We start from the raw sequence: 55,176 nt of genomic DNA, 5'->3' as shown, positions 1-55,176 counted from the left end.
AACGTGTATACCGCTGGAGACCTAAGTCATCACATGAGCGAGCAAACCAGCGAGACGACGGATACGATGACATGAGAGTTCGGCGGCAGTCGGTTCGGTCCCGCCGCGCTGGCGTTTCTCGGTTCTGTTGCCCCCGCACTGTACCACTGCTACGTCCGCGGCGACAAGCAGCGAGGGCAGTTCGTCGGCCTGTGGCCAGCGACCGTCCTCGGACTCGCGGCCTCCCTCGAGTTGAGCGAGATAACCGACCTGCCTCGCGAGAGCAACGGAACCACCCCGGCACCCACGCGTGTGCCGGCCGACGAGCGACAGTCCGAACGGACACCAGCTACTACACATGAGCACGAACCTCACCAAGACACTCGGCAGATTCGACCTCGAAACACGGATTCAGTACGGCCTGATGTTCCTCTTCGGGACACTCAGTCTCGTCGTCGCGGTCGCTCCGCTCGAACTACTCATCAAGGCCGTCGTCGTCTCCTCGCTGTTCGGGTTCACCGCCGGCATCTGGGTATCCCACCTCGTCCAAATCGTCCAACGAGCGGCCGACCGGAACAACGCCACCACCACCGATGAGTGAAGACACGCTCGAAGAGCAACCTCGTAACTCGGCGTTCCTGACGGGCTTGGAGTTTCTGACCGGCGACGACCCCAATGCGGGGTCGTTCCTGCTGGTCGTCGGCCTCGTCACCTGCGTGTTCATCGCCGGCTTCCAGTTCACGCTCCCCGCGCCGGTGTCGCACCTGCTCACGGGACTCGTGCTCGTCGTCGCCATCATCAGTTTCGTCATCGGTGCCGTGTTGGACATCCTCGACTACTTCGAGACGCCGTCGGACGTTTCCTGACCAGTTACACCCACGCCAGACCGGGTCACGCCCCCGACTCCCGCGAAACCACCGGCATCGGGGATGGGACGTTTCTCAAAGTCTAAATGCCCGGGTCACTCACAGACGGATAATGAACGGCAACAGTTTCGGTCGGCTCTTTCAGGTGACCACCTACGGGGAGAGCCACGGGGAAGCGATGGGGTGTACCGTCTCCGGCGTCCCCGCGGGCGTGGAACTCTCGGAAGAAGACATCCAGCAGGAACTCGACCGCCGGAAACCCGGCCAATCGATGATAACCACGTCGCGTGGTGAACCGGACGAGGTGACAATCAACAGCGGCATCCAAGACGGCTACACGACGGGCACGCCAATCGGGATGGTCATCCAGAACAAGGACGCACGCTCGGGCAAGTACGAGCCGTTCGTGACCGCGCCGCGCCCGTCACACGGCGATTACACGTACTCCGCGAAGTTCGGCACGCGCAACTGGGGCGGAGGCGGCCGCTCGTCGGCCCGCGAGACGGTCAACTGGGTCGCCGCCGGAGCCATCGCACAGCAGGTCCTCGCCGCCTCCGAGTTCGACGTGCAAATCAAAGCCCACGTCAACCAAGTCGGCGACATCCGGACACCGGAAGTCACCTTCGAGGAGATGCTGGAACACACCGAAGAGAACGAGGTCCGGTGTGCCCACCCCGAGACGGCCGCGGAGATGCGCGAGGCCATCGACCAGTACCAGCAGGAGGGCGACTCCATCGGCGGGTCGATTTACTTCGAGTGTCGCGGCGTCCCGCGCGGCCTCGGCGCGCCGCGCTTCGACTCCTTCCCCGCCCGCCTCGGACAAGCGATGTTCTCGATTCCGGCAACCTCCGCCTTCCAGTTCGGGAAGGGGCGGGATACCCGGACGATGCGTGGGAGCGAACGCAACGAGGACTGGGAGTTCGACGACGGCGAGTCCTACCCCGAGACGGTCAGCGAGGAGGGTGACCCCGTTCCGGTGGGCAACGACCACGGCGGCCTCCAAGGCGGCATCACGACGGGTGAGCCAATCTACGGCGAGGCGACGTGGCACGCGCCGACGAGCATCCCGAAGGAGCAGACCACCGCCGACTGGGAGACGGGCGAGCGCAAGGACATTCAGGTCGTCGGGCGACACGACCCCGTGCTGATGCCCCGTGCCGTCCCCGTCGTCGAGGCGATGCTCCGGCTCACGGTGCTCGACTTCATGCTGTTGGGTGGACGCATCAACCCCGACCGAATCGACGGCCAGCCGGGCGAGTACGAGACGGAGTACCACCCGTCGAGTCCCCGGAACGACCCCGACGAGGCACCCACCCGCGCGGAACCGACCGAAGACGACGACTAACGCGTCGCCGCGAGGACGGCGTAGAAGGGGTCCACACCCGGTGTCTCGGCCGAGCGCACGACCGGTTCAGAGAAGCCTCCCGCGGCATCGAAGTACGACCGGACGAGGTCGGCACGCTCCGTTATCGACCGCTCGCGCCACGCACGAATCGCCTTCTGAACGAACATCCGGTTCGAGAAACTCACGACGGCGACGCCGTCGGGCCGCAAGACACGGCGTATCTCCTCGAAGACTGCTTTCGGGTACTGGAGGTACTGGACGGAGACGGCACAGAGGACGGCGTCGACGGCCGCGTCGTCTAGCGGAAGCGACTGGTCCGCGTTGAGGTTCTGGACGAACCACCGGTCGAGCGCGGGGTTCCGCTCGAGTTCCGCCTCGTTCAATCCGTGCCCGACGACGGTACCGAGCGAGACGTCGTCGGGGAGGTGCGACACCCAACTGCTCATGAGGTCGAGAACGTCGTCACCGTTCGCGAGTACCTCGCGGTACAGGTCCGTCAGGTGGCCCCGGAACGTCTCGTCGACGTGCTGGACGAACCGCGGGTGGTCGTAGAACGCGGCGTCGTCGCCCCCGAAGCGTTTCGAGCGGTCCCCATCCGATAGCGGGTCGGACATGCACAGTCCACGGGTCAGGCGGGCATGAGACTGACGCCCCCGACACCGGGCTTATGCACGGCGCGTCCGACCACTCGGTATGGACGCCGACCAAGAGAGAGTCGCCAACCCGTTCGGGATGGACGAGGACTGCCAACAGTGCCCCGAACTGTGCGAGACGCGCTCACAGGTCGTCCACGGATACGGCGACGTGAGCGCGGAGTTCGTCGTCGTCGGTGCGGCCCCGGGACCGGGTGCCGACCGGACCGGTGTCCCGTTCACCGGCGACGAGCGAGGGGAAGCGGTACTCGACGTGCTCGGCCGTCTCGGCTTCACCGACGCGCCGCCGACGGCGACGGAACCGGACCTCGACAACGTCTATCTGACGTACCTCACGCGGTGTCGCCACCCCGACAGAGCGGCGACGGACGAAGAAGTACGCAACTGCGAGGGGTATCTGAGTGCCGAACTGCGGATGATAAACCCCGAGATTATCGTCCCGGTCGGCGAACGAGTACTCTCCGCGCTGGCGTACGAGTACACGACGAAACCGGCCGATGCCTTCGACATCGCGGCGGACCACGCCACCACGATTCGTGGCCGTGGGTTCGAGTTGGTACCGATGCGTGACCCGGCGGGGCAGAGCGAGAGCGAGCGGACGGCGTTTCTGGAACACTTCTCGTCGCTACTGGAGCGTGATTACAGGCAGACGAAGGGGCGTCGGAGTCGATAAATTACCAGTACGGGTTGGCGAGCCATTCGCGGGACTTCGACCCGACGACGGCGGTGACAGCGATGGCCACCACGACCAGAGCCAGCGTCACGCCCGCCCCGACGACGTTGCCCGAGGAGAGCGTCAGCAGTGCGATGTTCGCGAGCGAGCCTACGACCAACACGGCGACGACCAGCGTCGCGATGTCGCCAGCCAGCGTTCTCCAAGCCATATCCGAATGTTCCCTACGAGTAATATAAAACGCCGGTGTTGCGTCCGGCCGAAACGGCGCGTTCAAGGATGACCCGGTCCGACGTGCGGGTATGACCACAGTTGCCGTCCTCGCAGACCCGCCGCGCGACGGACTCGTACTTCCCGGACTCACCGACTCGACACCGCTCTCGACGACCGAGACGACGGACCTCTACACCGCGATGCTCCGGGACGTGTGCCGGGCAGTCGAGGACAGCGGCGGGGAGTTGCTGGTCAACTACCGCGCCGCCGACGATACCGACGAGGACGCCGCCGAGTCGGAACTCAGGGACGCGCTCCGTCCGGCACTGGGGGCACCCGACGACGCCCGGTTCGAGGTCCAAGTCGGGTCGTCGTTCGCCGCTCGGGCGGGCAACACCGTCACGCACCTGCTCGAAGAGGAGGGCGTCAAGACGGCCGCCGTCGTGGAACCGACCGCCCCGTTCCTCGCCCGACAGGTCGTCGACAACGCGGCGATGAAGTTCCGACGGAGCGAGGCAGTCCTCGGCCCGGCACCGAACGGCCGGGTCTACTACGCTGGCTTCGCCGAACCCATCGATTTCACCGACGCGTTCGCGCCGCCAGCGGTCGGGACGCTGACGGACCGCGCCGCCGACGCCGGACTCGACGTGGACTTTCTGGAGATGCGGCCCGTCGTGGAGACGGCGGCGGACCTCGCGGAGACGGTGGCCCTGCTGTCGGCCCGCGAGCGAGCAGACAGTAACCGTCCGGCGTACACCACGGAGTTCCTGCTGAACCTCGGCGTGGACGTAGTCGAACGCGACGGCGAACTCACCGTCGTCCGGGAGTGACCGACAGGCATTATACGCGCGACGTGAAAACGTTGACTGCGGTGGGGTGGCAGAGCGGCCTAATGCGCCTGCCTTGAGAGCAGGTGTCCTCACGGACTCATGGGTTCAAATCCCATCCCCACCGTATTTTGCCGCGAACAATATCGTGAGCGGCAAATACGTTCATATGGATTTGAAGCAGGGAGTGGAAGGCGAGCGAAGCGAACGGGAACGACCGTGGTTCAAATCCCATCCCCACCGTGTTTGCTCCGAGCGATACCGCGGGGAGCAACGCGTGTCACCGGAGCCAGATGAGCGAACAGAGCGAGCGGCGTGGAGAGTAACCCTTTTGCGTGGTTCGGCCGGAGACGATGGTATGAGCGATTGGCCCCACGACCCGGACGGCGAGGAGGGCAGCGAAGGACGGCGCAAGTACGGGCAGGCGATACTGGCGAAGAAGATAGACGAGGAGGAGGACTTCCCGCTGGTGGCCGAGGAGTTCGTCGAGGAACACGGCGACGAGCCGATTCGTATCGACTCCGAGACGGTCGTCAGCGTCGCCGACATCTTCGAACACGTCGAGGGCGAGGAGTTCGGTGACTTCCCCGAGTTCCACAAGGCCGTCGGCGTGGCCATGCGCGAACACGATTACTGGCCGTACGAGTACGCCTGAACGCCCGAGCGGTCCGTCGTCGGCGTCACGTAGTGTGTGGTGTGAGAGCGCGACACATACTTGTAGGTGGGTGTGGTAGCACCACGATATGGCAACGCACTCGAATCCCAGCACGGACCGGCGGGGTGACCGTCACGACGGACTTCCTGCGGCCGTAGTCGAGGAGTTGCTGGCCTCACGGGCGCGGCGGCGGATACTCGCCCACCTTCGCACCGCGGACCGCCCGGTGGCGGTGGGTGACCTCGCGGAACTGGTCGCCACTGGTGACCTCACCGGTGACGCGTCGGCGGCGAAGCGTCGGCAGGCGCGGCGGGAGATTTACCAGACCCACCTGCCGATACTGACTGCAACCGGGACCGTCGCGTTCAATTCGATGCTCGGAACCGTCGAGTTCACTGGTTGTCCGGCGGTGGTCGCACGGCTCGAACGCGTGACCGAGGTGGGCGGGCCGTAACCGAGACGGAAGACAAATAGCGGGGCGGTCCGAACCCGCGGATACAGTGACGAACACGCAGGTGACCCACATCCAAATCGACAACTACGGGCCGTGGACGGTCACCCCGGAGCCACGGCGGGAGGTCGACCTCCAGACACTCCAGTCGCGGCTGTTCGCAGACCTCTCGCAGTTGTTCGGGAACCGCGACGGCTACGTCTTCTTCTCTCGGTTCGACAATATGATAGCCGTCTCGAACGGGTTGGACATGGACGACCACGCGATGGTCCAAGAGTCCGTCGGGAACCGCTATCCGGTGACGATGAGTCTCGCCGTCGCGACGGGGACGACACCGGCGGCGGCACTCGGTGACGCGACGAATCTCCTCCAAGACGCCGGGAGTGCTCAGGACGAACACCGGCGCGAGATTCTGGCCGGGCGGAGCATCGACCCCGACTTCCGGACCGACGAAGACGTGCAGATAGCACACTTCGACGTGAACGACGCGACGGGCAAGTACACCGACCAGTTGAACGAGTTCGACACGTTCATCAACATCGAACAGGGCTACGCCAGCCTCATGCGGTACATGCGCGAGGCGTATGGCTCGCTGTCATTTTTCGTCGGCGGGGACAACGTCATCGCCGTGTGTCCGGACCTCGACGCGGCCGACTACGAGGACGCCATCGAGCACGTCAACGACGACGTAGACGTGGAGTTGAAGGTCGGCGTCGGGCGGGGTGCGACGGCACAGGACGCCGGGATGGACGCCAAACACGCGCTCGAAGAGTGTCGGGCCACCGGGACAGACGTCGAACTCACCTTCTGACTGCGTAGCCACGAACCTACATCCGGCGCGCTATTAAGCGTAGCGGAGGTACCTTTTAGCACCCGTGTGCTAAAGCATGGCACATGAACGGAGACGTAACGGTTCGAGAGGTAATGCGGCGGGAGTTCGTCGGCGTGAGCGAGGCGGACACGCTCCGTGACACAGCGGGGCTGATGCTCGACGAGGATGTCGAGGCAGTCGCCGTCCTCCGCGGGAGTGACCCGGAGGGACTCCTGACCCAACAGGACATCCTCGAAGTTGCCGTCGAGGGGGCGGCGTTGTCGGACACCGTCGCCGCCGACGCCATGCGAACGGAGTTACCGGTCGTCGAACCCGACACGCCGCTGACGGCGGCGGCCGACCGGATGTCGGGACAACAGGCTCGCCACCTCTTCGTGATGGGGGACGGGGAACTCCTCGGCCTCGTCTCCGAACACGACGTGGTCACGGCGACGACGCTCGACCCCGGCGGCGAGGCAGAGACGCGAGAGGTTGCGACCGAGGCGGTCCGCGCCGAGGCGGCCGTCGTGGGCGAAGGCGAAGCCACAGCGACCGAAGGATACTCGAATCAGGGAATCTGTGAAGTCTGCGGGACGCTCACGCGGAACCTCTCGTCGTTCAACGGACAACTGGTCTGTAGCGACTGCCGGGACGTGTGAGGCCACGACTGCGCGTCGACTGGCATCACAACACCTATCGTCCGGGGGCCAGCAGAGAGGGGTATGGGGATACCGACGTTGGACGACCTCACCGTCGATGGAACGACGGTGGGGGTGCGCGTGGACATCAACAGTCCGCTGGACGAGTCCGGCGCGCTCGCGGACGACGCCCGCCTCCACGCGCACGTCGGCACACTGAACGAGTTGCTCGACCGCGGCGGCAAGGTCGCCATCCTCGCTCACCAAGGGCGACCGGGTGGTGACGAGTTCGACACGCTCGACGACCACGCCGCCCGGCTGGACGAACTGCTTTCGTTCCCGGTCAGTTACTGCGATGCGACGTTCTCGACGGATGCACACGCCGCCATCGAGAGTCTGGACCGTGGCGAGGCCGTCCTCCTCGAGAACACCCGTTTCTACAGCGAGGAGTACATGGAGTTCCCACCCGAGGAGGCCGCCGGAACCTTCCTCGTCGAACGGCTCGCGCCCGTCGTGGACGCATTCGTCAACGACGCGTTCGCGGCCGCACACCGGTCACAGCCCTCTATCGTCGGCTTCCCGCTCCGGGTCGACAGCTACGCCGGACGGGTCATGGAGCGGGAGTTAGACGTACTCGGGGCCATCGAGGAGACGCCGCGGCCGCGCGTGTACGCCCTCGGCGGCGCGAAGATATCCGACGCGCTCGACGTGGCGGAGAGCGTCCTCGAACGCGACTTGGCCGACGCCGTTCTCACGAGCGGCATGACCGGGAACGCCTTCCTCGCGGCCAGCGGTGTCGACATCGGCGCGCCGTCGCTCGACGCGATTCAGGACCGCGACGCCACGGCCGTCGAGGACGCCGCGGCCCTCTTAGAGGAGTACGGCAGTCGCATCCACGTGCCGGAAGACGTCGCAGTCTCCCGGGACGGGACACGCCAAGAGGTCACCGTCTCCGACCTGCCGGCGGACGCGCCCGCGCTCGACGTGGGGCCGGCGACGATGGCCGCCTACGCGGACGTCTTCGAGACGGCCGGAACGGCCATCCTGAACGGTCCTGCGGGCGTCTTCGAGCAGGAGGCGTTCGCCGAGGGGACACGGGAGATATTCGGCGCGGCGCGGAACGCGGAGTGTAGCATCGTCGGCGGCGGCGATACGGCGGCGTCACTCCGCCAACTCGGCATCGACGGGTTCGACCACGTCAGCACGGGTGGCGGCGCGGCACTCCGCCTGCTTACCGGCGATACCTTACCCGCCGTCGAAGTTCTTCGAGAGTAGTGTTCGTCGAGTCACCGGACATCGACGCGGTAGCGCGACTCGGTGACTGCTGGGTGAACCTCGCACGGGAACAGCGTGCCCACGGCTCACATCTCTCCGCCGAGGCCAACCTCGCACACATCACGGAGAACATCGCCCGCGCCATCGCCGCCGACAGCGTCCGGGTGGCACGGGCGGAGGACGGCGACGGCATCGACGCCGACACCGACGAGATACTGGGGTTCGTGATGTTCAGTGCTGGAACCGAGGTGTTGGCGACGGATGCGGTTCGGGGTACCATCGAGAACCTCTATGTCCGCCCGCCGTACCGGAACCGTGGTGTCGGGAGCGACCTGTTGGCGGCGGCGACGACGGCACTCGAATCGCGCGGTGTCGACGCAATCACGCTCGACGTGTTGGCCGCGAACGAGGCGGCCCGGCGGTTCTACCGACGGCACGGGTACGAGCCCCACCGAGTGCGGATGGAGCGGCCGGTCGAAAACGATAGGCACACAAAGGACGACGGATAAGCACCGACCGCGCCAGGGGAGCTTGGGCGGTCCAAGCACCCGACTTGTAATCGGGAGTTCGTGGGTTCAAATCCCACCCCTGGCTCTTCTGTCCGAACGTCGTACGGACGAACAGTCGCTGGGATTTGAACCAGGGAGTGGGAGGTGAGCGAACAGCGTGAGCGAACGGGAACGACCGTGGTTCACACTGCCACCCCTGGCTCTTCTGTCCGAACGTCGTACGGACGAACAGTCGCCGGCTTACGCGCTCTGCTCGGGGTCGGCAGCGAGGTCGCCGAACCCTGAGAGGCGGTACGCGCGGGAGTCCGTGCAATCCTCGGTTTCGTCGGCGAGGGTACCGATGGCGTCGTTGAATCGGTGGGTGAACGCGTCGTAGCTGTCGGCTGCCGCCTCGACAGCGTCGAGGACGGCCGCCGCCGTCAGGTCCTCGGCCCAGTCCTCGCGGAAGGCCGCCGCCCTCCCGGCGGCCGCCGTGGCTTCGTCGGCCGTCGCACCGGCTTCCGTCTCGAACGCGTCGGCGAGTGCTGCCTCGAAGTCGTCGTCACTCATGGGAGGAGGATGAGGTCGTACCTCCGTATGTGTTCCGGGTTCGGACCGGTGGCTCAGTCGTCCGCGGCGGATTCGAGTACCTGTGCGTCGAGTCTGCCCTCGACGTAGTCTCTGCCGCGGTCGGATAACTGGTAGAGTGCCCGGGACTCGTTGTGATACTCGACGAGGTGGTGGTCTCCGAGTTCGAGCAGGTGCTCGCGGACCGTCTGTCGTTTCCAGTCCGTGTTCGCAGCGATGACGCTGGGTGTCAACACCAGTTCCTGTCGCTCCCCGTTCCGCAACAGTTCGAGAATGTCGCGGTCTACGGGCGTCATCCACGACGCGAGTCGGGGGCGCATGGTGAACCACTTAGAGAGTTTCCGGTATAAAATACATTTTCAAAACACTATGCCGAAACATGACAAGATTTGTCTATCATGTCTTCTCGGTGGTAACGACTAAGTGACTGACAAACAGGACTGTAGATACAAGGGCGACTACCGACGGACCCCGGGCAGTCGAGGGCTGTCGAGCGTCCACACGACTCTACGATGACAGGGAGCGAGAACGATGGCGCGGCTGATGTCCAGTACGCAAATCTCAGTGCCTTCCAGCGGGATGTCCTCGTCGTGCTGAAACGGTTAGAGAATCGCGACGAGGACAGCTACGGGCTCGGCATCAAACGGCACCTCGAATCACGGTACGACGAGAGCGTGAACCACGGACGGCTGTACCCGAACCTCGACAAGTTGACCGAGTGGGGCCTCGTCGAGTGCGGCGAGATCGACGACCGCACGAACCGATACACGCTGACCGAGCGGGGGGAGACACTGCTTCGGCAACACGCCGAGGAGATTTGCGAGATACTCGACCGATAACCGGTCACTCGTCGCTGGGGCAGTTCGGGAGGTGGGTCCCCGTCTGGTCCGGCCGTGAAGTGGTGTACAGCGAGTACGTCAGCACGGTAAACCCCACGGCCGTAAAGACACTCTGAACCGTGACACTGGTCGCAAGCGTGGTCCCCGTGAACTGGTGGAGTGTCCCGCCCAGAACTGCACCGACAGTGACGAACCCGATGCCGACCGTGAGCGCGCCCAGTGCCGACGACCGAGTTCGCCGGTACGCGCGGAACGCCAAGCAGGTGATGACCCCGCCGAACAGCACCGTCGCCACCTTGGTCACGGCGAGGAGGAGCGGACTCTCCAGCATACGTTACCGTGTACCGTCTACGCTGTTAGTACCGCACGCCTGTTTCCACGGACTGAGAACGTCAGCCGTGGCTACCGCTCGGGGCGAACGGCGACACTGGGCTACGAAGCCCGGAAGCGCGTCGTGGGGGTGACACGCTCGTGGGGGGATGAACAGTCGTCGCTCCGGTCGACGTATCGGTCGGGTGCCGTGACACCCGGTATCGTCGGCCCGGAGCGACGTGTGGGGGCGTCCGATCGGTGCGATCTGAAGTCACAGCCGAAACTGCCTCCAAAATTTCGGCTGCATCCGGCGTATGTACTGTAAGCACATGAATGTGTAGCCGTACCATAATTGCTTATTTATGACCCCTCCGTCCAGTGGTTCCACGTCACACTGTCAACACATCCTAAAAACCTCCCAAACATATACGTCCGAAAGAAGATACAGGTGAACGAGAAACGTGGTGGTATGTCTACCTCCGGATTGCAAGTCGCTATGACGGTGGATGCACCACAGGGGTGTCGGCCCGCCGCACTGTCGGCAGAGAACGAGGACAGCATCGAGTCTATCACGTGGAGTTCGCCCGGCGACACGGACACCGCCACCGAGGAGTTCGGAGCGAGTTCAGAACTTGACGACGGGGGCGTGTCACCAGTGTTCGGTACCGGGTCGAGCACTAGATACCGCTTCGAGCGCGACGCCGACGGTACCTGTGTGTGTGAAATCGTCGAACACGCCGACTGCCCGCTGACGGACGTGCGCGCCGAACACGGACAGTTACACCTCACGTTCTACGCGCCCAACGTCGAGACAGTCCGGACCATCGTCTCTGACCTCCGGGAGCGGTACGACGGCGTCCACCTCCAGCACCTCCGCCAGTCCGGCGACCCGGACGGTGAGGCCCTCGTCGTCGTGGACAAGAGCCGTCTGACCGACAGACAGCAGGAAGTCCTCGAAACCGCTTACGAGGAAGGCTACTTCGAACACCCCAAAGAGGCGAACGCCAGCGAACTCGCCGACCAACTCGACATCTCCCTTTCGACGTTCACCGAACACCTCGCCATCGCTCAGTCGAAACTCCTCGACGCCCTCGTCGACGACGCGGCGCGGTGAGCGTCGCTTAAAAACCAACCGTAGAATTTTGGCTGCCCGGCTTTGTCCCCCGTGGCGGAACGTCCGAACGACAGATGACACAGTTCCAGTTCGAGTGTCCACACTGTCGAGAGTGTACGACCGTCGACGCGGGTGTGCGCGACCTCCTGCTCGAAGGGGGCTGTATCGCCTGCGGCAAAGCCGTCCACGAGAGTGCGTTCCGCCGTCCCGTCCGGATGCATCAGGACTGACCACGGGCCGCCGGAGAGACGGTACCGGACCGTCGCCCTCTCCTCTGGGCTTACTCGGTGGTATCTGCACCGGGCGCGTCGCGCTTCACGCTCTCGATGGCGTCGTGGACACTCGTCCGGCGGGTGTAGCCCTCGCCGCTGTCGGCGACGACGTTCCCGTTCCGGTGGCGGAGTCGCCAGCGGTACTCGCCGGCGTTGTCCTCGTACACCTCGAACTGTGCCTGACTCGTCTGGAGTGACGCCAGCATCGCCACCCGGACGGTAGCGAGGAAGATACTCGGTTTCTTCGTCACGGTGTTCATCGTTCAGACGGGTGCGGGGCTGGCGGGGTACACGCCGAGCGGCGACTTCGTCGCCTTGTCGGCAGCGATTCTGACGACCGGTGCTATCGTCGCGGGCGCGTCACCGATGGCCGCGCTCGGTGAGACGGGGCTATAACCGGTTGGTCGTTCGGACCCACGAGACGATACGTTGCTTTCGTGGCCTGTTTAGCAGAAGACGTCGCGACAGGAATTCGAGCCTTTATCAGTACCGTGAGTTGTGGTGGGGAGCACTGACAAGTAGCACTCCAATCGACACCAGCCGACCACCACGCGACTTCGATTCTGCGGAGCCCCCAGGGCGATGACTGCCCTCCGACACCCTGTGTGTGGTCGAATATCTCTGAACAGGCGCGGCCAGCCACATGGCGGTAGACTGATTGATTGGGGGACTAATACCAGACCATCCGTGGCCGAGAGCTTGTTGATTATCGTGGTAGTAATACTGGCAGTTGGCATCGTCGGCCAGTTACTCGCGAGTCGACTCCGCGTCCCGAGCGTCGTTTTCTACCTCGCCGGAGGGTTGGTACTCGGTCAGGCGGGGCTCGGCATCGTCGGTCTGGAGACGTTCGGTGACGGACTGACGACGGTGGTCGGAATCAGCGTCGCAGTCATTATCTTCGACGGGGCGTTCGCGCTCCGGTTCCGGCGAATCCGTGAGGCGTCGACGGCGTCGCTCCGGCTCGTGACTGTCGGCGCGCTCCTGACGTTTTTCGGGACGGCGGCCGCCGTTCGTTTTCTGACCGGCACTCAGTGGGCTGTCGCGTTCCTCATCGGGGCGTTGCTCGTCGCCACCGGTCCGACAGTCATCACGCCCATCGTCGACGTGGTACCGCTGCGAGAACACGTCTCTGCGGCCCTCGAAACTGAGGGTATCGTCAACGACGTGACCGCTGCCATCGCGGCCGTCGTCATCTTCGAGGAGGTGCTGTTGCTCGAAGCGTTCGGGCCGAACACCCTCTTTGCTTTCGTCGAGCGCATCGGCGTCGGCGTGGCGAGCGGACTCGTCGCCGCTGGCGTCACCTACTATCTGTTACACGAGGAACTGTTGCCGGGGGACGGTCAACGGTCCGCGAGATTCACGACGCTCCTCGCAGCGGTTGGCTCGTACGGAGTGGCGAACACCGTCTCCCCGGAGGCTGGCGTCGCTGCTGCGGCGACGGCTGGACTCGCCCTCGGCAATCTCGATATCCCACACCGCGAAACGATAGCGAAGTTCACGGAGGACGCGACGCTCCTGCTCCTCGCGTTCGTGTTCGTCTCGCTGGCGGCACTCATCGACGTGGACGCTGTCCTGAGTCTCGGGTTCGCTGGCGTCACACTCGTCGCGGTTCTCATACTGGTACTCCGGCCACTGGTGGCACTGATGTCGACAATCGGTGCCGAGCGGTTCACCTGGCCGGAGCGGTTCTTTCTCGCCGCGATGGGGCCGCGAGGGATTATCCCTGCAAGCGTTGCGACACTGTTCGCTATCGAACTCGCATCCGGCGGCGACGAACAGGCGGCCACGACGCTGCTCGGCGCGGTATTTTTGGTGATATTCGTCACCGACGCGGTCGAGGCAGGACTAGCGCGGCAAATCGGAGACCTACTAGGAGTGACACCCATGCGCACGATAATCGTCGGCGGCGGCCGGGTTGGCCGGTCGGTCGCTACGCAACTGGAGAACAGCGACGAGTTCGTCGTCATCGTCGACGACGACGAAGAACAGTGTCAACGGTCGCGGGAGGCCGGCTTCACCGTCATCGAGAGTGATGGGACCCGCCCCGACTCCCTCGAAAAGGCCGGTATCGACGAGGCAAAGGCCGTCGTCGCGGCAACGCGGGACGACGACATCAACCTCCTCGTGTCCCAAACCGTGATTGCGAAGTTCGACGTGGAGAACGTCTATGCCCGGGTAAACAGTCCCGAAAACATCGACGCGTTCGAGGCACTTGGGGTGACCGCGGTCGACAGTCCACAGGCGACAGCGTTCATGCTCGGCAACGAAATCGAACGGCCCGCGCTGGCACACTGGATGAACGACATCGGCGACGGGCACGACATCCTCGAAACCGAAGTCACCTCCTCGGACCTCGCCGGGAAGCGTATCCGTGAGCTCAACGAGGAGATTCCCGGCGGTTGCCTCATCGCCGAAATCGGTCGCGGGGACGATGCACACGTCCCCGAGGCTGACGAAAGAATCGAGTACGGTGACCGACTCACCTTCCTCGGCGACGCGTATGCCGTCGAGCAGGCACTCAAACGGTTCCACCCTCACGACTGACGACCAGTGAGAGATACTGTGCGGAATGAGAGTGGAGACGGCACCGGGTCCGTGTCTCTCTCCGAACGACCACTCGGTTGGAGTGCGTCCGCTCGGCGATACGAGTCCCCGTCGCACGCTCCATCGGTACGCGAGGCCAGCAATCGAGGCGAGCGTTGCCACGAAGGCGACGAACGTGAGGGAAGTTACTCTGACTTCTGGACCGCCTCACGCAGCGGTTCCTCGATGTCTATAACGTCGGCACTGTACTCCCAGAGCCGGCGCGCCGCGGCGGTGTCCTGCCCGGCAGCGGCAGGGGGCGTGGGCTGTTGACCCGAGAAGTACCGACCGGAGATGTCCGCAGCGTGGGGCGAGACGGCCGGAAACAGCAGTTCCGCGGCACCGTCGGCGACGGAGGTGACCCCCGGCACGGCATCGAGCAGTTGGACGAGCCGCGGCAGTGGCCCCGGGAGGAACCGGCTGAACCCGCTGCCCGGGATGGCTCCTGGGTGGATACTGTTGGAGGTGAGTGACCGGCCGGCGGCGTCGAGCCGACGACCGAGTTCGGCCGCGAAGAGCACGTTTGCGAGCTTGGAGTGGCTGTAGGCCCACATGGCCGAGTAGTCGTCGACGCCCTCGACGCGGTCGAGGTCCAGCGACGCCCCCTTGTGTGCTGCCGACGCAGTCGTGACGATACGGCCGTCGTCTTGGAGATGGTCGAGAAGCTCGGCTGTCAGCAGGAGGGGCGCGAGGTGGTTGACATGGAACGTCCGCTCGACGCCGAGGTCGGTCAGCCGACCGTCACGGAACAGGCCACCAGCGTTGTTTATCAGTATATCGAGTCCGTCGGTCTCGGACCGGACGGTCGCGGCCAGGTCGCGGACTGCGTCGAGGTCGGTAAAATCTGCCGCGACGAATGTCCCTTCGGCACCGACCGCACCGAGGTCCTCGACGACCGTTGCACCAGCGGTCCTGTCCCGGCCGTGGACGACGACATCGGCCCCGAGCCGGCCCAGTGCCAGTGCCGCTGCCCGTCCGATGCCGCTGGTCGACCCGGTGACGAGGGCTTGTTTCCCAGTACAGTCGACGTCCGCGACGTCCGCCAGTGTCTCCGGGGACTCACTCATGGACACAGACAGGGCTTGGAGTAACAAAACACCCCGTATCCGTCCAGTCCGTCCAGCTGCCCTCAGGGTTCGTCCGGTGCCTCGCGCACGGTAAGGGTCATCCCAGCGTTGCGGAGTCGTTCGATCAGCGGATAGCCGATACCGGAAGCCGGCGTCAGCACGCCGCCGTTCAGCGCGGAGTCGGTTTCGTCTCGTACCAAACACATCGCAGTCTCGCCGAGCATGATCGCAGTGGCACCGTACCCCGGGTCCCGGTCGGCGGCGACGGTCCCCTCGACGAGGAACGGACCCGCTGCGTTCGTCCCTTGGCCGAGCAGGCGGACAGTAAAATAGCCTTGCTCGGCCTCGTCTCGGGACGGGCCCTCGCCGGGGTCGGGAAACACGAACCGTTGTAGTGCCTCGCGGACCGGGCCGGCCGACAGTGCGACTGTCCCGATGCCTAAGGCCGCGGCGATGCTGCCCGCAGCAGCCGCGCCCCCGACGCTGTCCCCAGTAGGGACCACCTCGGCACAGCGGAAGCCCCGTCCCCAAGGGTAGCCCAGCAACGCGTTGCTGCGCCTGATGACGCGTTCGTTGACCGGAGCCATCGGAGAGGGGGCCGTCCAGTCCGACCGGAGCGGGTCACGGCGCGGGAGGTGCTGTTCACCGGTGTCGACGCCCTCGCGTTCCCCGGGCGGGGCCAGCGAGTAGGGGTCCCGGAGTGTCTCCCGGGCGACCGGGTCGGCCGACGCTGCCTCGAACAGTTTCGCCGCGCTGGCCAGCGTCCCGCCACTGACACTGCCACGCCCGCCCTCCAAGTAGACTCGTACTAGGTCACACGGCGCGTCGAACGCCTCGGTCGCGAACGACTGGACGAGCAGGGTCCCGATGTCCGCCGGGACGGAGTCGTACCCACAGCTGTGAACGATTCGCGCGCCGGCGTCGACCGCCGCATCGTGATACCGGTCGACGGTCTTCCGCATCCACGTCACCTCGCCAGTGAGGTCACAGTAGTCGGTTCCAGCTTCGATACAGGCCTCGACCAGCGGCGTCCCGTACTCGGTGTATGGGCCGACGGTCGTACAGACCACGTGCGTGTCCTCGGCGATAGCCCGGAGCGTCGCCGGTTCAGTCGCGTCGCCGACCACCACCGGGATGTGCTCCCACCCGTCCGTGCGGGCCTTGAGTTCGGTCGCGATATCGCGCAGGTGACCCTCGTCGCGGCCACCCAGCGCGAGCGCGAGGTCGTCGGCGGTGTACCGCTCGGTGAGGTGGTCGCTCACGAACCGCCCGGCCACGCCAGTCGCTCCCCACACAACGAGGTCGTACTCTCGGTCAGTGTGCGACACGGATATCTCCCGGACACTATGTCGCCGAGGTACAATTATCTGCTGTCGGCTGGCACTGAGCGGACGGCCCGTCGTCGTGTGTCGGCGGCCCGTATCCGGCCATCTGTCGGCTGGCAGTCTCAACCCTCAGAACCGGGCGTGGATGTCCCGCCGGTAGAGATCGAGTTCTGCCACCGCGGTCGCCCCCTCTTGTCCGGCGGCGTAGACGATCGCGTCGGCCACGTCGCCGGCTCCGACAGTGGCTTTCGGGTCGAGGCTCTCGGCGTTGGTCGACTCTCGGAAATCGGACCCGAACGCCGTGGGGACGCCCGTCGGGTTGATTACCGTGACGGCGACGCCGTCTGGGCCGGCCCGGCCGGCCACGCTCGCGGCGAACCCACGGACCCACCACTTCGAGGCCGCGTACACCGGCGTCGACGTACTTGGGTACTTCCCCTTCGAGCTTCCGACGAACACGAGCGCGCCATCACGCTCGCGGAGGTGTGGTAGTGCCGCCCGTGTCGTATAGAACGCCCCGTGGACGTTCGTCTCGGTGACGGCCGCGAACTGCTCGCGGGGTAGCTCAGACAGCGGGACGTTTCGCGTCTCGCCGGTGCCCGCGTTCACTACGGCCACGTCGAGCCGCTCGAACCGCTCGACAGCAGTCTCGACAACTGTGTCGACGGCGTCGGGCTCAGTCACGTCGGTCGGGACTGCGACTGCCGCGACGCCGTGTTCGCGGCACTCCTCGGCGACCGCTTCGAGGGGCTCCGTGTTCCGGGCCGCCAACACCACGGCCGTGCCCTCCTCTGCAAACCGGCGAGCCGTCACCGCACCGATACCGGAACTGGCACCCGTAATAAGCGCGACCCGATCTGGAGTCTCGGTCACGCCGGCACACCCCTCGCGGTCATCGTCGGTCCCGCCCCGCCGCGACGGTCGCTGCCAAGTCACGAGTCGCCGCCTCGGGGTCGTCGGCCCGTGTGATAGCCGAGATGACGGCGACCCCGTCCGCACCGGCAGTCACCACGTCCCCAGCGTTGGTCGGCGTCACACCGCCGATACCCACGAAGGGGATGTCGACGGTATCGTCGATCGCTCGAATCGGGTCGAGCCCAATCTCGGCGTCGGTGTCCTTCGAGTCGGTGCCGTAGACCGCACCGACGCCGAGATAGTCCGCGCCCGCTCGCTCGGCCTCACGGGCGGCCGCCGGTGTCGAGACAGACCGACCGATGACGGCGTCCGACCCCAGTTGCTCGCGGGCAACAGTCACCGGGAGGTCTTCGTCCCCCAGGTGAACGCCGTCGGCGTTCAGTGCCAGCGCGAGGTCGATCCTGTCGTTGACCACGAGCGGGACGCCCGCCTCTGCAGTCGTCTCCCGGACCCGCCGGCCAACGTCGTAGCGTTCGCGGACTGGCATCGCTTTCTCGCGCAACTGTACGATGTCGACGCCGCCGGCAACGGCCGCCGCGACGACCTCGACGGTCGACCGTCCCGCCGAGTGGGCCTCGCCGGTGACGAGGTACGTACCGAGTTCCATCGGTCGGAGCTATGGGCTACAGCCGAAAGTGTACTCGGGTCCCACAGCAGACGTGATCGAGGAGACGCGCCGACTGTGCCCGGTGAGACTGGCTCCACTCCTCGCAGTCCCCCGTCTTCACGTGGAACCGGCCTGTCGACGTGACTGCACCACTCGTCAGCAAACAGGTTGAGGACGCGGACACGACCACTGAGTCCGTCGCGGCCCGACCGACTACCGACGGAGAGGCTCCCGTACTCACTGGTATGGGACGAGTGGCCGGGGTCGTGAGTGCCGGTGACGTGACACCACTGAAACCGCTACACTGCAACGGCGGCCGCGACATCCGGCAGGACGTCTTCCGAAACTGTCTCGATGTAGCTGACGGCACGCAGTGCCGACCACCACGACATCGAGACGCCTGCACCGCCGTGACCGTAGTTGTGGACGATGTCGCCCGTCCGTTCGATGCGCATGCCGTCCGCCCGGTACGGTCGGTAGCCGTACTTCGCGTCGATCCGTTCCGGCGTGATGTCGGTGTACTCACTCATTATGTCCGCGGTCACGTCGTACAACCGCCTCGGAATAGTCACGCCATCGACGGTCATCGGGTCGTCCGGGCTCTCGCCGACCCACTGACCGTCGACGATATCCCCCGGCAAGTACGACCCCCCGAACAGCACGGTTTCTCGCCGGGGATACATGTACGCGTACTCGTCGTCGTACCCGGATGGGGTGTACGTGTACGAGAACGGAAGCGGTCCGTCCTCGTACGGAACTTGTAGGATGTGGCCTTTCATCGCCCGAAGCGAGTCGTCGTCGAACAGCTCTCGGCTCCCGTATCCAGTACAGTTGAACACGATGCCGGCGAGATTGTCGACCTCCGTGGCCGTGACTGTCCGCCGCTCGATGTCACCGCCGAGTTCTCTGTAAGTGTGGTAGAGCTGTGGCACGTACTCGGGCATCTCGACGAAGTACTCCTCGCAGACGTAGCCACCTTCGACCGTCTCGCCGGCCCGAGTCGGTACCTCACCGTCGTACTGCGAAACCGGTTGCGCACCCATCCGGTCGGGGAGGTGGCGGTCACCAGCGTTCTCGTAGAGATAGTAGTGAGTGTGTTTTCGCACGGGGACGCCGTCCGACTCCCAGAACGGCTCGAACGTCGACTCGGCGCGGCGAATGAGTTCGTCCTCGGAGTACTCCGACTCGACTTGAACGGGATAGACCGAGGCAGCCGCGTAATCGGTCGCGACTGGCGGGTCGTCGGAACCGTCGATGTAGGCGAACTCGTCACTTATCATCGTGGTACTGTGTCCGAGGGACTCGAGCAGGACACCCGTGGACAGTGCCTGCACACCGCCGCCGACAACTGTACACTCCATATACTGGTTCGTTGCTACCCGATATTACGCGTTTGGAATGATCACGTCAATCGTGTCGGACACTGCCGCTGAGCGCGGTTCTCGTCGGTAGACACACGTCTACCGCAGGGGGCTGTCCGTAGACTGCGACCGTCGGGCGTACCTGTCCTCGGCGTACTGGGCCATCAGCGTCTGTGGGCTGTGTTCTCTCGCGAAATAAAAACGGGGAGAGCCGTATTCCGACGCCAGGGCGTCAGTCGTCTCCGTCTGCCAGTGCTTGTTTGATCTCTTCGATCTTGAAGTACGACGCGAGCGCGAGGATGGTGACGGGCCAGAAGCCGACAAACTGGCCCCGCTGCTTGTCGCCACGCACGTAGTAGAAGTACAGCGCGAGAGCGACGGACCCGAGGGATGCTACCACGGCCGGACTGAGGCCGTCGGTGTCGATTTCGTCTACTGCGGTCGGTGGATCTTCAGTTGGACTACTCACACGTGCTTACACGGACCCCAAGTTCAAGTCGTTTCGCCTGTTCCGGGCACTGGCTGGGACATCACACGGGCCGCCCAGTCCCGGTCGTGTCGTCTCACCGGTCGACACCTCAGTCGCGCCGCTCGCTCCACAGTATTACGGCGAAGATCACCACGGACAGACCGAGCATCAGGAGTGCGAACGTCCGCTCGCCGTCACCCGTATCCCCGAGGTTCAGGAGTGACATAGAGGATGGACGGGTGTGATACATATGTCTCTTTGTCCCGCTGGCGGTCGGTGAGAGAGTCCGCCACAGCGTGGAAGCGATCCGGGTAGACAGACGCCGACACAGCACCCAATGGTTTCACCGTCGAACCACATACCGTTCCATATGAGAGATATCGATCCGGATACGCTGATGATTGCTGCAGGATTCGTTATCAGTCTGGTCGCCGCGATAGAGTTCCGAACACAGTGGGAGAGTACACGGAACGACTGAGAACACGGCCACCAGCCCCTGTCACGTGACCGAACCCGGGACGGCACGTCCGGCCGGTCGCGGTCGGATCACGACTCACACGTCGCCGGTCCCCCGGCGACAGCCGGTACCACTTCCCCGGTGACCGACTCGAAACAGTCGTCGCTACCGTCGACCGGACGGACTGCACCCGTGTAGTCGTCGACGGCCACCTCGACACCCCCAGCACGACGGCTCGGCGGCGTCCACGCAGCCGACGGCCCCGACTAGTTGGTGGACACCGAGACACTGTCAGTGCCGGCCTGCGAATTAGCTCGTCTCGGTCGGTATCTTCGGTACGAACGGACGTAGCCTTCCCGCAGCGGCTGAGCTCGGGGTCGTCACGCTCGCCGGTTGGGTTCGGACTGTCTCACTGCGCGATGTCGCACTCGCTCCCCCCGTCGTCGGCTGCTGCCACGCGCTCACAGTGGCCCACTCCAGCGATAGCAATAGACAGCGGTCGGGGGTCCGTTGTCGCTCGCGGACTGCGTGGGCTCAGCGGGCCTGCTAAGTCCGTCGGGAACTTGTGAACGACTATGTCGGTCGTCGAGCGCGTTCGGGCACGGTTCCTGAGTGAGCAGACGCGATACGAGCGGGCGTGGGTGACGAGTATCAACGTCATCGGGCTCTTGATCGTGGTCGGTATCGCCCTCGACAGCGAGCTACTACTGGGTACCGGACAGACCGGTGTCTTCCAGCGGGCACTGTACCCGTACGGCCCGCCGGCACTGTCTCTTGGTGTGGCTGTCGCCGAGGGGTATCGCCGCGGGGTACTCCTGTCCGCCGGCTTCCTCGTCGGATACACGCTCCTGCTGGCAGCCGTCGGTACGCTCGGTACCGCACTCGCGACCGCCCCTGCCTATCCAATCGCCGGCGGGGCTGGCGTCGTCACGGCGGTGGTCGCGTCGGCAGTAGCCACGCGCTGACGGCCGTCCACCGAGTGGCGGAGTCCGTTGGACGACATCCGTCTGACGGCGGTGGATTGAATCGTCCCGGGAGGTAGTTGCCGATGACAGCCGTCTTCGAGATGTGTAATTCGGCCACATCCGTGCGAACCGTTGCTGGGGCTGGCGTCACCGGGCGGCCACGGTGACCGTGGCCACTGAGCGGCACCGTGTGGAGCGTCCGCGGTTCGCCGTTTCCCACACGGAGTTAAGTTCCGAGAGGCCTCACCGTGAGGTGTGACTGAGTTCGTCCTCTACGGTGGGAAAGGTGGCGTGGGGAAGACAACCGTCGCAGCGGCCTCCGGGCTGGCACTGGCCCGTGCTGGCCACGAGACGCTCGTCGTCTCGACGGACCCGGCGCACTCGCTGTCCGATTCCGTGGATGCCGATGTCGGTGACGAGCCGACGGAGATCCGCGACCGTCTGTACGGTGTCGAGGTCGACCCCGACGACGGGCTCGAACGCTATCAAGAAATCTTCGAGACGATGGAGGATGTCCTCGAAGAGACCGGCGTCGACTTCGAGAGCGAGGACGACGGAATCGGTAACGCCGCCGACCTGTTCAGCTCCGGCATCGTCCCCGGCAGCGACGAGCTCGCAGCACTGGACGGGCTAGCGACCTACGTCGACACCGACGAGTACGACCACGTCGTCTTCGACACTGCCCCCACCGGCCACACGCTCCGACTCCTCGACCTACCCGGCATCATGGCTGACGCACTGTCGACAGCGGAAGCGGTCCACGAGCAGGTCCAGCGGAAGGTCAACGTCCAGAAGACGCTGGTGATGGGGCTGTTGGCCCGCCGGCATACGGACGACCCGACAGCTATGACCGAGATGCGCGAGCGCATGTCCCGTGTCGAGGAGGTCCTGCGTGACCCCGCGACGACAACCTTCCGCGTGGTCACCATCCCCGAAACGATGGCCGTCGAGGAGTCCGTCCGCCTCGTCGAGCAACTCCGGGAGTTCGACGTCCCCGTCGGCGAACTCGTCGTCAACAAGGTCATCGAGGACCCCGGCGACTGCGAACGCTGCCGGGAGAACAAAGCCGTCCAAGAGGACGCCATCGATGACCTCCACGCGCGGCTTCCGGACCTCGAGGTGTGGCGCGTCGCCGACCAGCCCGGCGAGGTTACCGGGTTGGAGACCCTCGACCGTATCGCGGGTGACCTAGACGTAGCGTAGGTCAGCGGCCCATCGGTTTCCGACAGTCGAACGCAACGGCCCCGCCACCGGGAGGTCGCCGCTCCCGGACCGGAGCGCGGCGACAGACGAGGCCACGACCGCGGACGTGCCGTGTCACTCACCGGAATCAGGGAGAAGCGTTCGTGGAGAGAGTCCAGCCGGCATCAGTTCACGGAGAACGGCAGGGCAGGGAGTCACGATATCGCGAGAGGGTCAGTCCAAGGTGAGCGCGAGACCGACGCCAACCAGAATGAGTGCCCATATCAGCAACAACGCATAGAACATGAAGCGGTCACTTCCATTCATCGGTGTAGCGTATTCAGTCGAGAACTGTAGATGTGACGGGTGCGCATAAAGTATGCTCAATTGTCTTGACGGGCGAAATCAACGAGGGTTCGGTGTGCTGTACACCGTTCTTGACAGAGATACAGCACGTGGCTGTTGCGTGGCTGTGATAAACTACTAGCAACTCTCCGATGTGATGGCACAACTGGCTGGGAATTTTGCTAAAGATGCCGTCAGCCTCGTTTTGCCTACGTAGAAACTGCGAGATTCTACTGCTGTGGGACAGACAACCGAACCGGATTCTGACGGAACCGTTCGCGCGTAAAATCGATGCTCCGACAGGGATTCGAACCCTGGTCATTGCCGTGAGAGGGCAATATGATTGGCCGGACTACACCATCGGAGCGTGTACAAACTGGTAGCCGGGAGATGTGTTTAACAGTTCCGTTTCAGCACTGCCGTGGGCCGAATTCACATCCCCTGCGGTTCGTCGGCCGCTCCACCCGGTGTGTGGCAACCGGTGTCGGTACTGCCCGTGACGGGCAGGGAGTCGGTACGGAGTTGTCGTGTGTCCGTGACCGTGTTCCTGTGAGTGAGTACCACGAGTTGAGTTCTCCGGGAGTGGTCGGCGAGGTGCTCGCGAAAACGCTCAGGAGTGGGGCTGTCGTACCGGAGAGTGGCGTGTCGGGAACAGACCCGACACGGGGTGTACAGTTCCCTCCGGGGGGTGGGAGCGTCGGGGAGCGTCGTCTCGGACGGACTGGAGGGGACCGACAGAGACCGTCCGAACATGTACGACAAGGATACATTCACGAGGGGGACCGGCGTTTCGCTCGGAGTGGTTGCCGTGGTCGGACTCGTGTTTCTGAGTTCCGGTACCGCGGTCTCCCTCCCCGTCGCCGGTATCGGCGGGTTCACGATTCAGGCCGACAGGGTCGAGGGGGACGACTTGCTGTTGTACCCGAGCCTGTGCGACACGAGCGAGGTCGGCGACTACCCCCACGCGACAATCGAACTGCGGAACAACAGTATCGACGGACTCAGGCTAATAAAGCAAAGCGATATCGGAGACTACACCGGCGACGCCGTCGGCGGGACGGCCCGCTTCGTCATCGAGACGGACGAGGGCGTTATCGCCGAGGAGTTGCTCCTGCGGACGCCGGCACTGGACGCGGAGGAGGCGACGTTCAGCGGCTTCGAGTTGAGTGAGACGGCGACGAACGACCTCACCCGCGCGTTCAGCATCCGCGCACCCCCCGAGCCGGCGGCCGACGCACGACAGCTGACACTCACCGGCGGTGAGAACCCCGGCTTCGTCCTCGAAAACACGACGATACGGGCGAGGTACTTGGCGACGAATCAGATATCGCTCCCGGGGTTGCGGTTACGAGTCGAGTACGACGAGGACGGCGACGGCGAGTTCGAGTTCCAGTTCAGTTAGTCCTCGTCGTCGAACGGCGACCCCGCCGCGTCGGGTTCGTGCCCGCTGAGGCTGACGATGTTCTCCCGACCCACCCGAAGTTTGCTGATGTCGCCCTCCTCCTCCATGTCCGAGAGGAGCATACTGACCTTCGACTTCGACCACTCCGTCTCTTCGACGATGTTGGCCTGTTTCATCCGCCCGCCGCTCTCCTCCAGCAGTTTGACCACTCTGTCCTCGTCGGTCAACAATTCCTCGTCCGGCACCGCTGGCTCCGCCTCCGTCGTCGCGTCGCTCGTCGCCGTGGCAACCGCACCCGCATCACTACCGTCGTCTGGTGCGGCGGTCACGCTGCCCTCGTCTCCGGACCTGAACACGTCCGTCCGCCACGCGACGACGGCACCGAGTCCCACCACCAACACGGCGAAGCCGAGGAGTGTCATCGGAATGCCACCGGCGGACTCGGGGCCGCCAGTCGTGGTCGCCGCCTCACCGCCACCGTCCTCGGCGGCCCCTGCGGTGTCCGTGGCGAAGGCCACTCTGGGGTTGTTGTCGGGGAACTGCTGCTCGCCGTAGTAGGTGACGGTGTCGCTCTCGGCCAGCGTCCCGCCGGAGACGGCGTCCGGGTCGGGACTGGTGCTGTCGAACCGGAGGCCCGGCCCGCGCTCGAAGACGAGCCACTGGCTCGGCCCGATGTAGAAGACGCCGTCGAACACGTCGGCGACGACGACGCGGTCACCCTGTACCTGCGCGAAGTCGGCCCACAGGAACGACATGGTGACCACGCCGCGGTTCCCGACATCGTTGAGCGACGCCGCGTGCCGGAAGTTCCGGGCGGTCATGTTTCGTCCCGTCGCGTTCGTCCCAGCGGACACCAACGCGTCCGCGCGGTTCTGGAAGTTCGTCCAGAGGTCGGTCTCCCGACTCTCGAAGCGACGTGCGTACTCCCTGAAATCGTCCTGCTGGCTCGCGTTGAGCGCGCTGGTGTAGTAACTGAACGTCCACCGGGCCGACCCGTTCTCGTGGACTTCCACGGTGAACGTCGCCGAGGAGAACTGGTCCGGTTGGACGAACGCCGACGTTCGGTCGGACTGGGCGGCGACGGCCCCGTCGGTCCGGCCGGTCGGCACCGCGAGAACTCCCGACAGCACGGCAGTTCCAACGAGAAGAACGCAGAGAACCACCACCGGCAACGAGCGAACCATCTATTGGTTGAACGATTACCGCACGGCATAAAAGCACTACGTCTGTCACCGAAACCGACCGCCGGCAGCGTCGAACCGGGGGTGCCGTCGGGGAGACTGTCCCGGTGGACGGCTCAAGGTGCCAGTCGGTTCTTGCGGTTTTTCATGTGTTCCTCGTAGTACGCGAAGGTCTTGGGACACCAGTCGGCGGCGAGGTCGAGAATTGCCTCGGTCATCTGCCGAATCTCCCACTGCGCGTCGGCGGCCGCGCGCATGTCGGCCACGTGCATCAGCATCCGGGCGTTCATCGACATGACCATGTTGACCTCGGTGCCGATGGGCAGGACGAACCGCGCGTCCTCGGGTGGCATCCCCAGTTCGAGCAGTTCCTGATAGGACTCGACGGCGTTCGCGACGGCGTCGTCGAACACCGCTTGCCTGCGCTCGACTGCGTCCTCGTCGACCTGTCCGGTCTTCTGGTTGCGGCCGACCCAGTCCGGGTCGCTCGCGGAGGGTGGCGTGACGACGAGTTCTCCCTCCCGAACCGCCTCGGGGTCTACGTCGTCGAAGGAGACGTAGCGCATGCTCTGCACGTCGAAGGAGACGTGTCGGTGGCGGGTAATCTGTGCCATGCAGGAGCGGCTGATGCCCTTCACGGCGAACGTCGCCTGTGCGTGCTCGAACGGGCCGAAGTGGCCGTGGTCGAGCAGGTGGCCGATGAGCGTCTCCTGTTTCTCGTCGATGGTGTCGCCGTCGATGGACTCCATGACCTCCTCGAAGGAACAGTCGCCGACGAACTCCGCCATGTAGTCGTTGCGGGCCGCCGTGCAGATGGTACGTTCCGGGTCCTCGGTAGCTTCGAGTAGACGGACCTCCATATGGCCCCTGCCGGACCGGCGGGGCATAAACCCACGCCACTGCTCGGAGCCGGGCTACAGCGCGGCCCACGCCGTCGGCGAGTCGGCGATGCCGACGACCCGAGCCTCGCGGCCAGCGTCGCTCTGTCGAAGTTCGACCAAGCCGTCGAAGGCCTGTTTGATGACCTGAATCGTCTGTTCGTCGTGGGCTCCGGTGTCGATGGTGAACACGCCGAGGTACCCGGCGGCGTCGAGCCGTGAGGAGAGGACGTGGCAGAACTTGAACACCGTCTTGCGGTCGGTGTAGGTGAGCATCGTCGACAGAGACGAGAGCCCCATTCGGCCCCGGTCGGCACCGTTGTCGTGGAGCGATTCGAGACACTTCGTGATGCCGATGCCGATGCCGGTCAGGTCCGCCGGCGAGGAGACGTGATGGACGTACGAACCGGGCCTGTCCGGGGCGGGTTCGTCGGTGTCGGCGAAACAGTCGACGATACCGAGCGGGTACCCACCCTCGTGACCGACGCGTGCCTGGTAGTCTTCCATGATGGTCGACGCCTCGTCGGATGTCGAGACGACGAGTGCCCCTTCCCCCTGCCGGGACCCTGCGGCCAGAATATCGAGTGCCAGTTGGTCCTTGCCCGTCATCGCGGGACCGGCGACGAGGACGCTCGTCCCCGGTCTGACCTCGGTCACGGCCTCGGTGTCGAGAACCGGCGAGAGGTCGTACATGGTCAGTTCTCGTCCCCGCCTATCTGCTGAATCGTGGTGAGGAAATCGGTGTCGTCTTTCACGCTCCCCATCGTTTGTGAGAGGTCCTCCTGTAGCTCTTCGATACGTCCCTGTAGCCGTTCGTACTCGTCGCTCTCGGCGAGTTCGGCACCGCTCTTTGCGGTTTCCAGCGTCGCCTGCTTCTCGACGAGGGCGTAGTACTGTTGGAGTAGTCTGTCGTAGCTCGACCGTTCGAGTAGTTTTTCGACGGTTTCGTGGAGTTCGTCGCTTCGGATGGGCTTGCTCAAATAGGAGTCGAATCCCATATCGAGGATGTCGAAATCGGGCTCTACCGCGGTGACCATAGCGACCCGGCAGCTCAACCCCTCCTCCCGGATGTTGTCGAGTACCTCGTCGCCGGACAGCCCCGGCATCATCCTGTCGAGCAACACGACATCGACGTCCTCGTCGAGTTTCTCCCACCCCTCCGTCCCGTCGGCCGCCAGCCGAACCTCGTAGTCGCCTTCCAACCAGAGTTTGTAGGTCTCGGCGACATCGGGTTCGTCCTCGACGATAAGCACGACAGGTGCTGTCGAGTCAGTCATCAGCTCTCTAACCATCGTTTGCCATTCATCATACATAGCCCTGTGGGTAGATTCACTCTGACGTGTCATTCCAGCTGCACGAAAGTGGCGTTCGTGATTCTGAGAGTGACTGTTCCGGTCGCGGTGGCGTCTTCGATACGGAAGCGATAGCAACAAGCCGCGAGTCCTCGAACGTGAAGGCATGATAACGAATCTCGCCAGCGGTCAGCGTGTGTTCACGAGCAACACCTTTCTCGTCGAGGGTGAGCGGACTGTCGTCGTCGACGCGGGAAACGAGTTCGACGTAGTGACACAGATTCGACAGCACGTCTCCGACATCGACGCGCTCGTTCTCACGCACACCCACCGCGACCACGTGGGTAACCTCGACGCCATCACCGACGCGTTCGGCGTCGACGTGTGGGGGTTCGACCCCGAGTTCGAGGGCGTCGACTACGCCATCGCGGACGACGAGTGGGTGCAGTTGGGCGACGCGGAGTACCGCGCGCTCCACACGCCGGGACACAAGGACGACCACCTCTGTTTCTACGCGCCCGACGCCGGGGTACTGTTTGCCGGGGATCTCGTGTTCGCCAACGGCGGGTTCGGCCGGACGGACCTCGCCGAGGGTGACCGGTCGGTGTTGATAGAGAGCGTCGACAGACTGCTGGATACCGTCGACTCGGACCTCGCGGCGATGCACACCGGCCACGGGCCGAGCGTCACGACGAACCCGTACCACGACATCGAACTCGCGGCCCACGCCGCACGGATGGGTTAGCGGTCAGGGAACTCCGACAGACAGGATAGGAGCGCGTCGTAGGCGGGTTCGTACGCGTCGGCGACGGCCGCAGGGTCGGTCCGCGCCGCCGACCCCAACGCCGGGAGGGTGACTGCCTCCACCGGGTCTATCAGGTCGACGACCGACGGGACTCGCTCCTCTAACTGTCCTTCCTCCGGGCCGCCGCTCGCCACTTGACAGGCTTTCCGGTACCGCTCTCCCCGGTAGATGCGGGCGCGGCCGGGTTCCACGACGGCCACGGCGTCCGGGTCGGCCCCCCGGAGCGGCCGGGCGACGTTCCCGTAGGACTCGACGACGGTTCGGTCGTGGTCGGCGATACGGTCTTTGATACCTTCGAGGGCGACCAAGTGGAGTCGTTCCATCACGTCGTTGAACTCCGGAAGCGAGTCGACGCGGACGGCCTCCGAGAGTGGGAGGGACTCCCGGACCAGCAGCGGGATGGTGACGGTGTCGTTGACGACGTACGTCTCGCCCACGCGGTCCACGAGGAACTGGCGGTCATCTCGGCCGAGGAGGCCGGTTCCGCTCCCTGGCGAGGGTGTCCAGAGTCGGTGGACGGGATTGATATCCTCGGGGTCGTACGCGCCCGGACTCGCGGCGGCGAGGCGGCGGGCATCCTTCCCGTAGAGCCGGCCGGCCGAGACTGCGTGGCGCACGTCGTCGTGGTGGAACCAGTGGTCGTTCCCGGCGCGTGGCTTGAATCCTATCGCGCCGGTGTGTTCGAGCAGACCGACCGAGAACGTCGTCTTCCCGGCGTCCACGCGGTCCGCTCCGGCGACGAGCAGGTTCATTCCGAGTCGGTCTCCGCGCCGCCCCCGTCCACCGCGAGGCCGTAGAGTCCGGGGTCGGCGTCACTGGCCGGTTCGGCGAAGACGAACGCGTCGGCGTGATACACCATCCACGGAATGGTCCAGTCGAGCAGGATAGCCTCCGTCTCGGGGTCCACGTCGGTACCGGGGTCGAGGCCCTGAAACAGGCGGGCTATCTCGTAGACAGTGTACATCTCGTCGGGGTCGAGTACCTCCGACGGGTCACGGAAGGCGAGCGGTCGGAGGTCGTCGAACTCCGATTTCGGAACTGGCATAGATGCGGGTACTCGGCCGTGCTGGTAAATCGTGCGGTCCGTGAACTGGATGTCTGCCGCCGTCCCAGCGGCACCTTCCGGTGGAGTACTCGAAGTGCATGGTGTGGTGTTTCATACCACGAAGTGGGAGATAATTTATTCACACGTGACCATGAACAGGTGTCCGTGCCGACTCCCGAAGCGTCCCTGTACCTCGCCATGTACGCCGTTGCAATCGCGGTAACGGTGGGTACGAGCTACATCGCGTGGCAGCGACAGGCACTCACAGCGGCACGGGTTCTGACGGTTCTGTTGGCGGCAGCGGCGACGTGGTCGCTGTGTATCATCGGGCTCATACTGACGGACTCGGCGGCAGTTTACTGGGGGCTACTCGTCGTCGTCATCGCCACTGGCGGGATATCAGTCACCGGGTGGGTGTTGTTCGCCATCGATTACACCGACAGCTGGCCGACATCCGTCAGGCACACGGTGGCACTCCTGTCGGTCGAACCCGTGGTCGCCGTCGTCGCAACCGCGGCGACTGTCGGGACGGACCTCACGTACGTCGTCAGTCAGACCGGCGATGTCGGGCCGACCGGCTTCGCACTCGGGTTCGGACCGATATTCGTCCTCCACGTAGTCTACTCATATGCTGTCTTCTCCGTGGGTATCGCGCTCGTCTTCCGGTTCGTCGCGCGGTCACGCGACGTGTTCCGCCAGCAGGCCACTGCCTTGGCTGTCGCCGCACTCCCACCGTTCGCCGCACACGTCCTGTTTTTCGTCGGCGTCATCCCCATCGACGTGACGCCCGTCGGGTTCACCCTGACGGGGGTCGTCCTCCTGTTCGCCACGAGGCGGATGGGGCTGATGGACGTGACGCCGGTCGCTCGTGACGAAGTCGTCCAGACGATACACGAGGCGGTGTTCGTCCTCGACTACCGGGACCGAATCGTCGACGTGAACCCACGTGGAGCCGAGTTACTCGGAACGGACCGGGCTGACCTCGTCGGCCGACCGCTCGACGAGGTGGTCGCGTCGATGCCGGGGTACCGCGAGGAGATAGCGAGAATCATCGAGGACAGGGGGGGCGAGATGACCGTCTCGATGGGCGGCGAGTTGCGGGACCTGTCAGTGCAGATGTCGCCGCTGTACGACCGCCACGACCGTCTCGCGGGGAGGGTGTTCGTCGCCCGGGACGTGACGGCGCAGAAACGCCGCCAGCGCGAACTCGAACGGAAGAACGAACAACTCGACCGGTTCGCGAGCGTCGTCTCCCACGACTTGCGCAACCCACTCAACGTCGCCAGTGGCCGGGCGCGACTCGCGGCGGAGACCGGCGAGGCGAGCCACGCCGAGGCGGTGACCGACGCGCTCGACCGGATGGAGGACATCATCGACGACATCCTGACGCTGGCCCGCCAAGGGCAGACCATCGACGAGAAAGAGCGGGTCTCACTCGCCAGCGTCGCCGAAGACGCGTGGGACCACGTCGACACGGCCGAGGCGACGCTTTCGGTCACGACGAACCGTACGGTCGACGCCGACCCGGCCCGCCTCCAGCGACTGTTCGAGAACCTGTTCCGGAACTGTATCGAACACGGCGGCGCGGGCGTGGCGGTGACCGTCGGCGACACCGAGACGGACGACGGCTTCTACGTGGCCGACGACGGTCCGGGCATCCCACCGGCGGAGCGCGACACCGTCCTCGAACACGGCTACACGACGGCATCGGACGGAACGGGCCTCGGCCTCGCAATCGTCGCCAGCATCGCGCAGGCACACGGCTGGGAGGTCGAAGTCACCGAGAGCGCGCGTGGCGGTGCTCAGTTCGACGTACTGAACGCCGCACCCGTCGCCGACATCGAGGAACCGGACGAGGGGGACCTGTCGCTGTTCCGAGACGACGACGGGAGCGAAGCGACACGGCAGGCGGGCGACGGCTGAGTCGGTATCCACCACACTATTCCTCATCGGTTTGCGTCGGGCGACGAACAGTCACTCGCGGAGTTCAGTTCATCAACTCGTAACGAAGTTGGTCGAAACTGGTATTGAGTGCGGGCCGTATCGAGTCCATATGCCAGATTCAGACAGGTTCGGCGACGACCGCGTCAACGAAATCTATCGACGCGGGATGCTAGAAGACGAAACCACGGACTTCCCGGTGTCCTACTCGGACCTTCGGGAGGCCGCACACGAGGCTATGAGCGACGAGGGTCAAGCGTACGTCCACGGTGGCGCGGGCAGCGACGAGACGTTCGAGCGCAACAAGGACTTCTCGCCGTGGCGGATCGTCCCGAGGATGCTTCGCGGCGTCGAGTCGCGTGACCTCTCGACGGAACTCGTCGGCACCGAGTTCGATGTCCCCATCGCGCTGACGCCGCTCGGGGTTCAGTCGTTGCTCCACGAGTCGGCCGAAATCGGAACCGCACAGGGGGCTGCCGAGATGGACGTTCCCTTGGTGTTGAGTTCACTCTCGACGGAGCCGATGGAGGACGTGGCCGACGCACTCGGTGACACACCCAAGATGTTTCAGTTCTACTGGTCCTCGGACGATGCTATCGCCAAGAGCTTCCTCGACCGTGCGGAAGCGGCGGGCTACGACGCCATCGTCGTCACTGTCGACGCACCCATTCTGGGCTGGCGGGAGCGACTGGTCGAGCGCGGTTACTACCCTTTCCTCGAAGGCGAGGGCGTGGGGAACTACTTCTCCGACCCGGAGTTCCGGGCACAGCTCGACGAACCGCCCGAGGAGAACCCATCGGCCGCCGTCGAACACTTCCTCGACATCTTCGGTGACTCCAGTCTCACGTGGGACGACCTGCAGTTCGTCCACGACAACACCGACCTTCCCGTCCTCATAAAAGGGATTCTCGACCCCGAAGACGCCCGGTTAGCACTCGAACACGGCGCGGATGGTATCGGTGTCTCCACACACGGTGGTCGCCAGGTCGACGGCTCCATTTCGGCTATCGAGGCACTGCCCGCCGTGGCCGAGGAAGTCGACGGCGAGGTGCCGATTACGTTCGATAGCGGCGTTCGTCGCGCTTCGGACGCGTTCAAAGCTATCGGACTCGGTGCCGACGCCGTGTTGTTGGGTCGACCGTACGCCTACTCGTTGGCCGTCGACGGTGCCGAAGGCGTCAGTACCTACCTACAGAACTTCATCGCGGAGTTCGACCTGACGATGGGGCTGTCTGGCTGTCGGACCGTGCCGGAAATTACACGGGACAAGCTTCGACACGAGTCGGACCTTCACTGAGCTGTCGAGCCTTCGCGATACGGACCAGCATTTTGTCGCTTTCGCGGGAGTGCGTCCACAGTGCCGCCGCTCTCTGACTGGTATCGAAAGAAACGTCGGGATTCGACTACGGCACTTACTGCGAGGTTGCCTTCTGGTACTGGTCCGCGACTTCGTCCCAGTCGACGACCTCGAAGAAGCCCTCGATGAAGCTGCCGCGGTCCGGCCCGTAGTCGTAGTAGTAGGAGTGCTCCCAAACGTCACAGGCCAGAATCGGGTGGGAACCCCAGAGGGCACCCTGGTCGTGCTTGTCGACGGGAACGTTGCGTAGTTGGTCGGCGACTGGGTCGTAGACCAGCAGTGCCCAGCCACCGGCGGCACCCGCAGCGGCCTCGAACTCGCCCTTCCAGCCTTCGTAGGAACCGAAGTCTTCCTCGATGCGGTCGGCGAGTTCACCCGACGGCTCGCCGCCGCCGTTGGGGTCCATGTTGTCCCAGAACAGCGTGTGGAGATAGTGACCACAGCCGTTGTGGGTCACGTCACCCATAGCCGCGGCAGAGCCGCCGAAGTCACCGTTCTCACGGTTCTCGGCCAGCGTCTCCTCGGCACTTTCGAGGCCGTTCACGTAGCCTTGGTGGTGGGTGTCGTGGTGCCATTCGAGGACCTGTTCGCTGATGGACGGCTCAAGCGCGTCGTAGTCGTACGGAAGCGGTGGTAGTTCTGGATTCGAGTGCTCGGGCATAATTGAAACCTCCACTGTTTACGTCGGCCGGATACCTGTTAAAGGTTTAGAACGCGTATGGTATGCGGTATCATAGTATGATTTCGGTGTGAGCGTCAGTCGTCGCCGCGGGCGCGCTCGAACATCGCGATGGCCTGCTCGCGCCGTTCGCCGTGGTCGACGATGGGCGCGGGGTACTCCGGCGCGGTCCGGTCGCGCTGTGTCGGCGAGCACTCGTGCCACCCGTGGATGACCTCGGGGTCGACGCCGCGCAGTTCCGGGACGTACGACGTGATGTACTCCGCGTCGGGGTCGTAGCGTTCGCCCTGTGTCATCGGGTTGAACACGCGGAAGTACGGCTGTGCGTCCGTCCCCGTCGAGGCGGCCCACTGCCACCCGCCGTTGTCGTTTGCGGTGTCGTGGTCGACCAGTTTCTCGCGGAACCAGTCGTACCCGTGCCGCCAGTCCACGAGCAGGTCCTTCGTGAGGAAGGAGGCGACTATCATCCGCACCCGGTTGTGCATGTACGCCTCCGCGCGCAACTGCCGCATCCCGGCATCGACGATTGGATAGCCCGTCTCGCCGTCTTTCCACGCCTGCAACGCCGCCGGGTCGTCGTTCCACTCGACGGGGTTGTCGTAGCTCTTGTAGTTCGCAGTCACCACCTCGGGATTGAAAAAGAGGACCTGCGTGTAGAACTCCCGCCACGCGAGTTGGTCCTGAAACTCCTCGACGGACTCGGCGGCGTCCTCGTCGGGGGCGTCCGCCTTCGCGTTCTCGGTGGCCGCGTGGACCGTCCGAATCCCGATAGTCCCCCACTTGAGGTGGGGTGAGAGGCGGGACGTACAGCCGTCGGCCGGGTAGTCCCGTCGGTCGCCGTACTCGTAGATGGGCGACGCACAGAAGTCTGCCAGCAACTCGCGGGCGGCGTCGGGACTCGCTTCCGGAACGTCGGCCTCGGGCGCGTCGAAGCCCAACCCGTCCAGCGTCGGCAGCGGCGTGTCGTCGGTCACGGCCGCGAGTTCGTCGGCCGTCGGCGGGTCGGCCGGGTCGGGTTTCGGCCGGTCGTGCCACTTGCGGCCGAAGTAGGTGAACACGGAGTAGGGGTCGCCGTCGTTGGTGCGGATGGTGCCCGGTTCGTGGAAGACGGCGTCGTGGACGCTCTCGCGGGCCACGTCCGCGTCGTCGAGTGCCTGTCGGACCGCGGCGTCACGCTCGCGGGCGAGCCCCGAATAGTCCGCCGCCCACGTCACGCCGTCGGCGTCGTACTGGGCGGCCAGTTCCGGGATGACATCGCGGGGGTCGCCCTCCGCGACGAGTAGGTCGCTTCCGCGCTCGCGGTACCACTCACGGAGCGAGTCGAGCGCGTCGAGCATGAACGCCACGCGAGGCGGGCCAGCGTGGGCGAGTACGTCCCGGTCGAAGACGAAGACGGGGACGACACCCCCGCCCGCGTCGACGGCCGCGCGCAACGCACGATTGTCCGCCCCGCGCAGGTCACGGCGGTGCCAGTGTAGACGCATACTCGTTGCTAGGCTGGGACCCCCAAAACCCCACGGCACCGCTCCGGTGGCGGGCCGGCCCGCCGGCCATCGCCACACACGCCAGCGGATGTGGAAAAAAGCGGCCTAAAATTCGTCAATCTTTCGCAAACCCGGGCATCTGGAGAGAAACCATTGTAATGAGGGAAGAGATATAAATGGTCACCGGCCGTTTATTCAGACACAATGAGACGAACGAATAAAGCGACGAGGCTCTCGGACCTCGGCGGGTACAGCGGGCATGCTGGGCTCGTAACCGCCGTGTTGGTGACGCTCGCGGCCGCCACTTGGCTGGTCGCTACCACCGGCAACACGGTGGTCGCAGCAGCGTTCTACGCGCTCGCGCTCGCCGTGGCTACCCCGCTACTGGCCGACGAAATAAAGGCCCTCGTCGATTGGCTGTTCTAAGCGGCCGTATCTCCACTCGGGTCACTCGCCGTCGCTGTGCTTTTCGCCCACGACGTGTTCCGCATCGGCGTCGACCGAAAAGCACACCCGACAGAAGTCGGCACCGAGGGGCGTCAGGCAAATACTCCGGTAGACGATGCTCGCGCGGTTGGCTTCCTCTTCGGCTTCCGCGACGTCGGGTTGGGCTTCGAGTAGCTGATAGCGTTTGAGGTTGTCGAGCGGTTCGTCGGCGATACGGACGAGCCTGAGTCGTTCGAGGTTGTCGAGGTACACCGACGTTCGGTCCGGGTTCTGACACCCGGCCTCGATGCCGATCATCGACAGGCCTTCCGCGACGAGTTCCGACCCCATCACCAGCCCCTTGCTCCGCACGTCGACTGCCGGCTGTCTGCCCTCGGTCGCGAGTAGCCGGAGGATGCGGGCCTCGTCGCCGGAGACCTGCTTCAGAATGTGTGCGTACGCCGGGTGAATCTCTTCCTCGGCCTCCGTATCGGCGGACTGGTGCAGTAACTGACTGCCGCGTTCGCTCAACAGCCTCGCAGCCTCGTCCGGGTCCGCCGACGTGACGCTGCGTCGGCCAGCGATGCGGTCGGAGATGTCCTGCTCGATGTCGAATCCCAGTCGCTCCCCCTCTTCGATGGCGGCGTTCAGCGTCTCGTCCAGCAACGCGTCCGGGGAGTCGGCGTTCGTGGCGGTGCGCCACAACCGGCGGGCGGTGCGGGCCTGTGCTTGGACGGAGTACTCCGCGACCCGCCGCACCGCACCGAACACGAGGGGGGCACTGGACGCCACCTCTCGCATCCACGACGTGGAGATGTCGGGCAGGCTCTCGGCCAGTCCTTCGAGCGTCGAGCGTTGCCCGGGACCGCCCACCGCGTCCGGGTCAGTGGCTGTGGAGGGTGGGGCCGCGGGCGTGTCCGGGTCGGCCGCTGTGGCGGTAGGAGTCGCCAGCGTGTCCGGGTTCGTCGCGGGAGACGTGGGACTCGGCGGCGTCTCTGGGTTGGTCGCCGTGGACGCGGGGGTCGCCCGTGCAGTCCCGCCGTCACTGGATACCCAGTCGGGCATCGAATCCGTCGCGGCAGGGGGGTCCGCCCCGGCACTCGCAGTGTCCGCGTGGTGGTCGCTGTCGCCGTCATCGTACGCTGTCGTCTGGCGGATGTCGGACAGGTCGATGCCTTGCCGCTGGAGTTCGGCCTCCGCCTGTTCGACTTCGGCCTCGGCGATATCGAGCAGTTCCGTGAGGAGTTCGTCCGGCGACTGGGAGGTGGTCACGGCTTCCGCTATCCGGCGGGAGGCGCGCATCTGTGCCTGCATGGAGTAGTCCGAGACCTGCCACGTCGATTCGGCGACGACGCGGGCGATTCTGGGCACGTCGCTCGCGCCCGCGCCCGACTGTCCGGGGAGAAACAGTGCCGTCACGCTCTCCCCGAAGTCGCCCGGGACGAACAGGTCCGCCACGTCCTCCCCCAGTTGCCCGATGCCGAAGGGGTCGACCACGCCACCATCCGTCGGTGTCGGGGCGATGTCTGTGGGACTATCCCGGGCACCGGCGATAACCGACCGCATCCGTTCTACTTCGGGGACGGTGAGTTCGCCCCCACTGTCGCCGTTCCTGCTGGCGTTCGAGTTGAGAACCGGACTGGTGATTTCAGCCTCCGATGGGTCCGTGCCGCTCTCGGCGTGGTTCGTTCCGCCTGTCACGGATTCGGTCAGTTCACTGCCTACTCCCACTACGTTTCGCACCCACTCGATTGGCCCGCCACCGGCTGTCGCGTCCACACCGCTCGGCCCGGCGTCGCTCCCGACTGCTTTCAGCATCCAGCCGACCGGCCCGTCGCCGCTGTCCGTCACGCTCTCGTCGCTCGGGCCGTCCGTAGCCACCTCGCCGGCCAGTCCACCGTCGCTGTCCGTAACGGTCGCCTCACTCGGTCCACTGTCCGTGACGAGTCCGCTCCGCGGCCCGTCGTCCGTCTCCGCTCCTGCCTGCGGCCATTCGAACGGTCCGTCATCGCCGTCTATCGCGTCCGCCTCGCTCGGTCCACTGTCGCTGTCTGGTGCGTCCGCGTCGGACGGTTCGTTGTCTGTCTCCGCCGCGCCCCGTTCCCATTGGAATGGATCGTTGTCAGTCATAGTGCGGTTATCAGCAGCAACTGGAGCCAGCCAGCGATGAATCCGAGTACAGCCCCGATGAGGATGAGCAACCACTCGTCCTCCTCGAAGGCGGTGTGGAGCATCTCCGCGTACTCGGCTTCGTTGAGCACCTTCATTCGGTCGTACAACATCTCTCGAATCGCGTCGCTCCGAGCCTCACTGAATTCGGGGTCGTGCAACGCCTCCATCGCGAACCCGACACCCTCGTCCGCGGCCGTCTTGCGCAAGTTCTGGTAACTCTCGGTGCCACCCGCGGCGCGGATGACCGGTGCCATCGCCCCCATCACGTCGTCGACGACCGGACGCATGGCCCGTTGAATCATCAGCCGAGTCCGGTCCGCCTGCCGGCCGTGCATGACGTTCTTGCCGACGTTGACCATCGTGATGATGTCCTCGGCAATAATCGAGGCGTACGTTTCCGACACTTCGTCCTGTCGCTTCATGAACAGCCCCTGAATGCGGAAGGGGCCGACTTTGTGTTCGTACAGCGGGTTGAAGATGACTTTGAGGGCAATCCAGTTGGTGGTGTAGCCCACGAAGACGCCAGCCACCGGGAGGACCCACCACGCGTCGATGTAGACGAACAGCGGTATCGTCAGCATCCCGAGCGGCGTCCCGATCATGAACCCCGAGTTGACGATGAACTTCAGTTCCCGGTCGCCACATTCGAGGAAAATCCGGTTGACGAGTTCCGGGTTCTCCCGAATGTGTTCGACGACCATCAGCTTCACGTCGAGCATGTCCGTGATGTTCTCGCCGAGTTCGTCGGTCACCGATTCGATGACGAACGGAATCTGTTGCTGCACCCGGTCGAGGATGTTCTCTCGGACCTGTTGTGGGGCAGCGGCCCACAGCGCGGGATACTCGGCTCGGATGGCCGCTTCGGTTATCTCCCGGATTTCACCGTTGGCCGTAGCGATAACGTGCTGTGCGAGTTTGTCGCGGCCGAACTCCTCGTAGAACTCGCGCTCGCTGCCGAGTTTCGCGATGCCCTTGTCGACGGCGATGCTCCCCATCTTCGCCGCCCGCGAAGGAATGATACCCTGCCAGCCCACCTTGCCGCGGAGGACGCCGGGAATCTGCTGGATTTTCTTCGGGAGGAACCGCGAGAGGTTCTTGAGGCCGGGAACCCGGACGCCGTAGAACGACATCGGGTAGAACAGCATCTTGATGCCGACCCAGTTGGTGATGTACCCGATGATACCCGAGATGAGGGGTATCATCGCCAGACTCCAGTCGATGCCGGAGAGCAGGCTGGTGACCTCGCTGGCGGACGCGAGGGTGAACTGGAGACCGAAACCGGATAGCTGTGCCATCATTGGGTCAGTGCGAGTCGAAGTGCCCAGAACCCAGTAGCTGAACCGGTGGTCGTTCCACGCCGCTCGCTGACTCGTCTCTTACTGTGTGGTACCCCACCACTCCAACACCCATCACGATAAACCATCATATACCACTGCGGTATTAATATATCGCCTAGTATAGCCGCCACTTTAATCATATGCACCGCTCGGTGCCGAGCACCGGGTCGTCGCCGGCGAGATTTGGCTCCGTGTCCAGACAGCAACGGGTGGCTCTTCAGCGGTTCGGTCCGCCCCGCACCCTTATGCCGGTGCCCCGCCCAGCGAGGGGCATGCAGGACCAGTTCGACCTCTCGGACCGCGTCGCAGTCGTCACCGGCGGGAGCAGGGGAATCGGACGCGCTATCGCCGAAGGAATGGCGGCGGCCGGTGCGTCCGTCGTCCCCGCGTCGCGCACTACCGCGGACGTAGAGCGCGTCGTCGAGTCCATCCGCGAGGACGGCGGGGAAGCACACGCCGCCACCGTCGACGTGGCGGACGCGGAGAGCGTCGAGTCGCTCATCGCGGCGGCCGAGGACGCGTTCGGCGGCGTCGACGTGGTGGTCAACAACGCTGGCGTCAATCCCGACGGGGCACTCGGGAAACCGGAGGATGTGGACCTCGACGGCCTCGATTTGACCGTCGACGTGAACCTCCGTGGTGCGTTCGCCTGCGCGCAGGCGGCCGCCGAGTCGCTCCAGGAGAGCGACGGGGGAACCGTCGTCAACGTCGCCAGCGTGGGCGGCCTCGTCGGTCTCCCGCGCCAGCACCCGTACGTGGCGACGAAACACGGGTTGGTCGGCATCACGAAGAGCATGGCACTGGACTGGGCACCGGACGTGCGGGTCAACGCCGTGGCACCGGGGTACGTCGCCACGGAGTTCATCGAAGGCGCGCTGGAGAACGACTCCATCAAACAGTCGCTGCTCGACCGGACGCCGCTCGAACGGTTCGCGGACCCGGAAGAAATCGCCGGACCGGCCGTCTTCCTCGCCAGCGACGCCGCCTCCTACGTCACTGGGTCGGTCCTCGCCGTGGACGGCGGCTGGACCGCGAAGTGAGATTTTTACAACGTTAGGCTGGATGATACCCTGACGTTCCAGTGGTAGCAGCATGGGTAACCTATATGAAGCGGTGTCCCGACGTGTGTCGTAGTATGTCAGACGATGCCGTACTGCTCGACATCGAGGACGGAACAGCAACGGTCACGCTGAACAAACCGGACGTGCGGAACGCACTGACGGGCGACATCGCCGACGGACTCGTGGACGCACTCGACGGTATCGAGGACACGGACGCTCGCTGTGTCGTGATTCAGGGCTCCGGCGGCGCGTTCTGTGCGGGCGGAGACATCAACAAGATGCTCGAAGGCCTACAGGAGGACGTTCCGCCGCACGAGAAGGTCGAGTCGGTCATGGGCACCTCCGAGGCGGTCCGGGCCGTCTACGAGTGTCCGCTCCCAGTGGTGGCGAAAATAGACGGGGCGGCCTTCGGTGCGGGGGCGAACCTCGCCATCGCCTGTGACACGCAGGTCGCGAGTGCGTCCTCCCGAATCAGTTTCGGGTTCCGACAGGTCGGCTTGACCGTCGACACCGGCACGTCCTATTTCCTCCCGCGCATCGTCGGCGAGAACAAGGCGAAAGAACTCGTGCTCACCGGCGAGATGCTCGACGCCGAGGCGGCGGGTGAACTCGGCCTGTTCACCAAGGTGTACGACGACGACGAGTTCGAGGCACGGGCCGAGGAGTACGTCGACACCATCGCGACCGGGCCGACGGTGGCACTGAAAGCCTCGAAGCGACTCATCAGGCAGGGACTGGAGAGTTCGCTCGACCAAGCGATGACCAACGAGGCGGCGGCACAGGGGCCGGTGTTCGCGACACGCGACCACGAGGAGGGTGCGACAGCGTTCATGGAGAGCCGCGACCCCGAGTTCGAGGGCCACTAACCACGCTGACCGATACCAGCCGAATCGGGACAGTTAGCCGACAGAAACGGAGAAACCGTTTCAAACGGCACCCATATTTATTAGGCCCCTTTCCGTTGTGGTGAGGTGTATCATGGTTAACGATGGTAAACAGGCCGCAGATAGTGAGGGATACAGTGACGGTGCGTCAGATACTGTCACGCGCGGTATCGTGGACCGGCGACGGTTCCTACAGGCGGCGGGGACGAGTGCGGCGGCCCTCGGGCTAGCGGGCTGTCTCAACCAAGGCGACGGTGGTGGCGGCGACGGCGACGGTGGTGGCGACGGTGGCAGCGACGGTGGTGGCATCGGTGACACCGTCAAAATCGGCGTGCTCGCACCCAATCCGTCGGACAACCCCATCGGCGCGTCGATAGCCAACGGGGCGCGGTTGGCCGCACAACACATCAACGACGACGGGGGCATCGGCGACGCGGAAGTCGAGGTGGTCGTCGAGAACACCGAGGAGTCGCCACAGACCGGCCGGAACCGGTACCAGACGCTGGCACTCGAAGAGCAAGTCGACGCGACGACTGGCGTCTTCACCAGCGAAGTGTTGCTCGCGATAATGGACGACATCGCCAACCAGCAAATCCCCCACATGACCGCCGGGGCGGCGACGCCGGAGGCCAGCGCGCTGGTCAACGAGAGCTACGACCAGTACAAGTACCACTTCCGGACCGGTCCCATCAACGCCCACCACCTCGGCGAGAATCTCGTCGACTTCATGGACGCGAAAAACGACGACATCGGTTGGGAGTCCGTGGCCGTACTGGTCGAGGACTACGCGTGGACGGAACCGGTTTCGGACGTCCTCAACGAGCAACTCGGAGACACCGGCATCGACATCGCGATGAGTCGCCGGTACGCTTCGGGGACGGAGGACTTCAGCCCGATTTACGACGAAGTCGAGAGTTCCGGGGCGGACGCGGCGTTCATCGCGATGGCACACACCGGGACGCCCGCCGTCGTCCAGTGGGCACAACAGCAGCGACCCTTCGAGTTCGGCGGCATCCACGTCCCGATGCAGTTGCCGTCCTACTACGAGGCGACCGGCGGGGCCTGCCGGTTCGGCGTCACCCAGAACTCGGCGACGCCGACAGCCGAGGTGACGGAGAACACGGTTCCGTTCGCCAACGCCTTCGAAGAGGAGTTCGACCAGTTCCCGGTCTACACGGGCTACATCACCTACGACGCGGTCAACCAGTACGCGAACGTCGTCGCCGCACAGGAGTCGAAGGCGGCCGACGACGTGGTGTCCGGACTGGAGGGCAGTTCCTACACCGGCACCGCTGGGACCATCGAATACTACGGTCCCGACCACGAGTTCGCTCACGACGTGAAATACGAGGAGGGACTCGTCTGGCCGGTCTTCCAGCAGTGGCAGGAGGGCGAGGACGGCAGCGGGAGTCAGGAGGTCATCTATCCCGACGACCTGGCGACGGCCGACTACCAAGCACCGCCGTGGGTCTAACGTAGTCTCTCTCCACCTCATCTATGGTAGACATACTACAGATTGCCATCCAGTCGGTAATGCGGAGCGCGCTCTACGCGCTCGTCGCACTCGGCTTCACGCTCATCTTCGGGGTCGGTGGCGTGCTGAACCTCGCCCACGGAGCGAGCATCGCTATCGGTGCCTACAGCGCGTGGTTCGCCATCTCCGTCCTCGGGTTAGGGCTGCCGGGCGGGTTCGCGGCGGCGTTGGTCGTCCCCGCGCTGTTCGGCGGCGTCATGTACCTCGGGATGATACAGCGGTTCGAGCACGAGCCGATAATGGTGATGATACTCACGCTGGTGGTGTCGGTGGCCGTCGAGACGCTGTTTCTCAACACCGCTGGCGCGCAGTCGAAGGCGATACCGAACCTCGTCAGCGGCAACACCATCATCCAAGGGACGCGCGTGAACAACAACGCTATCGCGGTGTTCGTGCTGTCGTGGGCCATCATCATCGGCCTGTTCCTGTTCATCAACCGGACGAGACAGGGGAAGGCCATCATGGCGACGAGCATGTCCGACAAGGGTGCTGCCCTCGTCGGCATCGACAGCGGGCGCATCAACCTCGGAACGTGGGTCATCGCCGGCGGTTTGGCCGGCGTCGCTGGCCTGTTCCTCGGGTCGCAACTGACTGCGACGCCCATCATGGGCCGCAACCCGCTCGTGCTGTCGTTCTCAATCGTGGTGCTGGGCGGCATCGGCTCCATCAAAGGGAGCGTCGTCGGCGCGTACCTCATCGGAACGCTCGAAGTGACGGTGTTGAGCGTCGTCGACCCGCAGTTACAGGGGTTGATGCCGTTGGTCGTACTGATAGTGGTGCTACTGGTGAAACCCGAAGGCCTCTTCGGCCGGGAGCTGGCGGAGTGATAGCATGAGTGACGATACATCCACATCCGACGACACCCTGCGTTCCCTGTTGAACCCGCGGAACATGGCACTGCGGCACAAACTCGGTATCGTCGGACTGCTCGGTCTGGCAGTCCTCCCGACGGTGTTGAGCCCCATCAACGCGTTCGTGATGGTGAGCGCGTTCTACTTCGCGATATTCACCATGTCTTGGGACGTGGTCTCGGGTTACACGGGACAGATTAGCTTCGGTCACGGCGTGTTCTTCGCCGTGGGCGGCTACACGTCTGCACTGTTGAACATGGGGCACGGCCTCGACCCCGTGCTGTCGATTCCCCTCGGCGTCGTCCTCGCGGCCATCGCCGGCGTCATCATCGGCGTCCCCGCGCTCAGACTGCGGGGACCGTACCTGTCGCTGGTGACGCTGGTCGCGCCGCTGATACTGACCCAGATATTCATCGTCCGGAGCGACATCTTCGGCGGTGAACTCGGCCTCGGCAATCCCGACAACTTCCTCGGGTTCGGCCTCGGGGACGCCTACGCGGTGTACTACATCGCGTTCGTCCTGTTCGCGGTCATCCTCTTCGGCCTGCTGGCCCTCACCCGGTCGGACGCCGGAGCGGTGTTCACGGCCATCCGCGAGGACGAGGACGCCGTCTCTGCCGCGGGACTCAACCCCGCGAAGTTCAAGATTATGGCGTTCGTCCTCAGCGCGGCCGTGGGCGGCCTCGGCGGTGCCATGTTCGTCCACACGCCGCGGGCCTCCGTCAGCCCGGACGTGCTGATGTCCATCATCATCAACGTCGAGGTCATCATCGCCGCCATCCTCGGCGGGATGGGGACCATCGTCGGGGCGGCAATCGGCGGCCTGCTGTTGAGTCTGCTCGCAGAGCAACTCATCGGCCTCGATGTCGTCATTCCGGTATTGAACACGCCGGTGTCGGAAATCAACTTCCTCGTGTTCGCGCTCATCACGCTGGCGTTGCTGTTCATCCTCCCCGGCGGCATCGTCCGCTGGGCGGTGGGCATCGGCGGCAGAGTGGTCGAGCGAACGACGGGGAAGGAGGTAGCGGCCGACGGCGGGACGACGCCGCTGGTGCAGGTCTACGAGAACTACACCGAGCAACTACGCGAGCTAACCGGGAGGAACGACGATGAGCGCTGAGACAGACACAGCCGACGACGCGGCGACGGACAGGGCGTTCGGCCCCGAGGACGGCGTCCTCGTGCTGGACGAAGTGACGAAGCGGTTCGGCGGCCTGACGGCCGTGCAGGACCTCTCGTTCGCCGTCGAGGAGAACGAGATACTCGGGTTCATCGGCCCGAACGGCGCGGGCAAGTCCACGACGTTCAACTGCGTCACCGGCCGGTTCCCCCCGACAGAGGGGACGATTTACTACCGCGGCGAGGACGTCACCGGGACGGCCTCCCACGCGATGGTCAAGAAGGGGCTGGCCCGGACGTTCCAGGAGTTCCGTCCGTTGGAGGACCGGACCGTCGTCAAGAACGTCGCGCTCGCGCTGACGCCCGACAAGTTGTTCTCGATGCAGGGGCTGCGCGGCGAGACGAAACGCCGGGCGATACAGATTTGCGAGCGGGTCGGTCTCGGCGACCGGACCGAGATGATGCCCGACGAACTGCCTCACGCAGGGTTGCTCCGTCTGGAACTCGGTCGGGCACTCGCCTCGGACCCCGACCTGCTGCTGGTCGACGAGCCGTTCGCCGGGTTGTCCGGCCCGGAAGTCGAGAGCGTCTCCGACCTGTTGCTCGAACTCCGCGAGGAGGGGCTGACGCTGGTCGTCGTCGACCACAACATGCGGGGCCTACTCGAACTCATCGACCGCGCCATCGTCATCAACTTCGGGTCGCTGCTGGCGGAGGGCACGCCCGAGGAGATAAAGAACAACCCCGACGTGCAGGAGGCGTACCTCGGGGGTGACGAGATATGAGTTCGGACGCGGACACGGCGGCAGTCACGGAGACGGGACGCGAGAGTGTCGTCACCGTCTCGGACTTGCAAGTGTCCTACGGGAAGGTACAGGCACTCCGTGGCGTCGACCTCACCGTGACCGAGGGCGAGATTATCTCGGTCATCGGCCCGAACGGTGCGGGCAAGTCGACGCTCGCGAACACCATCTCGGGGTTCAAGGAGTACGACGGGTCCGTCGAGTTCCGCGGGGCGGAAGTCGCGGGACAGAACCCGGACGACTTGGTGAGTCAGGGCCTCATCCACTGCACCGAGTCCCGGGACCTGTTCGGATTCATGGACGTGGCGGACAACCTCGAATTGGGGGCCTACCGTCGGGGCGACGTGGCCGAACGCAAGGCGTTCGTCTACGACCTGTTCCCGACGCTCGAAGAGCGCAAGAGCCAGCACGCCAACACGATGAGCGGCGGCGAACAGCAGATGCTCGCCATCGGGCGCGCGCTGATGGGTGACCCCGACCTGCTGGTACTGGACGAACCGACGCTCGGCCTCGCGCCGGTCATCCTGCAGGACATCAGCGAGGGCATCGACCAGATACAGGAGGCCGGCGTGACCGTCCTGCTCTGTGAGCAGAACGTCACCTTCGCGATGAACCACGCCGACCGAATTCACCTGCTGGAGAACGGTGAAATCGTCCGGGAGGGACCGCCCGAGGAACTCAGAGACGACGACTACATCCGGGAGTCGTACCTCGGCGGATAGCTTCCGACGTAAGACATTTTTGCCTGAAAGTGACCAGCGTTAGCATTCTCGACCATTCTAGAAAACACTGGTCGCATTTGGGGGAACTATTTTAGTGGGGTGTGCCCTGCGTTGTGATGATGACGAATCTCGTGACAGGTGTGGCGGAGGCAGTCGAGCGATATCCCGAACAGACGGCCATCTCGTTCCGGGGGCAGGAGATATCTTACGAGGGGTTGTGGCACCGGACCGGGCAGTTGGCTCAGGCGTTTGCCGACGCGGGCGTCGAACCGGGCGACCGGGTCGGCGTCTACCTCCCGAACCTTCCACAGTTCGTCCTCTCGTACTACGGCGTCCTGCGGGCCGGGGGCGTCGTCGTCCCGATGAATCCCCAGTACAAGACACGGGAAATCGGACACATGCTCAGCGACAGCGAGGCCACGGCCGTCGTCGCACTCGCGGACCTCCTGCCCTTCGTCCGTGAGGTACAGGACGACACCGGGGTCGAGACCGTCGTGGCCGTCGGCGGCGACGCCGAGGGAGCCACCGAGTTCGACGAGTTCCTCGCCGCGGACACCCTCGATACGGTCGACCGTGCTGACGACGACGTGGCCGCCCAGCCGTACACCTCCGGGACCACGGGCACCCCGAAGGGCGTCCTCCTGACCCACGAGAACCTCGGCTGGATGACCCGCCACGCCGGCGACGTGATGGAGGAGGACTACGGCCCCGGCGACAAACTGCTCGGCGTCCTCCCGCTGTTCCACATCTACGGCATGACCGTCGTGATGAACGCCGGCCTGTACAACGGTGCGACCTACTACCCCCTGCCCGAGTGGGACGCCGAGACGGCCCTCTCGCTCATCGAGGACGAGGGGCTGACCATCATGCACGGCGTCCCCGCGATGTACAACGACGTCATCAACCAACCGGACGCCGCCGACTACGACCTCTCCAGCCTCCGGTTCGTCAACTCCGGCGGGGCCTCCATCCCCATCGAGGTCATCGACCGCTTCGAGGACATCTACGGCATCCAACTCAACGAGGGGTACGGCCTGACCGAGACCAGCCCCATCACCCACGCCAACCGCCCCGGTGCCCGCCGGAAGGGGTCCATCGGCAAGCCGATTCCCGGGGTGGACGCCAAAATCGTCGACCACGACTTCGAGGAGATGCCCCGCGTCGAGGAAGGCCCCGTCGACGAAGACGAAGTTGACTTGGACGACGTGGTCGGCGAAGTCGTCGTCTCCGGCCCGAACGTGATGCAGGGCTATCACGGCCGCCCCGAGGCCAACGAGCAGGCGTTCACCGAGGCCGAGGGCAAGACGTGGTTCCACACCGAGGACCTCGGGTACTGGGACGAGGACAACTTCTTCTACGTCGTCGACCGCGAGAAACACATGATAGTCACGGGCGGGTACAACGTCTACCCCCGGGAAGTCGAGGAGTTGCTCTTCGAACACCCGGACGTGGCCGACGCCGCCGTCGTCGGCATCCCCGACGAACGCCGCGGCGAGACGGTCAAAGCGTTTATCGTCCCCACGAGTGCCGCGAGTGGGGGCTCGTCGGACGAGGGAGGCGAGTCCGACGGCGTGCCGACGCCGGATGCAGAGGCCACCCCCGAGGACATCACGCAGTACTGTCTGGAGCACCTCGCGGAGTACAAACACCCCCGGGAAGTGGAGTTCGTCGAGGAACTGCCCCGGACGACGACGGGGAAGGTCCAGAAGTTCGAGTTGCGCGAGGGCGAGCAAGCGGAGTAATCCCCTACCAAACCACCCACCTATACAGTTAACACCATTTGGGCATCCCGGAACTTATTTTACCAGTGGTAACAAACCGCGTGGTATGCCGGTCCTGCTAGCGGACAGACAGGTGGCCGTCGGGGGCCACGCCGCGGGCACCACGAACGGGGGGAGCGACCGCGAACGATGACGAGATACACACACGGGGAGTGGACCGACGAGCAATCAGAGCGGACGGTGACGGTGGACGGCCACGAGTTGACCGTCGCCTATTGGACGGACGACGGTGACGACGCGACGGACGACCCGCCGGTCGTGTTCTTGCACGGGATTCCGACGTGGTCGTTTCTCTGGCGGGACGTGGCCCCCGCCGTCGCCGCGGCCACGGGTCGCCGCGTCGTCGTCCCGGACATGCTGGGGTACGGCAACTCCGCGATGCACGACGGGTTCGACCGGTCGGTGCGGGCCCAAGAGCAGATGCTCGCGGACCTGCTGGCCCAGTTGGGTATCGACACCTGCGCGCTGGTCGCCCACGACATCGGCGGCGGTGCAGCGGTGCGGTACGCGGCCCACGAACCCGACGCCGTCTCCTCGCTGGTCATGTCCAACGCCGTCTGTTACGACTCGTGGCCGGTCCAGTTCATCTCGGACCTCGGCCTGCCGGAGACGGCGGAACAGGACCACGAGGAGTTCGTGGCGACGCTCGACGGCGCGTTCCGGCAGGGACTCTACGACGAGGCCGACGAGGCGTTCGTCGAGGGCATCGCCCACCCGTGGGACAGCGAGGCGGGACAGGTGTCTCTGTGTCGCAACGCCGTGGCGACCAACACGAACCACACCACGGAAATCGACTACGGAGCCATCGACGCCGACCTGCTCTGTCTGTGGGGGGCCGACGACGTGATGCAACCGCTGGCGTACGGCGAGCGACTGGCCGAGGACGTTGGCGGCGAGGTGGTCGAACTCGACGCCTACCACTGGGTCGTCGAGGACCGCCCGGAGCGATACGCCGACGAAGTGAGTACATTTTTAAACTGATATGACGAACACGACACACAGCACATGGGAGGGCACAGCGTGACGGACGACAGCGAGCGGCCGGAGTGGGATTTCAAGGAGCGGGACGTACTCATCCTGCGGGAACTGTCCCGGGACCCACAACTCTCCTCGCGTGACCTCGCGCGCATCCTCGCGGAGGACCACGACATCGACGTGAGTCACGTCACCGTCAGCGAGTCCATCCGCGGGATGCGCGAGGAGGGCGTCTTCCGCGAGGCCATCATCCCGAACGAGGAGTACTTCATTTTCGGGATGTTCGAGTTCAAAATCAACCCCGAACACTTCGCGGAGGGGTGGCGCGACGCGATGGAGGCCATCCGCGACTCGCCGAACACGCTGATGTACTTCCTCTCGGACGGCGAGTACCAGTGGAAGGCCGTGATGATGTTCCCCTCGCGGGCGGCCGAATCCATCTGGATTCACGAGTTCTACAAGGAACACGGGAAGGTCGTCCAGAACATCCGCAACTCCGTCGTCCACAACGTCATGAAGTTCCGAACCGACCCCGAGATTCTGGAGACGCTCCACGGCGAGGAGGACAGGCGCGACGTTCGGCGGTGACGCCGCTCACTCCAGCAGCGTCAGCATCTCGCAGGCGAGTACCGTCTCGTCGTTCTGGTTGACCACCTCGACGCCGTAGCGGACGACGCCGTTGGCCACCGGGTGGTCGCGTTCCGCTTTGTCCAGCACCTCGATTTCGACGTGAACCGTGTCGCCGATGAACGTCGGCGCGACGAACCGCACGTGGTCGATGCCGTAGAACGCGACCACGGCGTCCTGTTCGCGCTCGGGACGCGACTGCCAGAGCAGGCCCGTCGCCACCGAGAACACTAACATTCCGTGGGCGATTCGCTCGCCGAAGCCCGTCTCGGCCATCGCCTCCTCGTCGGTGTGGAGGTGGTTGAAGTCGCCGCTGACGCCCGCGAAGTTCACCACGTCGGCTTCGGTGATGGTCCGCCCGCGGGTTTCGCGCTGTTCGCCCGTCTCGATTTCGTCGAAGTAACTCTCTGTCGTCATAGCTGTCCCTCGGTGAATATCCGGTAGGTCGTGGTGCCGACGACGACTTCCTTCGTGTCGCCGTCGGGACTGGTGCTCTCGACGGAGACGCGCGTGACGCCCGTCGACGTACCGCTCCGAACCACTTCGGCTTCGGCCCGCAGGTCGTCCGTCGCGGGCCGGACGTACTTCACGTCCATGTCGGTTGTCGCTAGCGTCGCACCCACGGGGTCGTCCAGCACCGTCCGCAGGGCGAACGCCGAACTCGTGTCCACGAGCGTGGCGGTGACGCCGCCGTGGACGGTGCCGGACCCCCAGTTCGCTAGCTCTTCGCGGTGGGGGAGCGTCAGGACTGCCCGGCCCGGGTCCAGTTCTGCGACCGAGATGTCGAGCCAGTCGAGGTACCCGTGGTGCTGGATTGCTTCGGAAGCCAACTCCGCGTCGAGCGGGTACTCGCCGGGGTGGGTGTCGCCGCTCATTTACCCTCGAACTCCGGTTCGCGGTCCTCCGCGAACGCCGTCGTCCCTTCGAGGGCGTCCTCCGTCGAGAGCAGGAGGCCGAAGCCCTGACTCTCCATCGTGAGCGCGGCCTCTAGGGAGACATCCTGTCCGCGGTTCATCACCTTCTTGGCGATTTCGAGGCCGACCGGCGGTCCCTCCACGATGTCGTCGACGAACTCGCTCGCCACGTCCTCGAACTCGTCGGGGTCGACGGCGCGGTTGATGAGGCCCCAGTCCTCGGCGCGTTCGGCCTCGATTCGCTTGCCGCGGAAGACCAGTTCCTTCGCCCGCGTCTCGCCGATGATGCGCATCGCGCGCTGGGTGCCGCCCCCGCCGGGCAGGAGGCCCAGCGAGATTTCGGGGAAGCCGAACTCCGACCCTTTCGTGGCGATGCGGAGGTCACAGGCCAAGGCGAGTTCGTGGCCGCCGCCGAGACAGTAGCCGTCTATCTTGGCGATGGTCGGCCGGGGGAACTCGCTGACCGTCTCGAACATCGAGGTGATGGTCCCGCGCTTCCACGGTCTGGCGTCGGCGAAGCCGCCGATGTCCGCGCCGGCGCAGAAGGCCCGTTCGCCCGCGCCCTCGAAGGTGACACACCGGACGGTGTCGAGGTCCGCGTTGTTCAGGACGTGTTCGATTTCGTCCATCAGGTCCTCGTTGAGGGCGTTCATCCGCTCGGGGCGGTCGAGTTCGATGGCGAGCAGTTCGTCCTCGCGCAGAACGTTCAGCGTCCGGTACTCGCGCTCGCCGCCCGTGCCGCCGTACTCGTAGAAGCCCCGACCCGCGTCCTCGCCGGTGTGGCCGCTGTTGACGAGTTCGACGAGGTAGTCGGCCGGTTCGAAGCGGTCGGCCGCCGTCTCCTCGTGGAGTGTCTGCAGTTTGTCGAGAATCCGGTCGAGGCCGAGTTTGTCGGCCCGGCGGCACGGCCCCTCCGGGAAGCCGGCACCGAGGCGCATCCCGGTGTCGATGGCGTCGGGCGTCGCCACGTCCCCCCCGACGAGTTTCGCCGCCTCGTTGACCATCCGGGCCTCGATGCGGAGCCAGTCGAACTCGTCGGTGAGGTCGTCGGGGTCGTAGTCCACCCCGTCACCGTCCTCGTAGTCGTAGTACCCCTTCCCTGTCTTGCGGCCGAGGTTCTCCGCGTCCACCTTCTCCTGCATGATGGGCGGAATCGGGACGCCGGCCTCCTTCCGGACGTGGTAGCCGATGTCGATGCCCGTCATGTCGCCCAACTCGAACGGTCCCATCGGGTAGCCCCGTTCGTGGACCATCGTGGCGTCGGCCTCCCGAATCTCGGCATCGCCCTCGCTGACCATCCACGCCGCCTCCTCGCCGAAGGGACCGAGGACGGAGTTGACGACGAACCCGCGCACGTCCTTGCGGACGTAGATGGGCGTCTTCTCAAGCGACTCGACGAACTCGTAGACGAGTTCCGCCGTGTCGTCGCTGGTCTCCTCGCCGTAGATGACCTCCACGAGGTCCATCTTCACCGGCGGGTTGAACCAGTGCATCCCGACCACCTGTTCGGGGCGGTCGGTGACGCTCGCCATCTCCGTAATCGAGAGCGAGGAGGTGTTCGAGGCGAGGACGGCGTCGTCGGGGGCGTAATCGTTCAGGTCGCCGTAAATCTCCTTTTTCAAGGCCATCTGCTCGGGGGCGGCCTCGATGACGAGGTCGGCGTCCCTGACGGCCGCTTCGAGGTCCACCGCCGTCGTGATGCGGTCGAGTACTTCCTCGGGAGACTCGTCGATGCGGCCCTTCTCGGCGAGTTTCTCGAGACTCCACTCGATGTCGTCGTAGCCGTCGTCGACGAGTTCCTGTTCGATGTCACGCATTACCACGTCGTAGCCGCCCAACGCGACGACTTCCGTGATGCCGTGGCCCATGCTACCCGCACCGAGGACTGTCACCTGGTCGATGTCGTCCGGGTCCATGGACTCGCGTGCGTCCCCGACTGGCATAATTCCACCGACGGGTCGTTACAGGTGTTGTCTCTCTCAGCCGGGCATCTTCCATCGGTAGCTATTACTCCCTCGGCGACGCACACCGTTAATCGTATGTCAGAGCGACACGCACGAGACACGGCGTCGAGCGGGAGGTGTTCGCGGTGGTCGTAGTCGACGGGCACGGCGGCTACGTCCCGCTCTATCGGGTCGACCGCAGTGAAGTCGCGGCTCAGCACGGCGGCCGCGCCAGCGGCGAGAGTGCCGTCCCCGCCCGCGACGAGAACCACGTCACGATGGCGAGCGAGGCGGCCGGGAACGCCCTCGCACGGGCGGCAGTCGCGGGCGAGGACCTCGACGCCGTCTTCGCCGCCAGCGTCACGGACCCGTTCGCGGACCACGGCATCGCGGCCCACGTCGCCTACCGCCTCGGCGCGACCGGCGACGTTCGCACCGGCGACTTCCGGGGAACCGAACGGGCGGCCACCGACGCCCTCGTCGCCGCCCGGGAGTTCGTCCGCGCGACGGATGGGAGCGCGCTCGTCGTCGCCGCCGACGTGATGCCCGCCGACTCAGACGCGGACGCGGCCACCGCCGGGGCCGGTGCGGGGGCGGTCGTCCTCCGCCCCGACGCCGAGGCACCCGCCGCGACCCTCACAGGGCTAGGGCAGGAGACGACCGGGTTCGTCGAACGCCACCGCGAACACGGCGAGACGGCCGTCGCCGGCGACTCGAAGTTCGAGGGCAAGTACGGCTTCGGTCCGGCCGTCGGCGCGGCCAGCGAGCGGGCACTCGACGGGGAGACGCCCGGCCGCGCCGTCGTCGGCGCGCCCGACCCGCGGACGGCACGGGCCGCACTCGGCGACTTCCCGGAGGTCGAACACGTCTCGACGCACGACGGCGTGGGTGACGCGGGCACCGCCGCGGTGTTGCTCGACCTCGCACACCTGCTGGAGACGGCTGACGCCGACGAGACGGTCCTCGTCGTCGGCTACGGGGCGGGCGGTGCGGACGCCCTCACGCTCTCGACGGGCGCGGGCGTGGGCGACGGCGGCGCGCGCTCGGTCCAGACCTACCTCGACGCGAGCGAGGAAGTCACCTACGCGAAGCATCTGGCGTACCGCGAACCGGTCGAGTACGAGGGGGTGAAGACGCCATGAGTGGGCCACGCTACGAGCGACGCAAGCGACAGGACCAGCACCTCGTCGGCTTCGAGTGTGGGGCCTGTGGCTGGGTGTCTTTCCCCGAGGAGAAGCGGACCTGCAAGCGGTGTGGCGACGCGCCCGCCGAGATGGAGGAAGTTCAACTCGCCGAACGCGGCGAGATTCAGACGTTCGTCGTCCAAGAGTACCTGCCGGACGACATCGAGACGCCCCAACCGGTGGCAATCGTGGACCTCCCACAGGCCGACGGCGACGGCGAACCGGCCCGAGCGTTCGGCTTGCTGACCGAGACCGACTTGGAAGAAATCGAGGTCGGCACCGAAGTCGAAGCACGGTTCCGCGAGATGTTCAGCGACGGTGAGCGGCCCATCAACTCGTTCAAGTTCGCGGTCCCACGGGAGGAGAAAGCATGACAGAACCGTACGTCGTCGGCGCGGGGATGATAGACTTCGGGGAACTGTACGAGCAGTCCTTCGACGACCTGATAGAGGACGCCTACATCTCCTTGCTCGACAACGTCGACAAGGGACTGGACCCCAGCGACATCGACGCCGCGTGGTACGGCACCATCGACATCGCCAACGAAGGGTCGTCGGGGTCGGCACTCGCCCACGCGACGGGCCTGTTCGAGACGCCCATCACCCGCGTCGAGAACGCCTGTGCGACCGGGAGCGACGCGTTCCGTAACGCCGCACAGGCGGTCAAGGCCGGCGACGCCGAAGTCGCCTTGGTCCTCGGTGCGGAGAAGATGACCGACTCCACCGAGGGACTCATCGCCAGTGCCGCGCTGGAACGCCTCTGGCGCGGCCGCGGCGTCACGATGCCCGCCTACTTCGGGATGCGGGCGACCCGCCACCTCGACGTCTACGACACGACCCGCGAACAAATCGCGGAAATCAGCGTCAAGAACCACGAGAACGGGACGAAGTACCCCCACGCCCACCAGCAGTTCGAGTGTACGGTCGAGGATGTCAAGGAGTCACCGACCGTCTCGTACCCGCTGAACCTCTACGACTGCTGTCCCATCACGGACGGGGCGTGTGCGGTGCTGGTGACGAGCGAGGAGCGCGCCCACGAGTTCACGGACGACCCGATTCGGGTCGCGGGCTACGGCCTCGCCAGCGACTCCTTCCAGCGGGGCGCGCCCGAGGCACTCTCGAACTTCCCGGCCACCCGGCAGGCCTCCAGTCAGGCCTACGAGCGGGCGGGCCTCGGGCCGGAGGACATCGACGTGGCCGAGGTCCACGACTGCTTCTCCATCACGGAACTCATCACCTACGAGGACCTCGGGTTCTGCGCCGAGGGCGAGGGCGGGCAGTTCGTCGACGACGGCAAGCCACACCTCGACGGCGAGAAACCGGTCAATCCTTCCGGTGGCCTGCTCTCGAAGGGCCACCCCATCGGTGCCACCGGCGTCGCCCAAATCGCCGAAATCTTCGAGCAGTTGCGCGGCGAGGCCGGCGACGTGCAGGTCGACGACCCGGAGGTCGGTCTCCAGCACAACATCGGCATCGGCCGGAACGCCACCGGCGCGGTGTCCTGC

Annotated in this window: 62 protein-coding genes and 3 tRNA genes (1 of these 65 only partly in view); 38 read left to right on the top strand and 27 right to left on the bottom strand. The window is 65.1% G+C overall.

Annotated elements, in window-relative coordinates; translation table 11 throughout:
* The first annotated feature begins 337 nt into the window (after positions 1-337).
* From MUG95_RS14390 to aroC, 3 genes are all read left to right on the top strand, one after another.
* Positions 338-580 carry a hypothetical protein gene (locus MUG95_RS14390; protein ID WP_247008911.1) on the top strand — a complete coding sequence of 81 codons (243 nt, stop codon included), beginning with the start codon at positions 338-340 and terminating at the stop codon, positions 578-580.
* Positions 573-845, top strand: coding sequence for a hypothetical protein (locus MUG95_RS14385; RefSeq protein ID WP_247008910.1), 273 nt, complete (start codon positions 573-575; stop codon positions 843-845). The genes MUG95_RS14390 and MUG95_RS14385 overlap by 8 nt, the downstream gene beginning before the upstream one ends.
* Before the next feature lie 112 nt (positions 846-957).
* The gene (aroC, locus tag MUG95_RS14380) at positions 958-2,190 is read left to right on the top strand and encodes a chorismate synthase (RefSeq protein WP_247008909.1); all 1,233 of its coding nucleotides are present in this window, start codon (positions 958-960) and stop codon (positions 2,188-2,190) included.
* Here aroC and MUG95_RS14375 read toward each other — a convergent pair.
* A complete protein-coding gene (locus tag MUG95_RS14375; protein WP_247008908.1) occupies positions 2,187-2,804 on the bottom strand; it encodes a class I SAM-dependent methyltransferase in 618 nt (205 codons plus the stop codon). The genes aroC and MUG95_RS14375 overlap by 4 nt on opposite strands.
* 79 nt (positions 2,805-2,883) lie before the next feature.
* Between MUG95_RS14375 and MUG95_RS14370 the strand changes: the two genes are divergently transcribed.
* On the top strand, positions 2,884-3,516 hold the full coding sequence (locus MUG95_RS14370; RefSeq protein WP_247008907.1) for a uracil-DNA glycosylase: 633 nt from the start codon (positions 2,884-2,886) through the stop codon (positions 3,514-3,516).
* A 1-nt stretch (position 3,517) separates the two neighbouring features.
* On the opposite strand, the gene MUG95_RS14365 is transcribed toward MUG95_RS14370, so the two are convergent.
* The gene (locus tag MUG95_RS14365; protein ID WP_247008906.1) at positions 3,518-3,727 is read right to left on the bottom strand and encodes a hypothetical protein; all 210 of its coding nucleotides are present in this window, start codon (positions 3,725-3,727) and stop codon (positions 3,518-3,520) included.
* Between the two features lie 91 nt (positions 3,728-3,818).
* Between MUG95_RS14365 and MUG95_RS14360 the strand changes: the two genes are divergently transcribed.
* The 9 genes from MUG95_RS14360 (at position 3,819) to MUG95_RS14320 (ending at position 8,980) form a co-directional block, all read left to right on the top strand.
* A complete protein-coding gene (locus MUG95_RS14360; RefSeq protein WP_247008905.1) occupies positions 3,819-4,559 on the top strand; it encodes a hypothetical protein in 741 nt (246 codons plus the stop codon).
* Positions 4,560-4,599: 40 nt separating this feature from the next.
* Positions 4,600-4,683: transfer RNA gene (locus MUG95_RS14355), tRNA-Ser, on the top strand.
* Between the two features lie 231 nt (positions 4,684-4,914).
* Positions 4,915-5,211: a DUF5785 family protein gene (locus tag MUG95_RS14350; RefSeq protein ID WP_247008904.1), complete on the top strand. Its 297-nt coding sequence runs from the start codon at positions 4,915-4,917 to the stop codon at positions 5,209-5,211.
* An 88-nt stretch (positions 5,212-5,299) separates the two neighbouring features.
* Entirely contained in the window at positions 5,300-5,665 is a 366-nt protein-coding gene (locus MUG95_RS14345) for a DUF7344 domain-containing protein (RefSeq protein WP_247008903.1), read from the top strand.
* A 46-nt stretch (positions 5,666-5,711) separates the two neighbouring features.
* On the top strand, positions 5,712-6,473 hold the full coding sequence (locus tag MUG95_RS14340) for a GTP cyclohydrolase III (protein ID WP_247008902.1): 762 nt from the start codon (positions 5,712-5,714) through the stop codon (positions 6,471-6,473).
* 83 nt (positions 6,474-6,556) lie between these two features.
* Positions 6,557-7,132 carry a CBS domain-containing protein gene (locus MUG95_RS14335; RefSeq protein ID WP_247008901.1) on the top strand — a complete coding sequence of 192 codons (576 nt, stop codon included), beginning with the start codon at positions 6,557-6,559 and terminating at the stop codon, positions 7,130-7,132.
* A gap of 63 nt (positions 7,133-7,195) precedes the next feature.
* Positions 7,196-8,386, top strand: a complete 1,191-nt coding sequence (locus tag MUG95_RS14330; RefSeq protein ID WP_247008900.1) for a phosphoglycerate kinase — start codon at positions 7,196-7,198, stop codon at positions 8,384-8,386.
* Positions 8,386-8,895: a GNAT family N-acetyltransferase gene (locus MUG95_RS14325; protein ID WP_247008899.1), complete on the top strand. Its 510-nt coding sequence runs from the start codon at positions 8,386-8,388 to the stop codon at positions 8,893-8,895. Before MUG95_RS14330 ends, MUG95_RS14325 begins: the two co-directional genes overlap by 1 nt.
* A gap of 11 nt (positions 8,896-8,906) precedes the next feature.
* Positions 8,907-8,980 (top strand) — tRNA-Thr (locus tag MUG95_RS14320).
* A 155-nt stretch (positions 8,981-9,135) separates the two neighbouring features.
* Here MUG95_RS14320 and MUG95_RS14315 read toward each other — a convergent pair.
* Both MUG95_RS14315 and MUG95_RS14310 read right to left on the bottom strand, forming a co-directional pair.
* On the bottom strand, positions 9,136-9,444 hold the full coding sequence (locus MUG95_RS14315) for a hypothetical protein (RefSeq protein ID WP_247008898.1): 309 nt from the start codon (positions 9,442-9,444) through the stop codon (positions 9,136-9,138).
* Between the two features lie 53 nt (positions 9,445-9,497).
* Positions 9,498-9,782, bottom strand: a complete 285-nt coding sequence (locus MUG95_RS14310; protein WP_247008897.1) for a winged helix-turn-helix domain-containing protein — start codon at positions 9,780-9,782, stop codon at positions 9,498-9,500.
* Between the two features lie 192 nt (positions 9,783-9,974).
* Here MUG95_RS14310 and MUG95_RS14305 point away from each other — a divergent pair, with 192 nt between their 5' ends.
* The gene (locus MUG95_RS14305) at positions 9,975-10,301 is read left to right on the top strand and encodes a PadR family transcriptional regulator (RefSeq protein WP_247008896.1); all 327 of its coding nucleotides are present in this window, start codon (positions 9,975-9,977) and stop codon (positions 10,299-10,301) included.
* 4 nt (positions 10,302-10,305) lie between these two features.
* Here MUG95_RS14305 and MUG95_RS14300 read toward each other — a convergent pair whose 3' ends face one another.
* The gene (locus tag MUG95_RS14300) at positions 10,306-10,632 is read right to left on the bottom strand and encodes a DUF7521 family protein (protein ID WP_247008895.1); all 327 of its coding nucleotides are present in this window, start codon (positions 10,630-10,632) and stop codon (positions 10,306-10,308) included.
* A gap of 450 nt (positions 10,633-11,082) precedes the next feature.
* Between MUG95_RS14300 and MUG95_RS14295 the strand changes: the two genes are divergently transcribed.
* Both MUG95_RS14295 and MUG95_RS14290 read left to right on the top strand, forming a co-directional pair.
* Positions 11,083-11,727, top strand: coding sequence for a helix-turn-helix domain-containing protein (locus MUG95_RS14295; RefSeq protein WP_443984535.1), 645 nt, complete (start codon positions 11,083-11,085; stop codon positions 11,725-11,727).
* A 74-nt stretch (positions 11,728-11,801) separates the two neighbouring features.
* Positions 11,802-11,957, top strand: a complete 156-nt coding sequence (locus MUG95_RS14290) for a DUF7560 family zinc ribbon protein (protein WP_247008893.1) — start codon at positions 11,802-11,804, stop codon at positions 11,955-11,957.
* A 50-nt stretch (positions 11,958-12,007) separates the two neighbouring features.
* On the opposite strand, the gene MUG95_RS14285 is transcribed toward MUG95_RS14290, so the two are convergent.
* Positions 12,008-12,250 (bottom strand): HVO_2922 family protein, encoded by a 243-nt coding sequence (locus tag MUG95_RS14285; protein ID WP_372608177.1) that lies wholly within the window; start codon positions 12,248-12,250, stop codon positions 12,008-12,010.
* Between MUG95_RS14285 and MUG95_RS14280 the strand changes: the two genes are divergently transcribed.
* On the top strand, positions 12,204-12,395 hold the full coding sequence (locus MUG95_RS14280) for a hypothetical protein (RefSeq protein WP_372608207.1): 192 nt from the start codon (positions 12,204-12,206) through the stop codon (positions 12,393-12,395). The genes MUG95_RS14285 and MUG95_RS14280 overlap by 47 nt on opposite strands.
* A gap of 312 nt (positions 12,396-12,707) precedes the next feature.
* Positions 12,708-14,543 carry a cation:proton antiporter domain-containing protein gene (locus MUG95_RS14275; RefSeq protein ID WP_372608206.1) on the top strand — a complete coding sequence of 612 codons (1,836 nt, stop codon included), beginning with the start codon at positions 12,708-12,710 and terminating at the stop codon, positions 14,541-14,543.
* Between the two features lie 185 nt (positions 14,544-14,728).
* Here the strand turns inward: MUG95_RS14275 and MUG95_RS14270 are convergent, their stop codons facing one another.
* The 7 genes from MUG95_RS14270 to MUG95_RS16915 form a co-directional block, all read right to left on the bottom strand.
* Positions 14,729-15,649 (bottom strand): SDR family NAD(P)-dependent oxidoreductase, encoded by a 921-nt coding sequence (locus tag MUG95_RS14270; protein ID WP_247008890.1) that lies wholly within the window; start codon positions 15,647-15,649, stop codon positions 14,729-14,731.
* A 62-nt stretch (positions 15,650-15,711) separates the two neighbouring features.
* A complete protein-coding gene (locus MUG95_RS14265) occupies positions 15,712-16,977 on the bottom strand; it encodes a saccharopine dehydrogenase family protein (protein ID WP_247008889.1) in 1,266 nt (421 codons plus the stop codon).
* Between the two features lie 126 nt (positions 16,978-17,103).
* A complete protein-coding gene (locus tag MUG95_RS14260; protein WP_372608205.1) occupies positions 17,104-17,847 on the bottom strand; it encodes an SDR family oxidoreductase in 744 nt (247 codons plus the stop codon).
* Between the two features lie 19 nt (positions 17,848-17,866).
* Positions 17,867-18,496, bottom strand: coding sequence for a thiamine phosphate synthase (gene thiE / locus MUG95_RS14255; protein ID WP_247008887.1), 630 nt, complete (start codon positions 18,494-18,496; stop codon positions 17,867-17,869).
* Positions 18,497-18,795: 299 nt separating this feature from the next.
* Positions 18,796-19,857: an FAD-dependent oxidoreductase gene (locus MUG95_RS14250; protein WP_247008886.1), complete on the bottom strand. Its 1,062-nt coding sequence runs from the start codon at positions 19,855-19,857 to the stop codon at positions 18,796-18,798.
* Between the two features lie 232 nt (positions 19,858-20,089).
* Positions 20,090-20,326 (bottom strand): hypothetical protein, encoded by a 237-nt coding sequence (locus MUG95_RS14245; protein WP_247008885.1) that lies wholly within the window; start codon positions 20,324-20,326, stop codon positions 20,090-20,092.
* A 546-nt stretch (positions 20,327-20,872) separates the two neighbouring features.
* Positions 20,873-20,995: a hypothetical protein gene (locus MUG95_RS16915; RefSeq protein ID WP_256463857.1), complete on the bottom strand. Its 123-nt coding sequence runs from the start codon at positions 20,993-20,995 to the stop codon at positions 20,873-20,875.
* Between the two features lie 363 nt (positions 20,996-21,358).
* On the opposite strand from MUG95_RS16915, the gene MUG95_RS14240 reads away from it, so the two are divergent.
* Together MUG95_RS14240 and MUG95_RS14235 are read left to right on the top strand one after the other, a co-directional pair.
* Positions 21,359-21,748 (top strand): hypothetical protein, encoded by a 390-nt coding sequence (locus MUG95_RS14240; protein WP_247008884.1) that lies wholly within the window; start codon positions 21,359-21,361, stop codon positions 21,746-21,748.
* 255 nt (positions 21,749-22,003) lie between these two features.
* Positions 22,004-22,951 carry an ArsA family ATPase gene (locus MUG95_RS14235; RefSeq protein ID WP_247008883.1) on the top strand — a complete coding sequence of 316 codons (948 nt, stop codon included), beginning with the start codon at positions 22,004-22,006 and terminating at the stop codon, positions 22,949-22,951.
* Positions 22,952-23,567: 616 nt separating this feature from the next.
* On the opposite strand, the gene MUG95_RS14230 is transcribed toward MUG95_RS14235, so the two are convergent.
* Positions 23,568-23,642, bottom strand: a tRNA-Glu gene (locus MUG95_RS14230).
* A 441-nt stretch (positions 23,643-24,083) separates the two neighbouring features.
* Here MUG95_RS14230 and MUG95_RS14225 point away from each other — a divergent pair.
* On the top strand, positions 24,084-24,677 hold the full coding sequence (locus tag MUG95_RS14225) for a DUF6230 family protein (protein WP_247008882.1): 594 nt from the start codon (positions 24,084-24,086) through the stop codon (positions 24,675-24,677).
* Here the strand turns inward: MUG95_RS14225 and MUG95_RS14220 are convergent.
* From MUG95_RS14220 to MUG95_RS14205, 4 genes are all read right to left on the bottom strand, one after another.
* Entirely contained in the window at positions 24,674-25,861 is a 1,188-nt protein-coding gene (locus MUG95_RS14220) for a helix-turn-helix transcriptional regulator (protein WP_247008881.1), read from the bottom strand. The genes MUG95_RS14225 and MUG95_RS14220 overlap by 4 nt on opposite strands.
* Positions 25,862-25,974: 113 nt before the next feature.
* On the bottom strand, positions 25,975-26,718 hold the full coding sequence (gene thyX, locus MUG95_RS14215; RefSeq protein WP_247008880.1) for an FAD-dependent thymidylate synthase: 744 nt from the start codon (positions 26,716-26,718) through the stop codon (positions 25,975-25,977).
* A gap of 54 nt (positions 26,719-26,772) precedes the next feature.
* Positions 26,773-27,429 carry an RAD55 family ATPase gene (locus MUG95_RS14210; protein ID WP_247008879.1) on the bottom strand — a complete coding sequence of 219 codons (657 nt, stop codon included), beginning with the start codon at positions 27,427-27,429 and terminating at the stop codon, positions 26,773-26,775.
* A gap of 2 nt (positions 27,430-27,431) precedes the next feature.
* On the bottom strand, positions 27,432-28,013 hold the full coding sequence (locus tag MUG95_RS14205; protein ID WP_247008878.1) for a response regulator: 582 nt from the start codon (positions 28,011-28,013) through the stop codon (positions 27,432-27,434).
* 181 nt (positions 28,014-28,194) lie between these two features.
* Here MUG95_RS14205 and MUG95_RS14200 point away from each other — a divergent pair, with 181 nt between their 5' ends.
* A complete protein-coding gene (locus MUG95_RS14200; protein ID WP_247008877.1) occupies positions 28,195-28,773 on the top strand; it encodes an MBL fold metallo-hydrolase in 579 nt (192 codons plus the stop codon).
* On the opposite strand, the gene MUG95_RS14195 is transcribed toward MUG95_RS14200, so the two are convergent.
* Positions 28,770-29,585: an ATPase gene (locus MUG95_RS14195; RefSeq protein WP_247008876.1), complete on the bottom strand. Its 816-nt coding sequence runs from the start codon at positions 29,583-29,585 to the stop codon at positions 28,770-28,772. The genes MUG95_RS14200 and MUG95_RS14195 overlap by 4 nt on opposite strands.
* Positions 29,582-29,878, bottom strand: coding sequence for a DUF5827 family protein (locus MUG95_RS14190; RefSeq protein ID WP_247008875.1), 297 nt, complete (start codon positions 29,876-29,878; stop codon positions 29,582-29,584). The genes MUG95_RS14195 and MUG95_RS14190 overlap by 4 nt, the downstream gene beginning before the upstream one ends.
* A gap of 165 nt (positions 29,879-30,043) precedes the next feature.
* Here MUG95_RS14190 and MUG95_RS14185 point away from each other — a divergent pair, with 165 nt between their 5' ends.
* Complete coding sequence (locus tag MUG95_RS14185; RefSeq protein ID WP_247008874.1) at positions 30,044-31,801, top strand: histidine kinase N-terminal 7TM domain-containing protein; 1,758 nt, start codon at positions 30,044-30,046, stop codon at positions 31,799-31,801.
* A 130-nt stretch (positions 31,802-31,931) separates the two neighbouring features.
* Positions 31,932-33,116 carry an alpha-hydroxy-acid oxidizing protein gene (locus MUG95_RS14180; RefSeq protein WP_247008873.1) on the top strand — a complete coding sequence of 395 codons (1,185 nt, stop codon included), beginning with the start codon at positions 31,932-31,934 and terminating at the stop codon, positions 33,114-33,116.
* Positions 33,117-33,231: 115 nt separating this feature from the next.
* Here the strand turns inward: MUG95_RS14180 and sod are convergent, their stop codons facing one another.
* The gene (gene sod, locus MUG95_RS14175) at positions 33,232-33,837 is read right to left on the bottom strand and encodes a superoxide dismutase [Mn] (protein ID WP_247008872.1); all 606 of its coding nucleotides are present in this window, start codon (positions 33,835-33,837) and stop codon (positions 33,232-33,234) included.
* Between the two features lie 95 nt (positions 33,838-33,932).
* On the bottom strand, positions 33,933-35,339 hold the full coding sequence (locus MUG95_RS14170) for a cryptochrome/photolyase family protein (protein ID WP_247008871.1): 1,407 nt from the start codon (positions 35,337-35,339) through the stop codon (positions 33,933-33,935).
* Positions 35,340-35,543: 204 nt separating this feature from the next.
* Between MUG95_RS14170 and MUG95_RS14165 the strand changes: the two genes are divergently transcribed.
* Positions 35,544-35,765, top strand: a complete 222-nt coding sequence (locus tag MUG95_RS14165) for a hypothetical protein (RefSeq protein ID WP_247008870.1) — start codon at positions 35,544-35,546, stop codon at positions 35,763-35,765.
* Positions 35,766-35,786: 21 nt separating this feature from the next.
* Here MUG95_RS14165 and MUG95_RS14160 read toward each other — a convergent pair whose 3' ends face one another.
* Both MUG95_RS14160 and MUG95_RS14155 read right to left on the bottom strand, forming a co-directional pair.
* Entirely contained in the window at positions 35,787-37,895 is a 2,109-nt protein-coding gene (locus MUG95_RS14160) for an Abi-alpha family protein (RefSeq protein WP_247008869.1), read from the bottom strand.
* Positions 37,892-39,235, bottom strand: coding sequence for a DUF445 domain-containing protein (locus tag MUG95_RS14155; RefSeq protein WP_247008868.1), 1,344 nt, complete (start codon positions 39,233-39,235; stop codon positions 37,892-37,894). Before MUG95_RS14155 ends, MUG95_RS14160 begins: the two co-directional genes overlap by 4 nt.
* 311 nt (positions 39,236-39,546) lie before the next feature.
* On the opposite strand from MUG95_RS14155, the gene MUG95_RS14150 reads away from it, so the two are divergent.
* From MUG95_RS14150 to MUG95_RS14105, 10 genes are all read left to right on the top strand, one after another.
* Positions 39,547-40,314, top strand: coding sequence for an SDR family NAD(P)-dependent oxidoreductase (locus tag MUG95_RS14150; RefSeq protein WP_247008867.1), 768 nt, complete (start codon positions 39,547-39,549; stop codon positions 40,312-40,314).
* Between the two features lie 95 nt (positions 40,315-40,409).
* The gene (locus tag MUG95_RS14145) at positions 40,410-41,201 is read left to right on the top strand and encodes an enoyl-CoA hydratase/isomerase family protein (RefSeq protein ID WP_247008866.1); all 792 of its coding nucleotides are present in this window, start codon (positions 40,410-40,412) and stop codon (positions 41,199-41,201) included.
* Positions 41,202-41,313: 112 nt separating this feature from the next.
* Positions 41,314-42,693 (top strand): ABC transporter substrate-binding protein, encoded by a 1,380-nt coding sequence (locus MUG95_RS14140; RefSeq protein WP_247008865.1) that lies wholly within the window; start codon positions 41,314-41,316, stop codon positions 42,691-42,693.
* A gap of 23 nt (positions 42,694-42,716) precedes the next feature.
* On the top strand, positions 42,717-43,580 hold the full coding sequence (locus MUG95_RS14135; protein ID WP_247008864.1) for a branched-chain amino acid ABC transporter permease: 864 nt from the start codon (positions 42,717-42,719) through the stop codon (positions 43,578-43,580).
* Between the two features lie 4 nt (positions 43,581-43,584).
* Positions 43,585-44,724: a branched-chain amino acid ABC transporter permease gene (locus MUG95_RS14130; RefSeq protein WP_247008863.1), complete on the top strand. Its 1,140-nt coding sequence runs from the start codon at positions 43,585-43,587 to the stop codon at positions 44,722-44,724.
* Positions 44,714-45,508, top strand: coding sequence for an ABC transporter ATP-binding protein (locus MUG95_RS14125; RefSeq protein WP_247008862.1), 795 nt, complete (start codon positions 44,714-44,716; stop codon positions 45,506-45,508). The genes MUG95_RS14130 and MUG95_RS14125 overlap by 11 nt, the downstream gene beginning before the upstream one ends.
* Positions 45,505-46,248: an ABC transporter ATP-binding protein gene (locus MUG95_RS14120; RefSeq protein ID WP_247008861.1), complete on the top strand. Its 744-nt coding sequence runs from the start codon at positions 45,505-45,507 to the stop codon at positions 46,246-46,248. The genes MUG95_RS14125 and MUG95_RS14120 overlap by 4 nt, the downstream gene beginning before the upstream one ends.
* A 119-nt stretch (positions 46,249-46,367) precedes the next feature.
* Positions 46,368-47,990 (top strand): long-chain-fatty-acid--CoA ligase, encoded by a 1,623-nt coding sequence (locus tag MUG95_RS14115; protein WP_247008860.1) that lies wholly within the window; start codon positions 46,368-46,370, stop codon positions 47,988-47,990.
* 168 nt (positions 47,991-48,158) lie between these two features.
* Positions 48,159-49,010, top strand: a complete 852-nt coding sequence (locus tag MUG95_RS14110; protein ID WP_247008859.1) for an alpha/beta fold hydrolase — start codon at positions 48,159-48,161, stop codon at positions 49,008-49,010.
* A 24-nt stretch (positions 49,011-49,034) separates the two neighbouring features.
* The gene (locus MUG95_RS14105) at positions 49,035-49,592 is read left to right on the top strand and encodes an Lrp/AsnC family transcriptional regulator (protein WP_247008858.1); all 558 of its coding nucleotides are present in this window, start codon (positions 49,035-49,037) and stop codon (positions 49,590-49,592) included.
* Positions 49,593-49,598: 6 nt separating this feature from the next.
* Here the strand turns inward: MUG95_RS14105 and MUG95_RS14100 are convergent, their stop codons facing one another.
* From MUG95_RS14100 to MUG95_RS14090, 3 genes are read right to left on the bottom strand one after another with little or no spacing between them, the layout of a single operon-like run.
* On the bottom strand, positions 49,599-50,048 hold the full coding sequence (locus MUG95_RS14100) for a MaoC/PaaZ C-terminal domain-containing protein (RefSeq protein WP_247008857.1): 450 nt from the start codon (positions 50,046-50,048) through the stop codon (positions 49,599-49,601).
* Positions 50,045-50,506, bottom strand: coding sequence for a PaaI family thioesterase (locus MUG95_RS14095; protein WP_247008856.1), 462 nt, complete (start codon positions 50,504-50,506; stop codon positions 50,045-50,047). The genes MUG95_RS14100 and MUG95_RS14095 overlap by 4 nt, the downstream gene beginning before the upstream one ends.
* Positions 50,503-52,461: a 3-hydroxyacyl-CoA dehydrogenase/enoyl-CoA hydratase family protein gene (locus MUG95_RS14090; RefSeq protein ID WP_247010498.1), complete on the bottom strand. Its 1,959-nt coding sequence runs from the start codon at positions 52,459-52,461 to the stop codon at positions 50,503-50,505. Before MUG95_RS14090 ends, MUG95_RS14095 begins: the two co-directional genes overlap by 4 nt.
* Before the next feature lie 173 nt (positions 52,462-52,634).
* Here MUG95_RS14090 and MUG95_RS14085 point away from each other — a divergent pair, with 173 nt between their 5' ends.
* The 3 genes in view from MUG95_RS14085 to MUG95_RS14075 are tightly spaced (each overlapping or abutting the next) and all read left to right on the top strand, a layout consistent with a single transcriptional unit that may run on beyond the window.
* Positions 52,635-53,630, top strand: a complete 996-nt coding sequence (locus MUG95_RS14085; protein ID WP_247008855.1) for a hypothetical protein — start codon at positions 52,635-52,637, stop codon at positions 53,628-53,630.
* A complete protein-coding gene (locus tag MUG95_RS14080; protein WP_247008854.1) occupies positions 53,627-54,046 on the top strand; it encodes a Zn-ribbon domain-containing OB-fold protein in 420 nt (139 codons plus the stop codon). The genes MUG95_RS14085 and MUG95_RS14080 overlap by 4 nt, the downstream gene beginning before the upstream one ends.
* Positions 54,043-55,176: the 5' portion of a thiolase family protein gene (locus tag MUG95_RS14075; protein ID WP_247008853.1), read on the top strand. The gene runs 24 nt beyond the window's last position; the window shows 1,134 of its 1,158 coding nt (coding positions 1-1,134); its start codon is at positions 54,043-54,045; its stop codon lies off the right edge, out of view. Before MUG95_RS14080 ends, MUG95_RS14075 begins: the two co-directional genes overlap by 4 nt.

Source organism: Halorientalis litorea, from assembly GCF_023028225.1.
In the GTDB taxonomy this organism is placed as follows: Archaea; Halobacteriota; Halobacteria; order Halobacteriales; family Haloarculaceae; genus Halorientalis; species Halorientalis litorea.
Note: the sequence above shows the minus strand (reverse complement) of the source record. Positions and strands in the feature narration are given on the sequence as shown.

Bases quoted from the DNA above. Each gene is read 5' to 3' on its own strand.
- MUG95_RS14390 (WP_247008911.1), top strand. From the start codon at position 338: ATGAGCACGAACCTCACCAAGACACTCGGCAGATTCGACCTCGAAACA.
- MUG95_RS14385 (WP_247008910.1), top strand. From the start codon at position 573: ATGAGTGAAGACACGCTCGAAGAGCAACCTCGTAACTCGGCGTTCCTG.
- aroC (WP_247008909.1), top strand. From the start codon at position 958: ATGAACGGCAACAGTTTCGGTCGGCTCTTTCAGGTGACCACCTACGGG.
- MUG95_RS14375 (WP_247008908.1), bottom strand. From the start codon at position 2,804: ATGTCCGACCCGCTATCGGATGGGGACCGCTCGAAACGCTTCGGGGGC.
- MUG95_RS14370 (WP_247008907.1), top strand. From the start codon at position 2,884: ATGGACGCCGACCAAGAGAGAGTCGCCAACCCGTTCGGGATGGACGAG.
- MUG95_RS14365 (WP_247008906.1), bottom strand. From the start codon at position 3,727: ATGGCTTGGAGAACGCTGGCTGGCGACATCGCGACGCTGGTCGTCGCC.
- MUG95_RS14360 (WP_247008905.1), top strand. From the start codon at position 3,819: ATGACCACAGTTGCCGTCCTCGCAGACCCGCCGCGCGACGGACTCGTA.
- MUG95_RS14350 (WP_247008904.1), top strand. From the start codon at position 4,915: ATGAGCGATTGGCCCCACGACCCGGACGGCGAGGAGGGCAGCGAAGGA.
- MUG95_RS14345 (WP_247008903.1), top strand. From the start codon at position 5,300: ATGGCAACGCACTCGAATCCCAGCACGGACCGGCGGGGTGACCGTCAC.
- MUG95_RS14335 (WP_247008901.1), top strand. From the start codon at position 6,557: ATGAACGGAGACGTAACGGTTCGAGAGGTAATGCGGCGGGAGTTCGTC.
- MUG95_RS14330 (WP_247008900.1), top strand. From the start codon at position 7,196: ATGGGGATACCGACGTTGGACGACCTCACCGTCGATGGAACGACGGTG.
- MUG95_RS14315 (WP_247008898.1), bottom strand. From the start codon at position 9,444: ATGAGTGACGACGACTTCGAGGCAGCACTCGCCGACGCGTTCGAGACG.
- MUG95_RS14310 (WP_247008897.1), bottom strand. From the start codon at position 9,782: ATGCGCCCCCGACTCGCGTCGTGGATGACGCCCGTAGACCGCGACATT.
- MUG95_RS14305 (WP_247008896.1), top strand. From the start codon at position 9,975: ATGACAGGGAGCGAGAACGATGGCGCGGCTGATGTCCAGTACGCAAAT.
- MUG95_RS14300 (WP_247008895.1), bottom strand. From the start codon at position 10,632: ATGCTGGAGAGTCCGCTCCTCCTCGCCGTGACCAAGGTGGCGACGGTG.
- MUG95_RS14295 (WP_443984535.1), top strand. From the start codon at position 11,083: ATGTCTACCTCCGGATTGCAAGTCGCTATGACGGTGGATGCACCACAG.
- MUG95_RS14290 (WP_247008893.1), top strand. From the start codon at position 11,802: ATGACACAGTTCCAGTTCGAGTGTCCACACTGTCGAGAGTGTACGACC.
- MUG95_RS14270 (WP_247008890.1), bottom strand. From the start codon at position 15,649: ATGAGTGAGTCCCCGGAGACACTGGCGGACGTCGCGGACGTCGACTGT.
- thiE (WP_247008887.1), bottom strand. From the start codon at position 18,496: ATGGAACTCGGTACGTACCTCGTCACCGGCGAGGCCCACTCGGCGGGA.
- MUG95_RS14250 (WP_247008886.1), bottom strand. From the start codon at position 19,857: ATGGAGTGTACAGTTGTCGGCGGCGGTGTGCAGGCACTGTCCACGGGT.
- MUG95_RS14240 (WP_247008884.1), top strand. From the start codon at position 21,359: ATGTCGGTCGTCGAGCGCGTTCGGGCACGGTTCCTGAGTGAGCAGACG.
- MUG95_RS14220 (WP_247008881.1), bottom strand. From the start codon at position 25,861: ATGGTTCGCTCGTTGCCGGTGGTGGTTCTCTGCGTTCTTCTCGTTGGA.
- thyX (WP_247008880.1), bottom strand. From the start codon at position 26,718: ATGGAGGTCCGTCTACTCGAAGCTACCGAGGACCCGGAACGTACCATC.
- MUG95_RS14210 (WP_247008879.1), bottom strand. From the start codon at position 27,429: ATGTACGACCTCTCGCCGGTTCTCGACACCGAGGCCGTGACCGAGGTC.
- MUG95_RS14205 (WP_247008878.1), bottom strand. From the start codon at position 28,013: ATGACTGACTCGACAGCACCTGTCGTGCTTATCGTCGAGGACGAACCC.
- MUG95_RS14200 (WP_247008877.1), top strand. From the start codon at position 28,195: ATGATAACGAATCTCGCCAGCGGTCAGCGTGTGTTCACGAGCAACACC.
- MUG95_RS14195 (WP_247008876.1), bottom strand. From the start codon at position 29,585: ATGAACCTGCTCGTCGCCGGAGCGGACCGCGTGGACGCCGGGAAGACG.
- MUG95_RS14190 (WP_247008875.1), bottom strand. From the start codon at position 29,878: ATGCCAGTTCCGAAATCGGAGTTCGACGACCTCCGACCGCTCGCCTTC.
- MUG95_RS14180 (WP_247008873.1), top strand. From the start codon at position 31,932: ATGCCAGATTCAGACAGGTTCGGCGACGACCGCGTCAACGAAATCTAT.
- sod (WP_247008872.1), bottom strand. From the start codon at position 33,837: ATGCCCGAGCACTCGAATCCAGAACTACCACCGCTTCCGTACGACTAC.
- MUG95_RS14170 (WP_247008871.1), bottom strand. From the start codon at position 35,339: ATGCGTCTACACTGGCACCGCCGTGACCTGCGCGGGGCGGACAATCGT.
- MUG95_RS14165 (WP_247008870.1), top strand. From the start codon at position 35,544: ATGAGACGAACGAATAAAGCGACGAGGCTCTCGGACCTCGGCGGGTAC.
- MUG95_RS14160 (WP_247008869.1), bottom strand. From the start codon at position 37,895: ATGACTGACAACGATCCATTCCAATGGGAACGGGGCGCGGCGGAGACA.
- MUG95_RS14155 (WP_247008868.1), bottom strand. From the start codon at position 39,235: ATGATGGCACAGCTATCCGGTTTCGGTCTCCAGTTCACCCTCGCGTCC.
- MUG95_RS14150 (WP_247008867.1), top strand. From the start codon at position 39,547: ATGCAGGACCAGTTCGACCTCTCGGACCGCGTCGCAGTCGTCACCGGC.
- MUG95_RS14145 (WP_247008866.1), top strand. From the start codon at position 40,410: ATGTCAGACGATGCCGTACTGCTCGACATCGAGGACGGAACAGCAACG.
- MUG95_RS14140 (WP_247008865.1), top strand. From the start codon at position 41,314: ATGGTTAACGATGGTAAACAGGCCGCAGATAGTGAGGGATACAGTGAC.
- MUG95_RS14135 (WP_247008864.1), top strand. From the start codon at position 42,717: ATGGTAGACATACTACAGATTGCCATCCAGTCGGTAATGCGGAGCGCG.
- MUG95_RS14130 (WP_247008863.1), top strand. From the start codon at position 43,585: ATGAGTGACGATACATCCACATCCGACGACACCCTGCGTTCCCTGTTG.
- MUG95_RS14125 (WP_247008862.1), top strand. From the start codon at position 44,714: ATGAGCGCTGAGACAGACACAGCCGACGACGCGGCGACGGACAGGGCG.
- MUG95_RS14120 (WP_247008861.1), top strand. From the start codon at position 45,505: ATGAGTTCGGACGCGGACACGGCGGCAGTCACGGAGACGGGACGCGAG.
- MUG95_RS14115 (WP_247008860.1), top strand. From the start codon at position 46,368: ATGACGAATCTCGTGACAGGTGTGGCGGAGGCAGTCGAGCGATATCCC.
- MUG95_RS14110 (WP_247008859.1), top strand. From the start codon at position 48,159: ATGACGAGATACACACACGGGGAGTGGACCGACGAGCAATCAGAGCGG.
- MUG95_RS14105 (WP_247008858.1), top strand. From the start codon at position 49,035: ATGGGAGGGCACAGCGTGACGGACGACAGCGAGCGGCCGGAGTGGGAT.
- MUG95_RS14100 (WP_247008857.1), bottom strand. From the start codon at position 50,048: ATGACGACAGAGAGTTACTTCGACGAAATCGAGACGGGCGAACAGCGC.
- MUG95_RS14095 (WP_247008856.1), bottom strand. From the start codon at position 50,506: ATGAGCGGCGACACCCACCCCGGCGAGTACCCGCTCGACGCGGAGTTG.
- MUG95_RS14090 (WP_247010498.1), bottom strand. From the start codon at position 52,461: ATGGACCCGGACGACATCGACCAGGTGACAGTCCTCGGTGCGGGTAGC.
- MUG95_RS14080 (WP_247008854.1), top strand. From the start codon at position 53,627: ATGAGTGGGCCACGCTACGAGCGACGCAAGCGACAGGACCAGCACCTC.